This window comes from Vibrio sp. OPT18, from assembly GCF_015163615.1.
Lineage (GTDB): Bacteria > Pseudomonadota > Gammaproteobacteria > Enterobacterales > Vibrionaceae > Vibrio > Vibrio coralliirubri.
The window spans coordinates 83,972-135,756 of sequence record NZ_JADDYK010000048.1 but is presented as its reverse complement, the minus strand read 5'-3'; the positions used below and the strand labels follow the sequence as shown (position 1 = coordinate 135,756).

The window sequence follows — 51,785 nt, the reverse complement described above, 5'->3', positions numbered from 1 at the left end:
CCATGCTGCGAAGACTCGTCCGTTGTCGGCCGGTGCGATCATTGGCTCGGGCACGGTATCGAATAAACAAGGTACTGACCACGGCACCTCAATTGCGGAAGGTGGTGTGGGCTATTCCTGCATTGCTGAAGTACGCATGATAGAGACGATTAGAGACGGTAAACCTTCGACTCGATTCATGTCGTTTGGTGACTCGATCAAGCTTGAGATGTTCGATGTCGCTGGTGACTCCATTTTTGGCGCGATTGACCAAAAAGTCAGTCAATATCGACTGTGCTAATTACAATGACAAGAGTAAAACTGCAGAGAGGCACGTTATGAACGAGGGCTCTTTATGAACAAGAAGATCACACTCTATGGTTATTGGCGCTCTTCGGCAGCCTATCGAGTGCGTATTGGGTTGAACCTAAAGCAACTTAGCTATGAGTCGAAATCGGTGCATTTGGTGCGTAATGGCGGCGAGCAGCATGATCCACAATATCGCGAGCTCAATGCCAGTGAATTAGTGCCAGTGCTGGTGGATGGTGACGTTCAACTCAATCAGTCGCTGACGATCTTGCAATACTTGGACGAAAACTATTTGTGTGAGAGCAGTCCAGACTCCTTGTTGATTCCTGAGCAAACACCACTACGTTATCAAGCGTTGGCGATGGCTCAGGATATTGCGATGGAAATTCACCCTCTGAACAACCTGCGCGTGTTGCAGTATTTGGAGCGAGAATTGTCGTGCGAGCAAGAGGCGAAAATGGACTGGCTGCATCATTGGATGAGCCAAGGTTTCCATGCTCTAGAAGAGAAGCTAGCGAAGCACAGAAAAGCGCATGGTGACTCGGTGTATAGCCTCACGGATTCGCCCTGTATCGTCGATATTTGCTTAGTGCCCCAAGTCTACAATGCACTGCGTTTTGGTGTTGATATGTCGCCTTATCCGCTAATTAACTCGATTGTCGAAGCGTGCAATCAGTTACCCGCTTTTATCGATGCGATGCCAGAAAACCAGGCGGATGCGAACGCATAGCCCAGATTAAGAGCCATCGGTAGCTAAGATCATAAAGCCCTCCACGACGTTCATTCGTGGAGGGCTTTTCGTTGGAAGTTACTTTCTTCTATTTTGGGTCTTCTGAGATAAGAGCGCTAAAGCGAAATCACACGCTTGATCTCATCGAGCACATCCGCATTGGCGATCGCGCCGATGTTCTCGACAGGCTTACCATTCACTACCTGTTTCACTGCCAGCTCCACCAGTTTTCCTGAGCGTGTTTTGGGCACGTCACTGACAGTAAAAATTTGGCTTGGCACATGCCTTGGCGAGCAAGATGATTTGAGCTTACTCTTGATGGCTGCCAATAGCGTTTCATTGAGATCCACACCTTGCTGCAGTTGGACGAACAACCAAATCTGCTCATTACGGTCGACATCTTTACCGACGGCGATGGAATCTATGATGCCGTCAATGGTGTTCACTTGTTGGTAGATCTCGGCGGTACCAATTCGCACGCCACCGGGGTTGAGTGTGGTGTCGCCTCGCCCGTAGAACAGATAGCCCCCATTAACGCTCTGTGCGACTTCGTCACCGTGATGCCACACATTATCGAATCTATCCCAATACGTGCTGTGATAGCGCTCTCCGGTGTCATTCCAGAAGCCAACAGGGAAGTTGGGGAGGGAATTTGTACACACCAGTTCGCCACGTTCGTGATTAACCTTGTGACCAGACGAATTGAACACCTTGATGTTAACTCCGAGCCCTGCCTGTTGGCACTCACCGCGATACACAGGTGAGATAGGATTACCCAACACAAAGCAGCCACAAATATCCGTACCACCAGAAATGGACGCCAAATGCAGGTCTTGTTTGATGTGTTTGTAAACATAATCAAACTGCTCTGGGTAGAGAACAGAACCCGTTGAGCACAGTGTTCTTAAGTGGGGAAGAGAATGGTTGTCGATAGGTGAGAGCTCTGCCTTCTCGATCGCTTCTAGATACTTGGCTGAGGTGCCAAACAGTGACACATCGGCACGCTGTGCCAAGTCCCATAGAACGTTAGGTTGCGGATAAACTGGGCTGCCATCAAAGATCGCCAAACAAGCCCCGCTGGCGAGCGCAGAGACGTGCCAGTTCCACATCATCCAACCACATGTGGTGTAGTAGAACACGCGATCGTTTGGCTTAACGTCGCAATGAAGCTGATGCTCTTTTAGGTGGTTGACGGTGGTGCCACCAACCGAGTGAACAATACACTTTGGCTTGCCTGTTGTGCCGGAAGAGTAGAGTACAAACAGTGGTTCATTGAAGCCGATACGCACAAATCGTAAAGGTTGTGGTTGATAATGATTGATGATGCTGTGCCAGCTTCGGGTCGACACATCATTTTCAAAGTCATTCCTTCCCAAGTAACCGATCTGACACACCTGTTTTAGCTCGGTTAAGTGCTCGATGATTTCACGGTTCTTGTCCGTCATATCGAACGTTTTGCCATTGAAGGTATAGCCATCGCAGGTGAACAGCACCTTGGGTTTCACTTGGCCAAATCGCTCAATCACACTCTCGACACCGAAATCAGGCGAGGTCGATGTCCAAATCGCGCCCAAGCTGGTGGTTGCCAGCATCGCTATTACGGTTTGTGGCAGATAGGGCGTATAAGCAGCAACCACATCACCTTGCTTCACTCCGCTATCGACAAGCCATTGCTGAACGCTAGAGACCGCTTCACACAAGGCTTTCCATGTATAACTCTGTTGTTCGCCACGTTCATTCTCAAACCAAATCGCCATTTCATTAGGCATGGTTTGCGCCAAACGCAGCAAGTTCTCGGCGTAGTTTACCTGCGCATTGGGAAACCAAACCGCATCACGATTCGATTTAGGCTGCTGCCAGCGGCTCTCACCTTGGGCTTTGATGGCTTCGCTTTCTGCCTTGTTAATAGAGCCTTGCGAACCGACTACTCCACAAAACTGCCATACGTTTTGCCAAAACGATTCCGGTTGTTCCACAGACCATTGATGGAGTTCGGCGTAGCTTTTTACGTCCCTATCTAGGTTTAATCCAGACTGTTCAAGGCTATCGATAAATCGGGTTAAGTTGGCATCGGCGATACGCTGCTCGCTTGGCTGCCAAATGGGATTATTGCTTTCGTGCATTCCTTTACCTTTAACAAAAAGTTAACGTTTTCAGTCTGGTATTTAGGTTTTACAAAGTCAAAAGTTCAGCAAAATAAGCGTTTGGCGGAATTGTGTAAATAAAATGTTACACGATCGCCTGTTTCGAAAAATCGCGCAAATTGGCGCTTATAAGGAGTAGAGATAGGCTTAAAGTGAGACATTCGAAAGGAGGTGCGTAATGACTCAATATCATTCTAAGCCCGTGAGCCAAGAGGGATGGGTTGAGTGGAGCCTCGAAGAAGATGCCATTTGGCACGACTTAGTGAAAAGGCAACTGGACGTCATTAGTGACCGCGCTTGTGATGCCTATTTGCACGGTTTGACCCTGCTGGATCTGCCATTAGACAGAGTTCCCCAACTTCCAGAGATAAACAAAGTGCTAAAGGAAACAACAGGTTGGCAGGTTCAGCCTGTTCCGGCGTTAATCGATTTCGACCGTTTCTTTGATTTGCTCGCGAATAAGAAATTCCCCGTCGCGACATTTTTGAGAACGCGAGACGAGTTCGATTACTTGCAAGAACCTGATTTTTTTCATGAAATTTTTGGTCACTGTGCCATGCTCACTAATGCTGATTTCGCGGCATTCACTGAGCATTATGGAAAACTAGGCCAAGCCGCCACATCTAAACAGCGCGCTTATCTTGCCCGTTTGTATTGGTTTACGGTCGAGTTCGGTTTAGTAAAAGAGGGCCAACAACTGAAAATCTATGGTGGTGGCATTCTCTCGTCTCCGGCGGAAACCATGTACGCATTGGTCGGTGATTTGGCGGTTCGTGAGCGGTTCGATCTGCAAACGGTGTTAAGAACCCCTTATCGCATCGACATCATGCAACCGAAATATTACGTGATCGCCGAGCTATCTGAGCTCTTCAAAATCAGTCAGGAAAACCTATTACAGCAAGCTGATCTCGCCATAGACGCGGGGTTACTACCACCACTTTTTGAACCCAAGGAACCAACACATGTTGAATGAACAAAAATGCGAAGCCTGCAGTATCGATGCAATTTCTCTTAATAAAGATGAACAACAATCTTTACTGTTGGAGTTGTCTGATTGGCAGATCATGGAAAGAGACGGCATCCCGCAGCTTGAGAAAGTGTTCAAGTTTAAGAACTACAAGCAAGCATGGGCATTCAGCAACAAAGTGTCAGAACTGGCAGAAGAAGAGTTCCACCATCCTTCGATCTTATTGGAGTGGGGCAAAGTCACCGTCACTTGGTGGAGCCACTCAATCAAAGGCCTGCACAAAAATGACTTCATCTGTGCTTCCCGTTGTGATGTGTTCGCGGTGAGTGAGTAGTTTTTTTGGGTTTCGAGGAGGTGTCTTTTTTATCTCTGTGATGCGATTATCTGATTATTCGACTCATAGTGTGAGTTGAATAAACTCCTTAAACAGCTCATAATATGAGTTGAATCAGTGATACTTTCGCATCATGGGGCGTAATATGTGGATTTGGCAGCAAGATAATTGGCCAAACTTTGTTTGGGATAATCAAAGAATAGGCGTGAGGTTAAGAGAAGTTCGGCTTAATCAGGGCATTTTATTGGGTAAGATTACCTCTCAATCTGCAGACCAAACGCAAACAATGCTCGATACTTTATTAGCGAACATTGTCCACTCCAGTGCGATAGAAGGAGAAAAGCTGAATGCTTTCTCTGTTCGTTCTTCTTTAGCCAACAAACTTGGCGTGAGTGAAGAGCGACCTTTTCCTACGACAGAACAAACCGATGGTTTAGCTGAAATTATGTTGGATGCGGTGCAGAACCTAACAGAGCCACTAGCGCTTGATAGGATCTTACATTGGCACGATAGACTGTTTCCTCAAGGCTACACCATGTTTAACCCTGTAGTTGGAGGTCAGCTACGAGGTGACGCTCCGATGCAAGTGGTATCAGGAAGAATTGACCGTCCAACCGTGCACTTTGAAGCACCTAGACGAAACATTCTTGATGCTGAGCTAGATACATTTATCACATGGTTTAATGATTCACTTACCGACGCTACACTCGATCCCTTACTTAGAGCTGCGATAACTCACCTTTGGTTTATCACCTTACACCCGTTAGATGATGGTAATGGTCGTATTACTCGATTGTTGACCGACTTGGCGTTAGCACAGGCCGAGCAGCAGTCGGTACGCTTCTATGCGATGTCGGTGGGAATTCTCGCTAACCGCAAACATTATTACGAGATATTGGAGCGAACCCAGAAAGGGGGACTCGATATTAGCGATTGGTTGATGTGGTTCTTAGATACGTTAGACGAGACGTTTACAGGCGTTTTCGCTGAGGTCGACCAAACTGTATATAAGACTAACTATTGGCGCAGCATCGACCAAACCAAGCTTACGGCAGAACAAGTAAAAGTGCTGAATAGGATGCTCGATGGTGATTTTTCAGAAGGTATCAATGCCAGCCAATATCAGAAAGTAGCAAAGGTGAGCAGTGCCACAGCAACACGTCATTTGAATGCTTTGATTGAGCATGGCTGCTTAGTTAAATCTGGTTCTGGTGGCAGAAGCACGCGCTATCTGTTGCCGAAGTAGGGTTTATACACCCACGCTCATTTCTATACTTAAAAGCTGCCAACGTTCAGACCGAATGCTGGCAGCTTTTTGGTTTTCATTCTAGCGACTTACTCGTTGCGTATCTTTGAGAGGAATTCAGCTTAAAAATTCGTATCTAGAAACATAAAGCATATCTAATATGTTGCACTACACATATAATACTAAGCATTATAATAAGTAAGGTTATGAAGTTGACTACGGTATCAAGAATTGAAGCTGGTTATTACAGGGTTTCAGATGGTCGTACAATATTAAAACAAGGCCAATCATGGTATGTCATTAGTTCTGAGGGAAAAAATGAATTAGGTCCACTATCGACTTTAAATGCTGCAAAACAATATGTGATCAATGGGAGCGTCCCTCTAGGACAACATAACCTAGGATCAAGTCACGGTCGTCGTCAAAGCAAAAAAGAGTTCAACTCTTATCTAGCATCAGAAGCTCAGAATGGTAATCCAGGTCCTGCGATTTTATGGGTGGTTATTTTATTTGTTATTTGTGGCCTGCTAGTAGCTGTGCGTGGACATTAAGATTAATAACTATTTATTTCATAGCTAACGATAAGCAAATATACGTACTTTATCAGAAGTCGCTTGACCTGCATCAGCGACTTGCTTGGTTTCTTGTCTCATAAACCCTTTCTGTTACTCATAGTATTGGTTTTATGAGGCTGCTCTATGATATATTTCTCGGCCAAGCGTATTACAGACGAAGGCTAATAATGTCTATCAACCTTTCACTCCTTCCACCCAGCGAGAAAAATAAAATCGAACTGGATAAGCAAGCATCGTTTCTTGTATGGAAACTGAAGCAAGCGAAATGTGGCCCTGAAGCCATTGTTGAAGAAGCAATGAAGCTAGGTGACCCAGAAGAAAAGGCTTGGTTTGATCAGTCTGTAGAAAAATACAAACGGGTAATGGGTGTCGCATAAACGCAGACAAACCTTACCCAGCAGTGCTGTAGAATTGAAATGACACAGTAATTTGCTAGAATTTGCACCGTTAATTGAATCAGAGAGAAGATCCCGATGGGAAGAAGTTTTGAAGTGCGCAAGGCCTCAATGGCGAAAACTGCAGGCGCAAAAATTAAAGTTTATTCTAAATACGGTAAAGAGATTTACGTACTGGCTAAGAACGGCAGCTCTGACCCAGACATGAACCTACCTCTTAAGCACCTGATTGCTAAAGCGAAGAAAGACCAAGTACCAGCTCACGTTATCGACAAAGCGATCGATAAAGCGAACGGCGGCGGCGGTGAAGACTTCCAACCAGCTCGTTACGAAGGTTTTGGCCCAGGTGGCACAAGCGTAATCGTTGACTGTCTAACTGACAACGGCAACCGTACTTTCCAAGACGTTCGCCAATGTTTCGTTAAAACTGGCGCGAAAATCGGCGTTGAAGGTACTGTTTCTCACATGTTCGCTCACCAAGCTGTATTCCAGTTCAAAGGCGAAGACGACGAGATCATCCTAGAAACGCTAATGATGGAAGACGTAGACGTGACTGACGTTGAGCTAGAAGACGGTGTTATCACTGTATTCGCTCCAACGACTGAGTTCTTCAAAACGAAGACTGCTCTAAACACTGCGTTCCCAGAGCTAACGCTAGACGTTGAGGAAATCACTTTCGTTCCTCAAACAACTACGCCAGTAGCTGAAGAAGATTCTGAGAAATTCCAGAAGTTCTTAGACATGCTTGACGACTGTGATGACGTTCAGCAGGTTTACCACAACGCTGAGCTGTAATCTTTACAGTAACAACAGTTACTAAAAAACCGAGCCTAGTGCTCGGTTTTTTTATGTCTGTAATTCAGGCATTTATCCGTGAACAGAGTTTTTTGAACGCATCTCTTTGATCACAGAACCTAGACTATAGCTCCTTAACATTAGCCCTTGATCATCGTTCCGTGATCTAAGGTTCGCAAAGCGTTCTTGGGCGACAAATCCATGCTGAGAGTTTTCTGATCAAAGGAAGCACGGTGAGGTTGAGCGTGATGGCGCACGGCCAAGCAATGAAAAAGCTTTGCATCCAGATTGGCGGCCACTCGGGGCTGAATCCCATTTTGTAGCCAGAAATTAACCCAGACATGATGGTCGCCATGGTCAGTGAAGATAAAATCGCGGTTACCCAAAATTGTTTGTTGTTCATACTGTGTTTCTCCCGTGATTTTCTGATGTTGATGAGATAAGGTTACATTTATCCATTAATGAGAAAAATAGGCACATGTAGAAGTATGAATTCCATATTTGGAAACATTGATGATCTGTTCTTATTCTGTGCAGTGGTTGAAGAGGGCTCTTTGCTATCGGCTTCGAAACGGCTGCAACTCCCTGTGTCGACTATGTCGCGTCGGTTAACTGCATTGGAAGATCGCCTCAATATCCGACTTTTAGAAAAGAAAGGTCGTGAGCTGGTGGCCACCAAAGACGGCGAGGCGGCCTTTTCTGCACTGATCAGCGGTATGGAGTCGATTCATCACGGTTTTAATAGCTTGCTTGAAGAGCGTGACGCTATCCAAGGCAAGATAAAGCTCGCCGTGCCTCATAACTTCTACAGTGGCTTTCTACGGTCGACGGTAGAGCAATTCCTCACTCAATACCCAAACGTTCAGCTCGACCTTACCTTGAGCCAACAACAGCTCATTCCACAGACCGATCGTGACTTACTGATCACGTTTAAGATCTCGGACATGGAAGGCATGATTGCTCGACCGCTGTTTAAAGCTAAACACGGGTTTTATGCAAGCCCAGAATACTTAGATTCGCGTGCAGCAATAGAAAAGCCGGACGACCTGGAGCTGCAAGATTGGATTAACGTCGATGATGTGTTTGATATGCCGCTCTACAAATCTGACCGCTTAGAGCAGATGATCACGATAAAACCCAAGTTCATCGTTAACGATATTCATGCAGTGGCAGCCGCGGCGCAAAAAGGCTTGGGGCTTGCTTCACTACCTTTTCGTCATGTATCCCCGGAAATGAATCTGATTCAAGTACTTCCTGAGTATCATCGGGGTGATCGCCAAGCGTATTTAGTGTACAAAGAAAGAAAATATCAGCCAAAGGCTTTGACCCTGCTTATTGATGCATTGATTGAGAGTGTTCGATCTTTTCATAGCGATGACTTGGTCAAATAAAAGGAGAAAGAAATGAAAGTAAGTTTTATCGGGTTAGGCGTTATGGGTTTCCCAATGGCAGGTCACTTAGTCAAAGCCGGTTTTGAGGTAACGGTATTTAACCGTACTCATAGTAAAGCGCTAGACTGGGCTGATAAACACCAAGGTAAAGCAGCAGAAACTGTGGCTGAGTGTGTAGCGGAAGCAGACGTAGTATTGGTTTGTGTTGGCAACGATGACGACGTGCGCAGCATGACGACCAGCGAAACAGGCGCTCTGGCCGCAATGAAGCCAAACGCGATTCTTGTTGATCACACCACAACCTCGGCAATTCTGTCTGAAGAGCTTGAAGTGGCAGCGAAGCAAGCGAGTGTTCGATTTATGGATGCGCCAGTGTCTGGTGGTCAAGCGGGCGCAGAAAACGGCGTGCTAACCATTATGTGTGGTGGCGAACCAGAGTTATTCAACGACCTTCAACCTGTATTCGAAGCTTACGGCAAGTCGTCGGTTCTGATGGGTAAAGTAGGCCAAGGCCAACGTGCGAAAATGGTTAATCAGATCTGCATTGCAGGTGTATTGAATGGTCTTTCTGAAGGCTTAGTGCTTGCTGAAAAATCAGGCTTGGATATCCAAACACTGGTTGATTGCCTTAAAAACGGCGCTGCTGGCTCATGGCAGATGGAAAACCGTGCTACCACAATGGCGCAAGATAAATTTGATTTCGGCTTTGCAATTGATTGGATGATCAAAGACTTAGGCTTCTGTTTAGATGAAGCTGAGCGCCAAGGAATCCAACTTCCGCTGACTGAAAAAACCAACAACGCATATAAGGCACTGTCTGCAGAAGGACAAGGCCGCATGGATACGTCAGTATTGATGAAAGCCGTGGTTGAAGAGACAAAGAAGTAGAAAGATCGAAGTAATAGAAACTTCGTTTAGATAACTAAAAATAGCCGCTGATTAGCGGCTATTTTTGTTTGGGTTGTGCTTTGGTGAATTCCCAGTCTTCGTATAGAAGAATAGGCAAATTGCTAGCTCTGAGGCTCTCAATTGGGCAAACATGCTTACTTAAAGTTTGCGGCATTATAATTCAGAGACATCCGCAAAGATTTTATATTGATGTATCAACCCCTGTTTGAAAGATAAGAAAGTCGCGAACTTAGCGGCATAGGCGCTGCCATTCAGGCGCACATAGTCAACTTGCCCCTCACACGCAACCGTATCATCGTTTACGTAGATCCCAGAAAACGTATGCGTCATTGATTCAATTGATCCAAAGAATGCTGCGTTGACCGCTTCGACAGCTGGCTTTCCTACTACTGGTGCGGCGTTCGAAAAATGAAACGACACGTCATCATGCAGTAGTGCCATTAGGGCGTGGGCATCCTTTTGGTCGACGATTTGATATAGATGTTTTGTCTGTTCGATTAATGGTGACATAGCAGTTGCTCCTTTGAATTTGAACTAATTTGGATTTGAACGAGATTAAGATTTAGCGTGATTAAATAAGTACAGGCTTATCAACAACAGTATTACGGATGCGATCAATTGCAGCGTTAATGGCTCGCCATACCACGTGATCCCAATGGAAACGCCGACAACGGTCACCACATTTCCCACTTGGCTAAAGCCCAACCCGTCAGTGATCCGTTGAAAACGAAACGTCAGTAAATAGCTGAGTGCCGATAAGCATGCCATCAGCGCAAGTACGCCAGTTCCGTTTGCAATGACCTCACCATCGATCGCATGAGTAAACGGAAGCCATACCATGCTCTGTAGTGTCAGCATGCCAGCGGCCAGAACAATTGGATTGGCAAGAGAGGGGAACGCGCGACTGCGATAGACATTGCCAGCGGCCAAAAATATGGGTACGAGTAGCGCAATGGCTAGTGCTGACCAAGGGGATGAAGTGTTCATTTGTGGTGACAAAGTCACAGAGAGTGCGGCAACGACCCCAACCATGATTCCAAGTACTTTTCGCCAGGTTAACGAGGACCCTTGAAAAGGTAAGGTGAATAACAAGGTAAAAATGGGCGACAAAGTGACGAGTACACTGAATGTACTGGTATTAAGAGATTGTAGGGCATAGGTTGACGCCAGATTAGGGATTGCGACGCCCAGTAAACCAGCCCAAAGATAATAACGGTAATGCACCAATGCCGTTCGGTTGAGCTGACCTCGCATAACCAATAACGTCATCAACAATAAAGCGGCACCTGCTATCGGTATTATCGCGACATCAACCGGTGGAATGCCAATGGTCACAGCATATTTGGCTAACGCAAAGTTTACGGCGACAAGACTGCCAATGCTGACCACGTATAGCGGAGACTGGAATTGCCGACCGATACCATTTATGTGCCTTCTTTCCGTTATCGGTTTTATCAGTGATTTCATGTCTTACTCTATTATTGAAGTCGATGAAATCAGCATAAAAGACCTAGATTGATTAGAGAATAGGCTCTACACTCTCCACACTGTATCCAAATTGGCGACAATCATGCAGCACTTAGACGCTATTCCCTATTTCCTTGCGGTGGTAAAACAATCGAGCTTTGCAGGCGCAGCGCGTGAACTGGGCGTGTCACGTTCGGCGGTCAACAAGCGGGTGATCCAGCTAGAGTCGAGCCTTGGAGTGCGTTTGCTGCATCGTACTACACGCCAAGTATCACTTACTGAATCTGGTGAGCAGTTTTATGATTACCTCACCAAAGCCAATTATTGGCTGCAAAAAGCTGAAGATGCGGCGACCAGTCAACAAAATCAGGCAATTGGTACATTGCGGGTTAATGCGCCAATGTCTTTTGGTCGTCTGGTATTGGCCCCTCTCATCCCACAATTTCTTAAACGCTACCCTCATATTCACATCGACATGACGATGGACGATGGTTACGTCGATATCGTTGAGGGAGGATATGACGTCGCGATTCGAGCCGGGGATTTAAATGACTCGAGTTTAGTGGCGAAGCGGTTAACCAGTGTCCGTAGCGTCATCTGTGCCTCGCCTACGTATTTTGATGAGAATGGTTTGTCCATGCCAACCGAGATCTGCGAACTTAGTGCATACAACGCTTTACTCTATCGTCATACATCTGAGAGTGCCGAGTGGTTTTTTGGTCACCAAGATCAGGTGACCAGTGTGGTCGTGAAAGGCAATTACCGAGTCAACAACAGCGAAGCATTACTTTGTGCAACCATGGCTGGGCTTGGGATTGCTAGGCTTCCCGATTTTATCGCCAATTCGCCCATTCAGTCTGGGCAATTGCTGCCCTTGCTACCTAATTATCTGATGCCATCGAAAAATGTCTATGCATTGTTTCCTGAGCGAGATCCAATGCCACTCAAACTACGACTGTTCATCGATTTCCTTGCAGCTTCGCTCAATGACTGTTGAAAGTTTACGAAGTTGATAAGAGGCTTTAGGCGTACCTAGCCTTTTTATTCTTTCGCGAATCTAACTTTTGTTTCCCCACTCACGCCCTAACTCAACCATTCATTCCTTATTATTACCATTCGTCGCATTGATAAAACGGCGTGACAGTTTGCGGCTAACCTTTCAACGTCAACATTTGAAAGGGATTACACATCATGACAGCTTCAAACACTTCCAACTCACTTACTGCTCTGTTTCGTCGTTCATTTTTAATTGGGTTTGCTTCACTCGCTCCAACGCTGGCGCTAGCTAATCCAAGTTCAGACGTGCTTGATATCTACAACCAAGCGGCGCAAGGCAATGAAGACTTGGTTGAGGTGGCGTATGAACGCCTCAATGACACGCTGCAACAAGACGGCGCGACACCACTGACCTTGGTCTACTTAGGCAGCACAGAAACCTTAATGGGGCGTGATGCGTTCTTACCTTGGAACAAGATGAAGTATGTGGAGAAAGGCTTATCAACCATTGATAAATCACTGGTGCTGCTGAAAGACGAAGACCAACTCATTCATGAACAACCTCGTGTTCAAGGGTTACCAGACTCTTACTTAACTCGCGCAATGGCTGCGGTGACTTACACCTCTCTGCCAGACATGTTTAACCACTTTGACCGTGGTTACGACCTGTTCCTCTCGTTACTCGCGGAAGATGATTTCCAACAACAACATTTCGCGGCGACCTCGTGGATTTACCGTTACGCCATTACCGCATCGATTCGTGCTGAAGACTTCGAGCAAGCACAGGTGTGGCTTGAAAAAATGGAAAACACCGATGCTGGCAACATCGAGACCATGACGGCGAAAGCCCTAATAGCGAAAGCCAAATAGCGGTTTACTAAAGCTCATTAACAACTGCGAACGCTTAAGAATGATGGGTCAGTGGAGGACAAAGGAATGATTGAATTTAAAGATATCGGCAAAGCATATGTCACGGGCGGTCAACGTGTTGATGCATTAAACGGGGTCGACGGACATATCCAGCGCGGTGAAATGGTGGCGTTGTGTGGCCCGTCGGGTTCTGGAAAAAGCACACTTTTGAATATTCTTGGTTTGTTGGATATGAGCTATCGAGGACAGATCAATATTGATGGCCAACCGTATCCGACAGAAAAAATCGCCGCTGCACGCTTTCGTCGTCAATCGTTGGGTTTTGTATTTCAGCGCTTCAATCTGGTTCCTGTGATGACCGCGCTAGAAAACGTCGCTTATCCATTGATGTTGAACCAATGCTCGAAACAAGAACAACAGGCCAGAGCGCAAGACATGTTAGAGCGTGTAGGGCTAGGTGAATATGTACATCACCGCCCAGACAACCTTTCAGGCGGCCAGCAGCAACGTGTCGCAATAGCCAGAGCGCTAATCCACAAGCCAAACTTAGTGATTGCCGATGAGCCGACCGCGAGCTTAGACAGCCACACTGCCAACCTTGTGATCGACATTATGAAAGAGCTCGGCCACGAGATGGGCACCACCTTTATTGTCGCAACGCATGACCCAAGAATGGCGCAGCGTTGCGACCGAGTGATTGAACTTATCGATGGCCAACTGGCGCCACAAGCTGCAACCACGGAGGCGATCTCATGGGCAAGTTAACACAAAGAATGAGCACGTTTTTGCTTCCTACTTCGGTGCGTTTGGCGTGGCTTAATTTATTGAGAAACGGTCGCCGCAGTCTGCTCTCGGTATTGATCATCGCAATTGCCGTATTTGCGCTGACCTCGGCTGGAGGCTATGGGCTTTACACCTATGAATCTCTGCGTGAATCAACCGCGCGCGATACTGGTCATCTCACTTTGAGCACACCGGGTTATTTTGAGCAAGATGAAGACATGCCGCTGAGCAATGGTCTGGATAATGTTCAAGCGCTCACCAAGAGCATTATTGGTGACAGCGACGTGCGCGGCGTTCAACCACGAGTCTATTTCAGCGGCTTGGTTTCTAACGGCAGTAAGTCGACCATCTTTATGGGAACGGGCGTTAATGAACGTGAGTTCGACATGAAAGGACCATTCCTTGATGTGCGCAGTGGTCAAACTCTCTCTGATGTGAAATCTCCAAGATACGACAACCAAGAGCCACAAGTGATGCTGGGAACCGACCTTGCTCGTAACCTCAAAGTTGCCGTTGGCGACTGGGTCACATTGCTCGCGACCACCAGTGACGGTGCTTTGAACGCCTTTGATTTTAAGGTGCAGGGCATCTACTCGACAGGGGTACCTGAACTAGACAAACGTCAGTTATATGTACACATCACTACCGCGCAAGAGCTTTTGGCCTCAGACAAAGTCAGTACCTTGTCGGTGTTCCTGTTTGAAACCAGCAAGACCTCGACCGTTCAACAGCGTATCCAAACTGCTTTAGATCGAAATAGTGCGAGCCAAAGCGATCAAGGCACAGAGATCGAGATCACCCCGTGGCAAGATCGCGCGTTTTTCTACACCAAGGTTAAAGATCTTTACGACCGTATCTTCGGCATAATGGGCGCAGTGATGGCATTGGTGGTGTTTGTGTCGTTGTTTAACACCATGACCATGTCGGTGACCGAGCGCACTCGAGAAATTGGCACCTTGTCAGCACTCGGCAGTTACCCTTCTGAAATCGTGGCAGGCTTCTTAAAAGAGGCGGGATTGTTGGCTGTGATTGGCAGCGCGATTGGCGCTTTAGTGAGTGGCTTAGTGTCGGTGTTATTGCTGGTGGTGGATATACAAATGCCACCACCTCCCGGCAGAACCGAGGGTTACCCACTCAACATTTACTTCTCTTTGGAACTAGTTAGTTACGCCACTTTAGGTGTGCTGACGATATGTTTGCTGGCTGCTTATTTCTCTGCTCGCAAAGGCGTGAATAAGCCAATCACGGAGGCGCTGGTTTATGTATAAATTTACTCGTTCACTCACAGTTTTAGGTTCTGTATTGGTTTTGGTTCTAGCATCGACACCAAGCTGGGCAGTCGATTCACAACAAGTCACAGAGATGATCGCCAAGGCGGATAGTTACCGGTTGAACAGCGCACAAGCGTCCAAGGTGGTCTCTCTGGTGGCGCTGTATCAAGACGACCAACTAGACAAAACCCGTGAATACAACGTCTATACAAGACCAAACCGAGAGTCGTTGGTGGTGTTCAAATCAGCCGTCGAGGCTGGTCAAAAGATGCTGATGATTGAAGATAACTATTGGTTGTTGATGCCGAAATCTCGTCGACCAATTCGTATCACACCGATGCAAAAGCTATTGGGTGAAGCTTCTGTGGGGGATATCTCGACGCTCACTTGGAGCGAAGATTACCAAGGTGAGTGGGTTGCCGAGCAACAAGTTGAGATACCGACTGGCGAGACACTAATTACCCATCATCTAAAGCTTGCGGCGAAAACCAAGGGTGCCAGCTATCAATCGATTGATCTGTGGTTAACGGCAGACCGAGCATTCCCAGTTAAAGCGGATCTGTATCTGCGTTCAGGAAAGTTGGCGAAACAAGCTTGGTTTACTGAAGGCGTGCGTGATGGATTACCCACCGTGGTGTCGATGACCTTGCTCGATAAGATTCAACCAAGCAAGAAAACTGTGATTGAGTATCGCGAGGTGAGCGAACAAAGCTTAGCGGATAAATACTACAACCCTGCTTACTTATCGCGTAACAGCGTATCTGGTCTGTAGGTGGACGTCATGAAAGCTTCCAATTGCCGATTCCACATCAAGTCTTCAATCGCTATTTTGTTTGCCTTGTCTTGTGTGAGTAACACGATTCAAGCGGACGACCTGAGCTTAGCGTGGGATTGGCAACTGAGCGCTGAGTCGGTTGAATCGAGAGAGTCGCCATTTAGCCCCTTACCATCTGATAATCGTCAGTCTTTAAATGGCTTGCTGGATCTAGAGGTTGGCTATGGCAATTGGCTTGGTCTGTTCGCAGTCAAAGCCAACGATATTTTGAGCAACAACCCTCAAGGGCAAGAGGCGAGCTTTGAATCGGAATTCATTGTGCGTGAGTTGTTTTGGCAAGGTGGGGTTGAGCTGTCGAATTCAGCGTTCGGTGACCACTATCTTGATGTCACGCTCGGCAAGGTTCGCCTTGACTGGGGTGTGGGTTATGGCTATCGACCTTTAGACATCATCAAGCCTTATCGACAAAACCCTGTGGGCATTGTTGCAGAAGAGGGCGCAGGTGTGGCCTCGGCGTCACTGTTCGATATGACGGGTGAGTGGACCCTGCTTTACAGTGATTCGTCATGGACGTCACAAGACGTGAATGAGTTCGAAAAACAGAACCAGCAACAAGGCTTTGGCTTACGTCGTTACAACTTAGTGGGCGATCACGAATACCAATGGATCGCTTACTACGACGATGTGCGCCATGGCTTGCTTGGGGCGAGTTTAGTGTCCGTGCTCAATCTCGCTTGGGAGTTTCATGGCTCTGTGGTCTATCAACGACAAAGCCTTGGTTACAGTCAGTCCAACTCAATGCTTAAACCGGTTTATCTCGAACAGCAGGGTGAGGCTTATCAAGCGTTAGCCGGATTAACATGGGCCAACGACACCGGCCACAATGTGGTGTTGGAATACTGGTTTGATAGCCGTGCTTGGAGTAACTCTGAATGGCAAAGCGCAATAGAAAGTGCCGAGTCTTTGTTGGTTAATCCGATGACAGCATCACTGGGTGGTTCTTATGCTCAAGGTTATCAGCACGCCAATTTGGTTCAACACAACATCATGTTTCACTGGTCTTTGGATTCGACACATGGCTGGCTTGAAGATATCACGCCAACATTCGATGTTATGTTGTCTCCCCAAGACGGAGGCTTTATTGCGACTCAGTGGCTCAATTATCAGGCTTTAGATAATGGCAATTCATCGTTGGATTTGGAACTTGCTGCACGCTTTCTAGGCGGTAAAAGTGATTCTGCTTACGCCAACTTACCCGATAGTCATATGATTCTCTTAAATATCAAAGGACGATTTTAATGGACACTTCATCAAACAGTCGATTTTCATGGATTAAGAGTTTCGCGTTCACCACGCTATTTTGTGTTCTTATTGCGATTACAACCCATACGATTTGGGGCGGCGGATTAACGGTTAACCTGGCAATCAGTTTTGGCTTTGGTTACAGCGCCGTAGGTTCTTCTTTCATCTTGGTGAAGTTGTTTAAGAGGACATCTCGAACGCTTGAAGTGGGTATCTCAATGGTGATCGCGATGACCTTTGGTACCTTGAACGCGCACTATTGGTTGAACGGGTATTTCGGGGCCAATATCTCGGACCTTAAATCCGTAGTCTTGCTCGGTGTGATCTTCTGTTCGGTTTGCTATTACTATTTCTACACACGAGAGCAGCAGTTACGTGCCGATAACGAATTGGAAGTGGCCAAGCGTCGTCAGGCAGACCAAGAAAAGGTGGTGGTGCTAAGCCAGCTTAAGCAACTGCAAAGCCAAATTGAACCGCACTTCTTGTTCAACACGCTTGCGACCATCAATGTATTGATTGAGAGTGACAGCGCGAAAGCCAAGTTGATGCTCGAAAAACTGACTGACTTATTGCGTGTAACTTTGAAAAACAGCCGCACCGAGCAATCGACCATCGCACAAGAGGTCGACTTGTTAGACGCTTATCTTAATATCCAAAAGATACGCTTGGGTGAGCGCTTAACGTTCTCGATTGAAACACACGAGATTAGTGATTTGCAGGTGATTCCACCGTTCTTGATTCAACCCTTGGTTGAGAATGCACTCACGCATGGCATCGAGCCCAAAGCCGCTGGTGGCCAAGTGAATATTCGTATTACTCAACAAGCACTGCAGCTAAAAATTGAAGTGGCTGATAATGGCGCTGGGTTGAAAACGCCTTCTGCGAATACGGGGCACGGTGTTGGGTTGAGCAATATTCGTCAAAGAATTGAAACCCTGTATGGTGATAAGGCGAGCCTAACGATTACTGAACACGTTGAAGGCGGGGTCGTCTCGACGATCTTGTTACCGCTGACTGACGCAGCTGCCTAAAATTACAGACCAGAAAACACAGAGCAGTGACGAAAAATAGACGATTTACAGTGTGAATTTAAAGGACTAACCATGAACAACCCAGCAGTACAGCCGAGCGTAACGGCGATTATCGCAGACGATGAAGCACTGTTAAGGCACCACCTAGACAAGAGTTTGGCTGAGGTTTGGCCGGAGCTAGAGATCGTCAGCAAGGCACAAAATGGTTTGGAGGCGATGCAGAGTATTCAGCAGCTTAAGCCCGACGTGGCTTTTCTCGATATTCGTATGCCTGAGCTAGATGGCATCTCGCTGGTGAAACAACTCAACAAGCTAGCTTCACCGCCATTGATTGTGTTTATCACGGCTTATGACGAATACGCGGTCAAAGCTTTTGAGCACAATGCGATGGATTACCTGCTTAAGCCTATCAATGAAGAGCGTTTACTGGCCACATGTCAGAAGGTGCAAGCACGTCTGTCGAGCAATCAAACACAATCAGGTATTATGCCAGAACAACCCGATATCACGGCGTTAATGAGTCAACTTCAGCAGCTCTCACAATCGACGTCACAGCAAAACAAGCAACAGCACCTCACGTGGCTCAAAGCCAGTGTCGGTGAAGACATTCACCTAATCGCCGTCGATGATGTGGCTTACTTCAAAGCAGAAGACAAGTACGTCTCGATATTCAAAAAAGGCCAAGGCGGCTCTCTAGAAGAGTTTATTCTTCGCGTATCACTAAAAGAGCTGATCGCCCAGCTCAATCCTGATGAGTTTTGGCAGATCCACCGCTCAGTGGTGGTGAAAGTCTCGGCCATCGATAAGGTGAAGAAAGGGCTCTCAGGTCAGATGTCGGCGTATGTGTCAGGGGAAAAGCTACCGATCAGCCGTGCCTCGCAAGCGTTGTTTAAGGGTATGTAGCGAACAGGCTGAAATTTATGTAGCTTATTGATTTTAAATAGATGTAGTTAGCGAGTCTAAAATCGATGTAATAGGCTCTTATCAAAACACCACTTTAAATGAGTATAGCGATCTTACATAACGATTGATGATTTATAAAATAAAGATCTAGATCACAAAGATACTCATACGGTTCAATATTAAATAATAATCGTTGGCTCAATCTGTATATTGTCGGTGAATGACATTAAGAGGTTGTTATGAAAACATATTATTTAGCGACGGCTCTATGCCTCACCTTAGTTGGCTGTAGCTCAACATCAAAAACTACCGAAACGCCAATCCAGCCGGATCCGGCATGGACTTCAGGCCAACTAGAAAATGGCTTTACCTACCATGTTTATCCAGATCATGAAGAATCTGTCTCCGTACGTTTAGTCGTGCACGCCGGTTCGATTCAAGAGACTTCTCAACAAGAAGGCTACGCGCACTTTTTGGAACACATGGCATTTAATGGCAGTAAAAACTTCTCTCAGAACGATGTGATTCGTCTATTCGAAGACGCAGGCGCTAGCTTTGGTGCTGATATTAATGCCTACACCTCTTATGAAGAGACGGTCTACCAGTTAGATTTGCCAGATAACATCCAATTGCAGTCTGCCCTGACGTGGATGCGTGACATTGGTGACGGTCTGGATCTATCAAGTTCAGAAGTCGAAAAAGAAAAAGGCGTGGTTCTTGGTGAGTTCCGTATGGCTCGCCTCGATGATAAGTCATTCGGAGATATATATTATGATTACTTCATTGAAGGCGGCCCGTACGAATCGCAAGATGCATTAGGGACTAAATCGTCGATCGTGAATGCCACTCCTCAAGGCATCACCAACTTTTATCAGACTTGGTATCAACCTCAAATAGTTGAGCTGGTCGTTTCTGGTGATGTGGACATCAAAACCGTGATTCCACTCATTGAAGAAAAGTTTTCTAGCTGGGAGCGTGGCGATACGCCGAGACCAGAGAAACAGGAAACGACGTTATTCAATGAAGGCGATTATGTTGAGTACGCAGGAAGAGAAGCGCCAAGCATCACTCTGACGTTTAACCGAGGTTTAAATAGAGTTGAAAATCATGCTCAGCAGCATCAACGCTGGTTAGATGAAACCGCTCAACAATTGATTCGACAACGATTAGAAGCGGTGTTCAATGATGCTGCGCTGCCGACTCAATGGATAGCGTCTGATGGTTATCAGATGGGCGCTCTGCACTATTCATCAATAAGTGTTGGATTTCCGGCTGGTGGCCGTGAAGTGATCCAACAAGATCTGCTTTCTACATTGGCATCATTGCGTGATTTTGGTGTTTCGCAAACGGATATTGTTGGCGAACAGCACTATTACCAAGACTTGCTGGATAACATCGAGCATGACTGGGATAAATTGGATAGCGTTGAACACGCGAACTACAAAGCGAGTGCGTTAGTCACTGATCGAATCGTCCAATCACAGAACGACTATCAAGCAAGTTTGGAAGCCTTCATTGCTAACTTGAGCCTTGAAGTGATTAACGACAACATCAAGAATCTACTTTCTGATGATTACTTTATTGTTATTGGGATGGATGACTCCGAAGACAGAACAGCGATCATCAACTCTCTCGATAGTTTAAAAGCCACGTATAGCGAGGCGGGAATTGCGCCGCTTGCGATAGGAACAGCCAGTGCTTTTGCTGTACCTAGCTCACAAGGCGAGGTTGTACTTGCTGAACAAATGTCTGTCGACCCATACATCCAAAAGTGGACGTTAAGCAATGGCATCGACATGTGGTACCTGCGTGATTATGAGGCAGGTGATGATGTTGGGGTGATGTACATGAGCCTCGGCGGAAAAGCCGCTTTGGATCCGAGCTTGTACCCAGCTGTTGAGGTTGCGTTACCTACCTTCGCTCGAAGTGGTGTCGGTGAATTTACGGGGTCTGAGCTTTTAGCGCATTTTGATCGTGAAGATATTCGAGCCGATTCCTTTATTGGCAACACCCGCCATGGTGTTGAATTTAGTATTAACAAAGATGGGCTCAAAGATACGTTTGCTGCGCTGTATACCTTCATCACTGCGCCTAAAATTGTTCCCGAGCAGTTAGAGGCAGTGAAGCAGGAATTTGTACAAGGTCAAGAATCTTTCTTGAGTAGCCCTGTTGGTCAGTTTGAACGAGCGGTAAACCACAATATTTATCGTCAGGAAAGTGGTCATTATCTTGTAGATAAAGAGCGTGTTGAAACGGTTTCTGTGGAAGACGTCGCTAATCTTCATCAGCAGCTGTTTGGCCAATTGAGACATAACCAATTGGTGGTCGTGGGTGATATCGACCCAAGTGAATTAAAGCCTTTGGTTGAGCAATACTTGGCTTCGATTCCATTAGAAAATGCCGAGGTTCCGGACTTTAAGGTGGCTTACAAGCAGCCATCTGAATCACGTATTGATGTAGCGATCAACAATGTGAATAGTGCAGAGTACATCCTACGAGTGATCTCTGTGCCTAATATTGAAGTTAAAATGTCGGCAAAAGATGTTTTCATGGAAGACTTACTGCAGCGCTTGCTGGCGACTCGTCTAGATACCTATATTCGTGAAGAGTTGAGCTTAGATTACTCGCCATATACCTATGCAACGTTACGAGACAGCGAGCCGAGTTATGAGTGGGTTATTGGTGCGATGATAGCGCCAGAAAATGTAGACCAAGTCGAAGTGGCGATCGATAAAGTGATTGCAGACCTTTTACAAGGCGTTTCTGAAAAGGAAATGCACGCAGTCGTGAAACAGTTTGAAGCGGACTTCACGCCTCTCGAGAAGAGCTCTATCGACCAAGCGTGGTATGTGTCTCGCTACTTGCTCCATGATTACGGTGTCGAAGCTTTGTCTCAAGTAGAGCGTGTTGCGAGATCGGTCTCTGTAGAAGAGATGAATGTGTTAGTGCAAAGCATCTTTGGTGAAAATAGCCGTAAGGTTAAGAACATCATGCGTCCAAAAGCCTAAAGCCTAAAGCCTGAAACCAACAGAAAGAGACAACTCAAAGCCAAGCGAGCACCGCTTGGCTTTCTTATTTTTGCACCACTCATAACACCTATACATCAACTGTTGTTAAGCCGTTTTAGATCTATGTAAATCTAAATTACGAGGGTGCCTAATCGGTTGCATCGTATCATTTTCTAAAAAAATGTTTTAAATCAAGACAGCGTTTCATTTGTATTGTAGATTGACGATCTACGAGAATGTTGTTTGGATATTAGATTGCTTAAACTGGGTACCCGATTAGTCTTAATGTTGTTTTTACTGAGCTTTGGCTTAGTGAATTCTAACGGCTATTCGTTTCCTTCTAAGCCATTTCAAATATACTCGGCTCAAGAGCAATCTTCACAAAATGATCTTTGTAAACAAGCTGATGCGGATAATCCGTCGAGCTACTTAGAGTGCGATAAGGCTCAGTTTGGCACCGTGCCTTCTGGTGACAGTTCCAACTATCACGACACCGAATCAAGCCTTCAAGCAGCAAACTTCAGACGTATGCTCAGTAACGAGCAAGAAAGCGTGGCCGATCTTGAGCCTGCTTATCATCTACTGATCGACTTCTCTCCCCCTTCATTACTGGCTTCTCTGCTTTTCAACACACCACTGTTGGATTCCAAGCAGCACTGGACCAGCATTGTGAGTTCTCCGTCCTCCCGGCTTGCTGGGTGGAAAGAGGGCAACATCCAATACTCGCATTTCCGAGAACTTCTTAGCTAATCGTTTGACCCTAAATTGGTCGTATCGATGGTCACTTGTGCCCGTTGAGCTCGCCAGTTAACCAACACAAACATAGCGACATCAGCTTTAGCATCACTATCTTTCAATCAGCTTGTTCTGGTTGTGATTAGCCATAGCTCGTGTTCGCAAAACATTAGACATACCAATCGTAGTAAATAACTGAACACCCTAGCTGGTTAAAATGCTCGATAACTGCGTTAGAATTTTTGATTGTAGAATAGCTACTTATCGAAAAATCCTGCCTTGTTCTCAAGCCTTTTTCCTTCGCTAGTGTCGATCATTTATTCACCGTGATTGGTAAAAAGAAGAGATCTTGACTGTGAAAAAACGCATTCAAAGAAAACAAATAAACCACTACTCAAAGTGGAAATACGTGGTGCTTATCGCCACTATCATCATCATGGTTCTGAGTGCTTTACCTTCTTGGTATGGCGAGAATGCCTCGGTTCAAATTAACAACCGTTCTGAACAGACCATCGATGCGAGCCAAATTACCCAATACCTTGCGAGCGAAGGCATCCAAGCCAAATCGGCATTTCAAAAAGACAACCGTTTGGTTGTCATCTTGGAAGATGCAGAGCAACAAGCGAAAGCCAAAGAGGTGCTAAATGAGCGCCTATTGGATAACGCGACGGTTGCGCTAGCGATGGAGCCAGCAGCACCAAAATGGTTGACTGACATGGGCTTCGCGCCGATTCAGCTAGGTCTTGATTTACGTGGTGGTGTGCAGTTCTTGCTAGAAGTGGACATGGAACCGGTTTACCACGCACAAGCACAATCTGTGGTCGACGAGATCACAAGCCAAGTGCGTTATGCACGCGGTAAAGTGGTGAATAACCAAGTTGAGTTTAACTTCCGTACTGATGCAGATTTCGAAAAAGCACAGAAACTGATTCGTGAAGAGTTCCCACAATGGCAACGTGACCGTTCAGATAAATCGCTAACGTTAACTCAGTCTGAAGAAGAACAAAGAACGCTACGTAACCTAACGGTTCAACAAAACCTGCAAATCATGCGCAGCCGTATTGAAGAGCTAGGCATCACTGAGGCATCGATTCAACGCCAAGGTGAAAGCCGTATCCGTATCGAATTACCGGGTGTACAAGACCCTGCAGCTGCGAAAGACGTGATTGGTGCTACGGCTTCATTAGCGTTCTACTCTGTGTACGACAACGCAACGCGCAATACTCAAACTCTGAAAGATTCAGATGGTAATCGTGTAGTGGTTGCTCGCAAAGCAGTGCTGAGCGGTGAACACATTATCGATGCACGCAGTGGCATTGGTGAAATGGGCAGTGCAGAAGTCAACATCACGTTGGATTCTTCTGGTGGTAAGAAAATGTCTGAGTTTTCTCGCCATAACATCGGTAAGCCAATGGCGACCGTTTACAGTGAATACAGCCGTGACAGAGCCGGTAACAGCGAAAAAACCAGTGAAGTGATCAGTGTTGCGAACATCCAATCTCAACTGGGTAGCCGTTTCAGAATCACAGGTGCAGGCAGCATGGCAGAAGCACAAGAGCTTGCTCTACTGCTACGTGCGGGTTCATTAACAGCGCCTGTTACCATCATTGAAGAGCGTACTATTGGCCCATCTCTGGGTGCTGAAAATGTAACGAATGGCTTTGCTGCTTTGGCTCTTGGCCTTGGTCTTACTCTAACGTTTATGGCGCTATGGTACCGCCGCCTTGGTTGGGTCGCGAACTGTGCATTGGTGGTTAACATGACCACGTTGTTTGGTTTGATTGCCTTGCTACCGGGTGCGGTATTAACTCTGCCGGGTATTGCGGGCTTGGTACTGACCGTTGGTATGGCGGTAGACACTAACGTGCTTATCTTCGAGCGTATTCGAGACAAGATGAAAGAAGGGCGCAGCTTTGCTAGCTCTATCGATCGTGGTTTCGATAGCGCATTCTCGTCAATTTTCGATGCTAACGTCACCACCATGATCGTTGCTGTGGCTCTATACACAATCGGTAATGGACCGATTCAGGGCTTCGCTCTGACACTGGGCTTAGGTCTTCTAACCAGTATGTTCACGGGCATTTTTGCTTCACGAGCGATCATCAATTTGGTTTGGGGGCGTGACCAACGCCACGATGTAAGGATTTAAGCATGAGTACTTCAAAAATGACTATTTCAGACCGCTATTTTTCAAATGGCTATATTTCGGATAAGAATATGACTCGCCTTCGTAAGGTGATGTCTGCGATATCTATTGTGCTGTTCATGAGCTCTGTGATGCTGGTGGCGGTGAAAGGTTTTAACTGGGGCTTGGACTTCACAGGTGGTGTGGTTGCTGAGGTTCAGCTCTCTGATCAAGTCACCAAAGATGCGTTAAAAACAAAGCTTAATACGGCCTTCCAACAAGATGTGCAAGTGGTTGGTATGGCAGAACAGGATCGCTGGACAATCCGTTATAGCCAACTGACAGACGCTCCACAGCCAAACTTAGTGGATGCTTTGTCTTCTGTAAGTGACCAAGTAAAAGTGCTTAACAGCAGCGTGGTTGGCCCTCAAGTAGGTCAAGACATGGTTGACCAAGGTGGCTTAGCGGTATTGGTGTGTTTCCTAATGATCATGCTGTACCTGAGTGTACGTTTTGAATGGCGTTTAGCACTCGGCGCCCTTGCCGCGATCATCTATGACGTGACGCTTATCTTGGGTCTGTTTGCGTTCACTCAGTTCGAGTTCAACCTGACCGTATTGGCAGCCGTGTTGGCGATTTTGGGTTACTCATTGAATGACTCGATCATCATTGCCGACCGTGTTCGTGAAATGCTGCGTGGTAATCCAAATGGTGACACTGACAACCTGCTTAACGAATCGGTTAAAGCGACCTTCTCACGCACCATGGTGACTTCAGGTACAACGCTAATCACTGTATCAGCACTTTGGCTACTGGGTGGCGCGGCACTACAAGGTTTCGCGATTGCACTGGTTGTGGGTATTGTCAGCGGTACGTGGTCTTCAGTTTCAGTAGGTATCACACTGCCTAAGTTACTTGGTCTACAGCCTTGTCACTACCAAGTGAAAGCGCCAGTAGAAGTTGAGGGCGAGTACCCTTAGGCTCTCTATTGGTTAACAGTACAACTTAGTCAGTAACGTCAACAAAGCCCTTCGTTTATAGCAAAACGAGGGGCTTTATTTTTTATAAGAGTCAAACAGTTACAGAAAAGAGAGCCTATTTCAAAAAACGATGGATTGAGCAGGCAAGCCCTCATGATATGAAGTATGTTTAGATGACGTTCGTAGAAATGAGGCAAGGGAATGGAATATCGACATCAATGTCATGTAGGCGACCATGGTGATGCGCTAAAGCATCCAGTATTGAGTGCACTTGTTCAGTCATTAATGCAGCAACATTCACGCCTCAATGTTATCGACACCCACTCTGGTACCGGGTGTTATGACCTCACCACTGCACCAAGTAATCATGCTGGTGAGTTTGCTGAAGGGGTCGGGTACTTGTGGCGAAACAAGGCTTATCTTCCTCCGGCATTCAGCTCTTTTATGTCGGTACTGGAATACTACAATCCGAATCAACTTATCTCTCTTTATCCGGGTTCTGCAGCCATCACCTACCAACAAGGCCGCAGCCAAGATAGCTTCTATTTTTCAGACATTCAGCAAGATGAAGCCGACTTATTACAAACCAACATTGAGAAGCTGCAACGCGATCTTGATGTCTCAAGTAAGCTCACCATTACCGCGGGCGATGGCTTGAAAGCACTGCCTGACGACATAGCAAAACACAACAACCATCACCTGATTGTTATCGATCCACCCTATGAAACCGATTCTGAATATCTCGCGGTGGTCGATGCCTTGGTTAAGGCATATCAGCAATCTGAGAAGGTATCGGCCCTGATTTGGTATCCGCTTTACACGGATGATAAGAGCTCACTGATTCTGAACCACTGTGTGACAGCGGTGAAAGATGGCTTGCTACCAAGTCCGATCAAGTCGGAGCTTCGCCTTCGAGATCCCAAGGGTGATGATCGCCTGATCGGCAGTGGTTTGTTGCTGTTCAATCCCCCACAAGGCATTGCGGGAACGGTCGCAGATACGCTCGATTATTTACACAGCCAACTCGCGACTAATGGTGAAGGTTACTGGCAAATGAGAAGCTTATAGATCTGATTTTTATGGGTTTTATGAAGTTTTCTAGACATCACTCACTAAATCACTGTTATCTATGTGGTTTAAATTGACCAAACGCTAACTTTTATCGATTGATTAATTGCAGTGAATCATTTAAAAATAGAATATCAATGCGCACAAGTGCATAATGGCTCATAAGTTAAATAATTAAACTAGATTGTGGTTTACCCCCTAAACTGCATTAGGCTCGCACTAGTCATGCGAGCCTTTCTTTTGCCTGAAGGAAATGTTTACAACAGTTGCTCTTCAATCTTTAGCGCTTTCTCGATGAGCTTTGCATTGAAATCGGCAGCTCCCACCGAGTAGTGTGCTTCTCGATGACAGGTCGGACAAAGTGCGATCACATTTTCAGGGCAATCAGCGCCGCCATCCGCTAACCGTGTCAGGTGATGTACTTCTAGGTAAGGACCTGACTTGGTCTCAAAAGGTGAGGGCACTCCACAACCTTCACAGATACCATTTGCCCTCTTTTTTGCGTAAAGCTTAATGGCTTCACTGCGATACTTCACATGCGTGAGTTGTTCTTTGGGGTCAGCTTTAAGTGGTGTTGAAGCTAAGGCGATGTCTCGTAATTGCTTCAATGATTTACTTTTAGTTGGCTTCGTTAAGTATGAAGTTTTTGGTGTTTGAATGCTATTGCCGACACTTTGTGGGACGATATCTAGATGGAAGACTATTGCATCACGAAGTTGGTCGTTCTTGTCGGGGCGTTGCTCAATGTGATGACAGATGTAGTTGCAGACTCCGACGAATCTAACAAAACCAGTAGAGACAGATTCAAATAAGAGAATCTCTTTAAGGTTGCTTTGGTGTTCAAAGATGGCCAAGTTTCCTTTAACCATCTGCATATCACCTTCTTGCCCTTCTCCTGTATATCGGAAAGTGCCGTCTGCACTAAAACCATCAGAGTAGCCAAATTCTTCACCAGCATCGCTAGTGAAGATAAATACATATGGGTGGGCTGCAGGTGTAGCGATACCACCATATTGCTGACCTTTGTAACGACCGTGTATATCTGTGCGTCGATTGTAAACCTGTCCTACGTTGAACAATGGAGAGTCCTCGTTTGTTCGTCTAAATTCTAATTATTATTGATATTTCTATAATTTAAACTTCATATAAAGTTCAAATATAACAGTGGTTTAAATGAAAATATGCAAGTGAATTCTTGGGTGTGAAAAGGTATCGGATTGGTCACGTTTCTAAAGAGGCAAGCCTGCAGGACTCATGCAGGCTTGGTGCGTGTTTAATGCTATACAACTACAAAGCCGGATAATCGATATAGCCTTTTTCGTTGCCGCCGAATAACGTAGCGCCGTCGAGTTGTGCTAGCTCGCTGCCGTTTTGTAGGCGTGAAACTAGGTCTGGGTTAGCAACGAATGGGCGACCGAATGCGACGAGGTCGGCGTAGCCTTTACTTAACACTTCTTCGGCGCGCTCTGGTGTGTAACTGCCAGCGACGATAATGGTGTTAGAGAACAGTTCTCTTAGTTCTACACGGAAGCTTTCAGGGATAACTGGAGCATCATCCCAGTCGGCTTCTGAAAGGTGCAGATAAGCGATATTACGAGCTTGTAGCGCTTTTGAAGCTTCTAAAATCGTTGGCACGATATCTGGGCAGTTCATGTCTTTGAAGGTGATGAACGGAGCCAAGCGTACGCCTACTTTGTCTGCGCCAATTGCATCAATCACTGCATCCACGACTTCAATTAGAAAGCGAAGTCTATTCTCGCGGCTACCGCCGTAGTTGTCGGTACGTTTGTTTGAGTTAGTTCTTAGGAACTGATCAATCAGGTAGCCATTGCCACCGTGGATTTCCACTCCGTTGAACCCTGCCTCGACTGCTTTTTTCGCTGAGTTAGCAAAATCTTGAACAACACGATCGATGTCTGCTTGGGTCATCTCTCTTGGTTGGATGCAATCCACCATGTTGCCGTTACCATTCTCATCAGAGATCCAAACCTGCGTTTCTATTGGAGCTAATGCAGAAGGTGCAATCGGTAACTCGCCTTTTTGAAAGGTAGGGTGTGATACTCGGCCTACATGCCATAGCTGGCAGAATATCGCGGCACCTTGTGCTTTTGCTGCTGTTGTTACTGACTTCCAACCTTCGATTTGTGCATCGGTATAAACGCCGGGTGTGAATGAGTAACCTTGAGAGTCATCAGAGATCTGCGTCGCTTCCGTGATGATCAGCCCAGCACTTGCGCGTTGTTGGTAATAGGTTGCCATCATGTCGTTTGGCACGTTTCCAGGTTGGCTAGTACGAGCGCGTGTCATGGGTGCCATAACCACGCGGTTTTGTAGTGCTAGGCCTTTCAGTTCTGATGCTTCGAATAATTTGTTCATGGTTTCTACCTTGTTTTAATGCTGTGATCTTTCGTTTTTTATTGGGGCTATAGCCGTGTTATTTGCTTTCTGCTGGGCTGAAAATAGAGTTGCTTTGTGGCTTGCCCGCTCGGTTGGCTTTGGCGATAAGCAGCAAACCAATAACAGGGACAACAACGGCTGCGAATGGAATCATGCCTGCGCCTAGTTGGCTGTCGAGAACCATTCCGCCAAGGAATCCACCAAAGGCATTGGCTAAATTAAACGCTGAGATATTCGCGGTTGCTGCTAGCTCTTGGCCTTCGCCACCGTGGCTCATTACTCGAAGTTGCATGGCTGGAACGTTAGCAAATGATGCAATACCAAAGACAAATGCCGCTGCAACGAATAGGATTTTGTTGTCTACCACAAGGCCAACCACCACCAATGAAGCGATCATTGCGACTGCCCAAAACATTGAAGCTTTGCCTAGGTTTTTATCTGAAGAACGTCCGCCCAAGGTGTTACCGATGATTAAGCCGACACCCACAATCACTAAGATCCAAGTAACAGATTCTTGACCGTAGCCGGTGATGTGCATAGCGATTGGTGCAAGGTACCCATAAAGCGTCATGAAGCCAGACCAAGCAAAAGCAGTGATTGCCAAGCTGATCAGCAGCATTGGGTTTTTGAACGCTAACAGCTGAGTTTTGATGTCTTTTGCTTCACTGTGACCAGTCGATTTAATTGATGTCAGGATTGAAATCATTGCGATGGTGCCAAGTGCTGCTACTGTGAAGAAGGTGGTGTGCCAGCCGAATTGCAAGCTAACCCAAGTACCCGCTGGAACGCCAAGAACATTAGCGAGCGTTAAGCCTGCGAACATCTGACCAACGGCACGACCTGCCATTTTTTCAGACACTAAGTTGGTTGCGACAACCGCACCGATGCCATAGAAAGGGCCTTGCACTAAGCCTGCGATAACACGGCTCGCCAGCAGTAATGGATAGCTTGGCGCTAAGGCGGATAAAACGTTACCGATGATGAACAATGCCATTAAGCCAATCAGCACCATCTTCTTATTAAAGCGCGCCAGGTAGATGGTTAAGATCGGGCCGCCGATAACGATAGCCAACGCGTAAGCACTGATAAGGTAGCCAGCTTGACCTTCTGTGATTGAAAGTGATGTGGCGATTTGTGGAAGAATGCCTGCGATAACAAACTCAGCCGTGCCAATTGCAAATGCTGCGAGTGTCAGTATCCAAACTTGGAATGGGATCTTTTCTTGATGGATAGTTTTTTGGTGGACGGTTTCTTGTTTCATGATGAGCTACCTATGTAAATTCTTGTTTGTTAGGACGTTGAGATAAACGTCCTAACGATTGTTCTTTGTGTCTTTGCGGGGGGTTAGCCGAGTAGAGCGCCGCCATCGATGTCGATGATTGACCCTGTTACGTATGGGTTGTTAATCGCGAATAGGTAACCCATAGCCACCTCTGAAGGCTCGCCAACCTTGCCTGCGGGTAGATTCTTTTTGGCGTTGTCGTACATGCTTGCACGAGCGGAATCGTCCATGTTTTTGTAGGCTTCCGTCATGGTCAGGCCGGGGCTAACGGCATTGACGCGAATGGGTGATAGCTCTTTCGCCAGTATTTTGGTTACGCTTTCTAGCGCGGCGTTGATGGTGGTTTTTACGTAAGTGCCAGCCACTACTTTGCGAGACAACATGCCCGTTGTGAGTGTGATAGAGCCGTTTGGCGTCATGTAGCGCGCTGCATGTTTGGCTACGTTTAAGCTGCCCCAAAACTTAGTGTCAAAAGCTGTCTTAGCGTCTGCGGTTGCAACGTCTGTTACTTTTCCTGCGGGAGCGGATGAGCCAGCTGTTACGACTAAGTGGTCAAACACGCCAATCGATTCGAAGTATTCACAAATTGATTTTTCATTGCTGATATCAAGGCCTGTATGTCGGCTAGCGACGTGCACTGTGTTGTTTTCGTTTCTCAATTTCATCGCGAGTGCCTTACCGATGCCTGATGTGCCACCAATGATGACGAAAGTGCGTTGCTCTTGTTTAGTCGATTCGTTAGTCATGCTCTGAATTCCTACGTTGTTCTGTTGATGTTTGTCATTATATGTATTCGACTAAATTTGATAATTGGCTAAAATATAAATTCATTGTTCGGATAATCTGAATAATATGGCTAAGTGTTGAGATCGAGCATTAAGATCGAGAAATAAGACGAAGAGGTGGAAGCGAGAATCGTATGGATAAGTTTTCAGATATGGCGATGTTCGTCAGTATTGTTAAGCATCACGGGTTAGCGGCGGCGGGGCGTGAACTGGGTTTATCACCTGCGACCATGACAGCAAGGCTTCAAGCGCTGGAAGAGCGATATGGTGTGAAGTTGTTGAATCGAAGCACGCGCCATGTGTCTTTGACCGACTCTGGCGAGCTGTATCACAAGGCGTGTCTGGAGATATTAGATAATGTCAGTGAGGCCGAAAACCTGATCCAAAATGGTGTCAAAGAGGTCAAAGGTCCACTCAAAATCGCCGCGCCGAAAGACATCGGAAAACAGTACATTCTTCCTATTCTCTCTGAGTTCTGTCAGCAATATCCCGATGTGATCCCTTACCTCTACTTGAACGATAACCTCTCGAACATTGCTGAATCTGGCATGGACATCGTGGTCCGTTATGGTGAATTGGTCGACAGCAGTTTGGTATCCAGACGCTTGTCACCAAGCCGACGTGTGCTGTGTGCTTCTCCTGAATATCTTGCCAAGCATGGAACACCGTTAACACCACAAGATTTGGTTGATCACGACTGTTTAGCCATGCTGCGCAGCAATGAAGAGCTCAAGACATGGCACTTCCAAGATCATGACATGAAGAAGTCGATTACCGTTGTGCCGAAGCGATTCTCAGATGACGGCGAAGTGATTCGTTATTGGGCATTAAAAGGCGAGGGCATTGCTCTTAAATCGGTGCTGGATGTGCAAGACGACATCAATAACCAGCGCCTTGTGACGCTACTCAATGGCTACATGAAGAACTTCAATACCGCGATGTCGGTGTCGAGTGCCGATTTGAATGTGGTGTATATCAGCAAGAAGTATCAGCCGAAGCGTATCCGGCTGTTTCTTGATTTTCTGTTTGAATGCTTTGGCAATTTGGTTGAAAAGTCTAGTTAGATTAGCCGAGAAGCAGCGCATGACAGATCTCTCGAACTCAACATCCGGCTACGGACAGAGAATATTGAACTGGTTATGATGTGAGCAATATAAGGACGTGATTGGAGAGAAAAATGAAAGTCGTCGGAGATACGGTTATCCAACCTTTTCACAAGGCAACCTGCCATTGCGGTGCGGTTGAACTAGAGCTCAGCTTACCTAACGGGATAGAAAAGCCACGCCGCTGTGATTGTTCTATCTGTCGTCGCAGGGGAGCGATTGTGGGCTCTGTTGCGCTGGATGGAATCAAGATCCTCAAAGGTGCAGAGCATCTCAAGCTTTATCAATTCAATACCAACACCGCAAAGCATTACTTCTGCTCAAACTGCGGCATCTATACCCATCATCAACGCCGCTCTAGCCCAAATGAATACGGTTTTAACATCGGCTGTTTGGAAGGGGTAAACCCTTTTGATATTGGTGATGTGGTGACCAATGATGGTGTCAATCATCCAGCTGATCGTTAATTTATTGAGCATTAAAAAGGGAAGAAATTATGTCTGAATATGGAGCGCTCATTAGCTGGAAAAAAGCAGAAGATGAAGCCTTTAGCGACAATCAATACAGTCGCGGTCATACGTGGGAGTTCGATGGTGGTATCACTGTGCCTGCTTCGTCCTCTCCACATGTTGTGCCACTGCCGTTTTCGGTGGAAGCGAATGTCGACCCAGAAGAAGCGTTTATCGCAGCCCTTTCTAGTTGCCATATGCTGACGTTTTTGGGCATTGCCGCAAAGCAGAAGTACGTGATCGACTCTTATGTGGATGATGCAATTGGTGTGCTGGAAGAAGATGAATCTGGCCGCTCGTCTGTTACTAAGGTGACTCTGCGGCCTAAGATTGTGTTTTTAGGTACAAAAAAGCCCACAGCCAAGCAGCTCGACAAACTGCACCACTTGGCGCACAAAAACTGCTTTATTGCGAACTCGGTCAAGACTGAGATTGTGGTCGAGATGCGAGATTGATTTAAATTAATCACAAGATTTCTTTAAAAGCTTCGTCCTTTTTATCTCGCTATCGTCTTAAGGGTATTCATGCAATCCAGTTGATTGCAAAAAGACCGAACACACTATTTGAGGACACCTCCATGACAGCGTTTAACAGTACATCGAATTACGGTGAAAATGCGTTTATCAAAAGCCAACCAGAGATGCTAGAGAGCATTTACAACACCACCGATGTATTTCCTTACTGGGTTGCCGATATGGATTTTCAGGTGGCGGAACCGATCACTCAAGAGCTGAATCGCTTAGTTGAGCGTGGAGTATACTCGTATGAGTTCAATGAACAGGCAGTGTTTGAGGCGCTGTCTCAATGGTATTCAAAGCGTCATGGGCTGAACCTATCTTCTGACAAGTTCGTACAAGTTCCGGGAGTGTTACCGGGCATCGCGTTGTTACTGCGCCAATTTACCAATGAGGGGGATGGTGTGCTTATTCATACGCCGGCTTACCATCAGTTTGCTAATTTGGTGAATAAAGCAGGTCGTCAGGTCGTGAATAGCCCGTTGATTAATGACGGACAGCGTTATCAGATTGATTTCGATGGTATGGAGCAACAGATCATCGACCAACAAGTGAAGACGATGATTTTCTGCAATCCGCACAACCCGACTGGGCGCGTGTGGACACCTCAAGAGATTGAACAAGTCATCGAAATTGCTAAACGTCACGATGTGCTGATCATCAGCGACGAAGTCCATTCCGACATTATCTTTGAAGGCCACGCTTTTACGAGCTTAACCAGCTTCGATTACGACAAGGTTATTGCCTTGATTGGTTCTCCAGCGAAAACCTTCGGCATGCACAGCATCTCAAACGGCTATGTGTACACCAACAATAATGAGTTGTTTGAAGCGTTCAAAACTAATGTGGTGGCGATGTATCTTGACCATGGTAATACGTTCAGTACGTTTGCAACCGTGGCGGCCTTTGAGAAAGGTGGTGAGTGGCTAGATGGCATGTTGGTGTATCTGCAAGACACGGTGAAATGGATCACTGAGTTTGCGGAGGAGCGCATTCCTCAGTTAAAAGTCTTTCAGCCGCAAGGTACTTACCAAGTGTGGTTTGATTTCTCAGGCTTGGATTTCTCGGAAGAAGAGCTAAAAAATGTGGTGTTTGAGCAGGCTAAAATGGGCTTAACCCCAGGTGGTTGGTTTGGCGCGCAAAGCCCTAACTTTATGCGAATGAACATCGCAACGTCACGTGACAATATCGAGCAATCATTTAGGGCTTTAGCAGACGCGATTGATGGCTTTGAGAGAGGAAGCCAGACTTCTTCAACTTGTTGTGATAGCGGCGCTTCAAAAAGCTGCTGCTGATATCGAGCGTTAGGCTCTAAAGAACGAAAAACCGCGAGGCTGCTTAGTGCATCACTGGCGGTTTTTTTGTGTCTGTGTAATCCTACGTACGGTTTTAATTGAGTGACAGTTAGAGAGTTCTGAGAGATAGGTAGAGAGCTCTTGAATGGTAGGAATAGATTGATTAGCAGAGAGTTATGTTTAGCGTCCCATTGAATAGTTTTGTACATCGTGTGAGTGATAAAAGCCAAGTGATGGCGAATGCTGCGGAATGTGGATGTCAGTTGAAACGAGTTCGTCGTTCGCGTAATTGGCTGTTGGTCGCTCAAGAGCATCAACTCGTTGAATTTAAAACGATGTTAACTCATGAAAAAGACGGTTGGATAGCAATTGCAATCGACAAAGTGCTGCCTAAACCAGTGGTGTGTTTGGCATCTCTGTTGGCCGCTACACCTTCAATGACTGTGGCTCAGCTGGTGATGGAATCTGGATGTTCAATGGCTGAAGCAAGACGCGCGATTGATGAACATGAAGGGTTGTAAGTGCGAGCTTTAAGTAAGTTGATCGTGTTGTGACAAGAGAATCGCGAGCAGCAAAAAGCCCGTAACGATATTGCGCTGGAAAACGTCATATCGTTACGGGCTTTATCATCTGTGCTGCTGTTAAGCTAAGCCATGCGGCTTATGAAGCATTGACTCGATTAAGAGTTCGCTACTTTTACACGAATCGTGTTTTTGCCAAGCTTTGACAAGTTCAGCTTGTTTAGTGCCGCTTTAGCTTCTTCTTGCTCTGGCATTTCAACAAAAGCAAAGCCTTTTGAGTCGCCAGTTTCTTGGTCTAAAACTAGGCTGCACTCTTTTACTGAGCCAAACTCAGAAAATAGCACACGGATGTCTTGCTCAGAGGTAGAGCGCGATAGGTTACGAACTAGAAGTTTCATAATAAACCTTGAATATGAATTTACGCCGAGCATTGTCGCACACTTTCATGCTCACCCTCACAAATAATTACTCTAATCATTTCTTTGGTAATACGTCGCTCTATTTACCGATTAAGCGAGCTGTTTACCTGCTAGCCGCGGTTTATCGTGATATCTGATACGAATCCATGCTCTGTGCTGGTTAACGCCTGTTGCAGCATTTGAGCGGCTTCTTGCGCGGTCATAAAGCTTGAGGTATCCATGTCTTTACCGCTTGTATCCCAAAACTCGGTCGCCATTCCTCCAGGATAAACCGCCACGATTTTCATCGGGTGACCTTTTAGCTCCAACCTTACCGATTCGATAAAGCCTTTCACTGCCCATTTTGCCGCGCAGTAGGTGGACTCTTCCGCTTTAGCACCTTGTGCCGCCGTCGACATCACCACAGCAATGGTGACTGATTGATCTTTGTAGCGCTGCACAAGCTCGCGAATCAAAAAGATCGAAGACTCAATATTGTTCTTCAGCATGTCGCTGATGGTGGTTGGATCTTGCTGTTCTATCTTACCGAAGTACCCACTGCCAGCGCTGTGGATCACCAGCTTCGGCATTTCAGGTAACGCATCCAATAACTCGCTCACAGAGTGCGGGTCACAGAGATCACACGCTTGGCTAATGGTATTTGCTGGCAGGCCTTGCGCTACTTCTGCTAAACGTTGTGCGTTGCGACCTGTAATGGCTACGCGCTGAGCGTCTGTTGCGGCGTTAGCATATTGTTTCGCGAGCGCTGCGCCTAAACCGCTGCTTGATCCGGTAATTAAAATCATACTGTCTTAGATTTTTAGAGTTGAATCGAGATAGTAAGGTGCTGAGATGAGTTTTTCTGAGATCTATGGCTAAAGTTGGTCGATGACTTGATTGATGAGCTGCTCGGTAAAGCTGATATTAAAGGTTCGAGTATGGTGAAAGGGTAGGTTATTGCATCTCGAGAGGGAAGTGCGTCAGAAAGTAAAAGCGCCGGCATAGTGCCAGCGCTTTTGAGTCATCATAAGTGATTATTCGTCGTCGAACTGTTTGATCGTGAACGCGTCTTCGATTCGGTTAAGCTCTTCTTGTTCTTTAACTCGCTTCTCTTCTTGCAGAGTCGCTCTCGTTTCGTTGAAACGTTTTTTCTCTGACTTAGTCAGGAATTTTATAGCTTTTTTGTTAGTCAGTGCGTAAGCAACTACGTCTTCACCTTTTTCTCTGCGGTCGTTTACGCGTTGTGAGAAACGTTCATTGTCGCGAGCTTTACGCTCCGCTGAGGTCAACTTGCTCATGCTTTAAAGCCTTTTCAATTATTCATGGTAGGGAATCTACGCTTAGCGAAACAAATGGGGACTGCTTAGTGTCAGTCTAGCCCATTTGTATGCTGGTGGCGCATCTTAGCACAATGGCTTGAGCATGCAGGTATGCTATTCGTGGGATTCAACAAAACAGCCCACAATTTTCGTTGTGGGCTGTTTTGTTACGTACTGTAGTTATCGATGAAGTTAACGATTGGAAACTGACAATTAGAAACGGCAGTTACATCAAATCTTCTCGATGTATAAGATGATTTCTCCGACTTTAAAGCCAAACTTGGACATCTCAGTCTTGTTGAATAAGCGTTTATCGTCCATCAAGAACATCCAATCATCGAGCACCACTTCATAGGTGCTGCCGTCTACTTCAATTTCTAGATCATATTTCCAATACAGCGCAGATCCTTGGGTCTCACCATAAGCGGTTCCAACGACATCGTTGGCAGTCCCAGAATAGGTGTTTTCGCCCGTTTTGATCAGATTCCAAACGCGAGTTGAGCGCTCGCCATCAGCAAAAGAGAACCACTCTTTTATCTCTCCATTGTCACCGTCCCAAGTCGCGATCAGTTTGGCATCAAAGCGGCGCAGTAGGTTACCAGAGCGGTCGAGCACCATGCCGTAGGCCATGAGTTCGCCATTAAAAAAGGTTTCAAGCTTGAGCTCTGGCGTAGTGTCGACATGGTTTTCTAAACTTGCAGAGCCACAACCCACTAGCCAAGTGAGTGAAAAAAATGCCAGAGCAAATTTTATTATTGTTGTTTTTGGATTCATTTGTTCAAACCTAAAAGTTGTTTACGAAGACCGGGTTCAGAGGTGTTTTCAGATAACCAAATCGCTAGAAAGGCTTCACCAAATTGCTTGTCTTGAATGGTGCCGATCGGTTGTTCATCGAAATAAAAACGACTCACGTTATCTTCTGCGACACGAATCGTGAGTGTGCTTCCTTCTTCCACGTTCGGCCACATCGCGTATAAGGGTTTTAACCAACGCTGAATGTTGCTGTTAGAGTAGCCAAGCTTGTTCCACTGATCTTCTGTCGCGTCTACGAGGTCTCTGCTATCGATAGAGCGGTAATACTCAAGCTTCAAAGCTCGTTCAGAGTTGGTTGGAGTCGCGTAGAATTCTGCGGAGTAGAGAGTCCAAAACAGGTAACTCATTTCACCCTCACCACGTTTGTTCAGATCATCGACAGCAGAGGCTTTAGCATTTCCGGCAAATAACAGCGCAGCAAAGATTAACGAGAGAGTAATAAAGCTTAGAAGTGTGTTTTTTGCTTGCTGATGAGTGCGAACAATACCGCGCTCAGGTTTGAACGTTTGTGTCGGGTTGCGTGGATAAGCCATAAGTCACCTCGTTATTGCCATTTTAGGTTGTATTAAGTTGGAGTAGGCGGCCACCAGTAAGGGCAACAAAATCCCCCAACTTATTGCAAGGGCAGCAACTACCGATGCATCTGGCCAAGTAGTAAGAAGAGCACCAGCTTTGATGCCTCCCCAATAACTACTAGTACCTGCTACGAACCCTATGACAAACAAGATCACTTTCGAGCATTTTAATAGCCAATTTAGGCTGTGGTTAAAACTGATTAAGAACATGATCCACAGGCAGACAAGCCACACCGGGAACCACGATTGATTAGCAATTTCAGAGTCGACGGCAAACACGCCGAAGTGAAGTAAGAGGCTATCAAGCAATAGCCCCAATGGTAATAAAATGAGTATCTTCAAATCGCTACTGCGAGTCGGTGATAGAAGGAAGTGAACCACTACAATCAGTGGTGTGACGAACGGGGCTTGCGCGGTAAAAAAGGCACTGCAAACCCAGGTCGCTTGAAACAGTACGAGATTAATAATCCAAAACCGCTTCATCTTTTGCTCCAAAGTAACGAGGTTTTCTTGCGACGACATGATGAGTGCTGATCACGCGCTCTTTGAATGCGCCTTCACAGTAGCAGAAGTAGAAGATCCACAAGCGCTTAAACTCTTCCGAATAGCCGAGGGACTCTAACTCTTCCCAACTATTTTCAAAGGCGATGCTCCAATCATTTAGCGTTCGAGCGTAGTGCAGGCCAATGTCATCAATTTCTTGAACAACAAGGTCGGTGCTGGTCGCAAGGTGTTGGGTCATCACTGAAACCGAAGGTAGGCAACCACCGGGGAAGATGTACTTCTGAATAAAGTCGACACCTTTACGGTATTTGTCGTAACGGCTGTCAGCAATAGTAATCGCTTGAATCAGCATCTTGCCTGAGGGCTTTAACAGTGAAGAACATTTCTCAAAGAAGGTTTGTAGGTATTCATGACCGACCGCTTCTATCATCTCGATCGAAACCAGCTTGTCATACTCACCAGTGAGATTGCGATAATCCTCTTTGAGTAGGGTGATTTTGTCGGTTAAACCAAGCGCTTTCACGCGTTGTTCAGCAAGCTCGTGCTGAGCATCTGAAATGGTAGTGGTGGTCACGTGGCAGCCATAATGTTGAGCCATAAATATCGCTAAGCCGCCCCAGCCAGTGCCGATTTCAACCACGCTATCTTTCTCAGACAGTTCTAGTCGCTCACAGATGGTTTTCATTTTGTTTTGTTGAGCCTTCGACAAGGTTTCTGCGTCTTCGCTGTAGATAGCGGAAGAGTACTGCATCGAGCTATCTAAGAAGCGCTCATAAAGTTCGTTGCCAATATCGTAGTGAGCGAGAATATTTCGTTTAGAACCCTGTTCGGTGTTGGCATTTTTACGACGCAGCAATAGGTTTTTGATGCGAGAAATCCACTGTGTCTTGTCATCAAGCTCATCTAATTGGGCTTGGTTACGAGCCATGATTTGAATCACACGCGTGAGATTAGGACTGGTCCATTTACCATCGATGTACGCTTCAGACGCCCCGATACTGCCGTTGATGACGACATCTCTAAAAAAGGTCGCATCATGAATCACGATTCGACCTTTCAGTTCGGCTTCTCGATCACCGAACATCGAATGCTGGTCGCGCTCAATTATCTCGAGCGTCGCAAATTGCAGGCTTTCTAAAACCTTGAAGATTAAAGCTCGATATTTACAGTTGCTTGAAACAGCAACGGCTTTAGCTTGTTGTTCAATATTGTTGTTTTGTTTGGCAAGCTGTTCCATGTAAACCTCGCTGATAACTCATTCTAATACTTTGTGCTAACTAAGCTGAGTTCTGCTCCTTGGTTGGAGCGAACCCAAGCTTCAATTGAGTTCTATTATCTAATTGCTGTGAAGGCGCTTAAGACGTTGAGTCTGGATGCGCCACAAACGGTACTTTTTTCAGGAATAATTTGAGAGCCTGATAATAAATTCCCATCACGACTTTTATCGTCATCGCCGGTATCTTGAATACCGTACGTCTAATGTTTGTCTTGGTTACTGACTGTTTCGTCAGAGCCAGTGTCGCATCGAAAAGCTTGTCGTCTCGGCGGCTTTCGATGTGAACTAACGTGCGTTTCGCTGGTGGCTTAATTTTCCAAAAGTAAGTCATGTTCAAATCCATGAACGGCGAAACGTGAAATTCTTTTTTTACCTTCAACTCTTGGTGCATGTCGATGAGATAGTAGTGTCTTTCTCGCCACGGCGTGTTACTCACCTCCGCCAACATGTACTTACAATCTCCGGTTTCGTCATAACAGAAGAAACAATTGATTGGGCTGAAATAGATGCCTAAACAGCGGCACTGAGCCAGCATCGTCACACGGTTTGAATCAGACCAAACCCCACCAAGTTGTTGCACTTTGGAAGCTATACGTTGCTTAAGTGATTTTGGTTCATCCGTGGTGACATTTTCTTTTTTTTCAGCGAGATAATCCGATTCGACAAAGCGAATTGGGTTGAACCAACGAGTTCCGAACAGCGCACTGCGCGCTGTGGTTTGGGGCAGCTCATCAAGATCTAACCCCATCATATACAGCTGATAGCTGAACTCATGGGTGATGTCACCAAATCGGCGATGTCTGACGTTACCCCAATAGATACCGCTAAGTTCTTCACTCTTTTCGGATGCGATCCCCATCTCGGGTGTCAAGGTTTGGCTGCTCATAGCGCGGAACTCGTACTCAAATCTAAACCGAAGCGTTTGGTCACATCGAGTGCACTGTGGACACCGTCTTCATGGAAGCCGTTATACCAATAAGCACCAGCAAAGTGCGTCTGGTTTTTGCCACAGATTTGCTCACGCTTGTGCTGAGCTTCGACCGTGTTCGAGTTAAGTACCGGGTGATGATAAACAAAGCTGCGAATAATTTTTTCTGGGTCGATGGCTTCGCTTTGATTCAAGGTGACACAGAAGGTGTCTTGGCTTTCGATGCCTTGCAGAATGTTCATGTTGTACGTGACACAAGCAGGTCGTTTACTGTCGCCATCCAACATGTAGTTCCAACTTGCCCAAGCCAGTTTTCTATCTGGGAGTAAGCGAGTATCGGTGTGCAGAACCACTTCATTGCGGCTGTATGGGATTTCGCCCAGTACCTGTTGCTCTTGTTCTGTCGCATCACCAAGCAGGCGTAAGGCTTGGTCTGAGTGGCAAGCAAAGATTACTTCGTCGAAACCTTGTGTGCTGCCATCTTCAAATTCAATCGTGATGCCCGTTTCTTGGCGAGTCACTTGTTTAATCGATGTATTGAGTGCAACAGGCTTACTTAGACGTGAAAGGATGATTTCAACATAAGAACGCGATCCCTTTGGAATCACATACCACTGAGGACGGTTTGCGATATCGAGCAATCCATGGTTGTAGAAAAACTGGATGAAGAACTTGAGCTCAAACTCTTCCATCTCTTCCAAGCTTGTCGACCAAATAGCGGCGCCCATCGGTAGAATATAGTGCTGACTGAAAAAGTCGGAAAATTGATTATCACGTAGGAAGCTGCCGAGGGTAACGTCTGGTGTGAATTCATTGCTTTCAAACTGAGCCTTACACAGTTTGTTGAACTTGAGAATGTCAGACACTAAAGACCAGAACTGAGGTTTGAAGATGTTACTCCTCTGCGCGAACAACGAATTAATGCTGTGACCGTTGTACTCGAACTTAGTGGTGGTGTTGTGGACGCTGAAGCTCATCTCAGTCGGTTGCCTTTCGACACCGAGTTGTTCTAGAAACTGATTGAAATTCGGGTAGGTTCGATCGTTGAATACGATGAAACCTGTATCTACCGAAAACGCCGAGCCTTGATGTTCAATATCAACGGTAGCGGTGTGCCCCCCAACGTAATCATTCTTTTCGAATACTGTTACGTCGTGGTGCTTATCTAATATATGCGCGCAAGTGAGTCCAGAGATACCTGAACCAATAATGGCGATTTTCTTCATTGTTATACCATCCTTGAAGCGAGTTTTTGCCAAACTGGAGTTGGAAGCATTCTTAATAGCTTCATCAACATGATGAATCGTCTTGGGAAATTGATTTCACTCTTTCCTTGAGCGATACCATTTACGATTCGCTGAGTTGCGGCCTCACTACTAATAATCATAGGCATAGAGAACGTATTTCGCTCGGTTAATGGCGTTTCAACAAAGCCTGGGTGCACAATTGAGACATGAATGTTGTGCGTTGCCAGATCAACCGAAAGTGTTCTGCCTAAGTAGGTGAGGGCTGCCTTTGAGGCGCCATAAGCCTCGGCTCTTGGTAAAGGTAAAAAGCTGGCGCTGGAGCTGACTAAAACCAAACGGCCGCCGGGCTTGATGTTTTTTAACCAAGCTTTAAGCGCGTAGCCAATTGAAATTAGGTTTATGTTGATGACTCGCTCGAAAAGCTCGGCATCGAAATTCAACGGGTCGTCGATGTATTCACAATCACCCGCATTTAAAATCAGCAGATCGAGCGGCTTGTCTTGGTCGAGCTCTGGGAAATTGTGGTAATCGGTCAGATCGAAACAGAGCGGTGTAATGGATGAATGCGCGACGTCTGTATCGTGAGAGTCAACTAAGGCTTGCAGCTTGTCTGAGTTGCGGCCACAAGCAATCACCTGATGCCCTTGCTGAGCGTAATCTTTAGCTAGGGATTGGCCGATACCTGAGGTCGCGCCTGTAATCATAATACGCATTATCGGCTCGCTCTCTTTTTGATGGATTTTATCGCGCAGCCCAGTACTGGAATGTGTTCGTACAACATAGAGCCGACGTCGAGATAGTCTCTGTGGTAAATCACCTGACCGTCGAGCATCTTGAGGTGGCTGTGTCCTTGTACTTCGATTGGCTTTTGCCCATTTAATTGCTTGTGAGCAAATTGCATCGTCCAGTAAACGGAAGCCTCGTCGTTCGCTTCGAAAGTGTGTTCGATATGAAAGTAACAGCTGGTTACTTGGGTGTAGAGGTTCTCGAAGTAGTGCGTAAGCGCCGAGATACCGCTGACATGATGCAGCGGATCTTGGAATTCAATATCAGGGTGATAAACCGTCTTAAGCACGTCGAAATTGTCGGTTCCGAGTTCTCGATACATGTTGAGAAAGTTATCAAGCCATAGAGAGTTATCCATAATATTCACTCTAATTATTTGAAGAAGGCTAAGGCTCTCAATCGTGCTTCTTTATGCTCAACGATGGGTTGCCAGTATTCGCTGTCTATTCCGTTTTTAGCGATAAAGTCATGTGGGAAATGCACATGCTTATCTGGGATACTTTGCAGCTCTGGTATGTACTTACGAATAAAAATTCCTTTTGGATCAAACTTTTCACTCTGAGTGATTGGATTGAAAATTCGGAAGTAAGGTTGCGCATCACAGCCCGTACTTGAAGCCCACTGCCAGCCACCATTGTTGGCACTAAAGTCACCGTCGATAAGGTGTGACATAAAGAAACGTTCGCCCCAACGCCAGTCAATAAGCAGGTGCTTGGTTAGGAAGCTTGCCACCACCATTCTTAGCCTGTTGTGCATCCAGCCCGTTTCAACCAGTTGACGCATCGCTGCATCAACCAATGGGTAGCCTGTTTTTCCTTCGCACCACGCTTTAAAGCTCGGGTTGTCGTGATACCAATCTAAACCATTGTATTTTTGCTGAAAGTTAGCGCCTTTAACCAGTTTAGGATGGTGGAACATCAAATGCTTATAAAAATCTCGCCAAATCAATTCGTTGAGCCAACAAAAGGCCGGTAATTGCGTATCAAATAACAGATCGGGTTGTTGCTGAATCAATTGAATCGCTAACCAACGTGGGCTCACTGCGCCAATTGCTAAATAAGGTGATAGCCCCGATGTTCCTTTAACTGAGGGAATATCTCTCAGACGTGCGTAGTCGTTGACTTTATTGCCTAAGAAATTGGGGATCACATTACCCAATACATCTTGGCTTAATGGCCAGCGACTCGAATCAACACGCGGAAAATCGAAATCATAGTCAGCGGAGATGGTTAAGGCTTGTAAGTCGTCAGGAAGCTGTGTTTGTGAACGTTCAGCTGACTCGACAGGAGCTGGACTGCAGATGATGCCTTTCACCTGAACTTCTTTTAACCAAGCGTTCTTAAAGGGCGTAAAGACTTTGAACATCTCGCCTTGTTTGTTGAGAACGCTACCGAGTGGCAGCATAACGTCACAATCGCTGATCTTCAGGTTTAAGCCGCTTGAAATTAGCTTTTTATCGCGAGCCTGTTCATCGACCTCAGGCTCAGAGTTTGCGTAGACGCACTTGGCATCAAGCTGCTGGCACAAATCGATGAGCTGTCTGGATTGGTCGTCAAAATCGGTCGCTTTCAGGTGAAGCAAAGTCATCCCAAATTCAGCGAGCTGGGAATCGAGTTGTTTTAGATGACGATAGATGAAATCAGCTTTGATTGGTGCAAGGTGGTGTTGCTGCCATTGCTGTGGGGTTGAAATAAAAACGGCGATAGATACGCCGTTTTCAATTGCTGCGACGAGCGCTGGGTTATCGTGAATCCTCAGGTCTCGTCGTATCCATAAAATGTCGCTCAATATCCGTATCTCAGCTTCAGTTCTTGTGGGTGAGGGTTTAGGTAAACCTGTGATTCCAAGTACTCGTTTGGGTATTCCATTAGGTAGTGATTGATCAGTGTCAGCGGCACTAGCAGTGGAATCACGCCCTCTCTGAAAGAATCTATCTGGTTGGTGAGTTCTTGCTTGTGAGCGCTACTCAGTTGTTTCTTAAAGTAACCTTGCAAGTGATGCAGCGTATTGGCGTGACTGCCTCGATTAGCATGATGCGATAACGCCTTCATCAAACCTTCGATGTATTGAGCCGCCAATTCGTCGATGTCTAACTCATTACCCGCTAACAGTTTGCCTAAACTTTTGTATCCCTCAACGTGGTGACACATGACTAAGTACTTGTGAGCGCTGTGGAACTGAATCAGTTTGTGTTTGGTCACACTTTCATCCACGAGATCGAGCCATTTTTGGTAAGTGAACACTCGAGTCATGAAGTTTTCACGCAAAATGGGATCGTTAAGGCGGCCGTTTTCTTCAACGGGAAGTAACGGGTTACCGTCCATAATTTGTTGGGTGAACATGCCTACGCCAGTCGATTCAGAGCCGCGACCATGGTGGTGGTACACCTTCACGCGTTCCATGCCACAAGTTGGGCTTTTTTGACACACAATAAAGCCAGCAATGTGTTGGTTGTTCTTTGAGTAGTTTTGACCGAACTCGATCAGTTCGTTGGTTACATCACCTGAACCATCTGGGCGAGAAACGTGAATGATGTCATCTAACATTCTTGTTTGACGAATGGTTGGGCGAGGAGTTGGAAGGCCGACGCCCATTTCGGGACAAACCGGTTCTAACTCTACGTAATCTGCAAGATCGTCTGTGCAGAAGCGCGAACGTTTGTGTCCAGTATCGAACCGAACTTTATGACCGGCGACACATGCACTGATGCCTATTTTTATTTTTTTATCCATTGGTCAATTCCTTACGATCATTGCTCATCGTTATTCTTATATTATGTGGTTTGTTGCTTATTCCACATTACTTTAGTTCGGTTTTTACTTTTCTACCTAGCCAACTGTGCGAGTCTTGTGACGAGCCCAGTAAATACTTCAATCTAATAAATGTATTTACCAAGTGGGTTGAACAACTGGCTCACCCCTTTCGTGAAGTACAAGGCATCACTTGAGACGGTCAAGCACACACAACCTTCTTTGGTCGCAGGTTGGTGAGTGTGATTGCCATCTAGCCAGATGAAGTCGCCTTTGTTGTAGACCCCCATCTCGTCTTCAAAGCTACCCTCTAAAAGAAGTGTAATTTCGAAACCTTTGTGAGTGTGGCAAGGCACTTGTCCGTCTTTATCGATATGCAACAAACTCGTGTGGTGTGCTTCATCATCAAAGTCGAGTCTTGCGCGTGAAATTTTGCCTAGGTTCATCCAGTCCTTTCTCGCGACTGAGTTGAGGGCGCGAGGAATTGTAAATGTTGTGTCGGCGACGGTTACTTGCTGAGCCTCTGGAATCACTTCAACTGACTGTGAAGCATCGGCTGTAATTTGCTCGATCGCGTCAAAATCAAAGTCCATATCGTCCATTGAGAAGCTGTCTAGATCTTCATTTGAGAATACTGGCTCTGCGTCAAATGCATTATTAGCCGCTTCAGCGGTCAACTGCTTGACTTGTTGTTGGCAGTGTTCACACAGTTCTACATGGCTAGAAACAATCAAAGAAACTGAATCAGCCAGCGTGCCATCGACGAAGTCTTTCAAGATTGCCGCGTTTGGGTGATGTTTAATCATGGTCTTGTTCCCCCATGTGAACTTTTAATTTGGCTAAAGCGAGTCTCAGACGTGATTTCACCGTTCCAAGCGGGACGCCAAGTTGCTGAGCGAGTTGCTCTTGAGAGAGCTCTTGAAAATAGACGCCTTTGACGATGGTTTTCTGAGCAAGAGGCAATTTCTCTATCTGAGTCATTACGTGTCGACTCATCAAATGATCACCGAATGGCAAATCTTCACTTTGAGATTCGGCTACCATCGCATCTATCGGCCAGATATCGTCGGCTATCGTTTGTTCGGCTTTCGCTTTCACTTTGCGCAACATGTCGAACGCTGCATTACGCATTACCGTGTAGACCCAAGTGGTCGCAGCGCCTTTATCTACATTGTAGAGATGTGCTTTCTTCCAAACATTAGTCATCGTGTCTTGAACTAGCTCGTTGGCAGCCGCTTCGCCACCCAACTTACTAATACCAAAACGCTTAATCTTAGGAGCGAAAAACTTGAACAAACAGGTGAACGCCTGCTTGTCTCGGTCTGTACCAACCAACATCAACCAGCTCGATAGCTCTGTCGGTACTTTGTTGTCTGTAGGTACTTTGTTATCGGGAATAATGACATGCTCCTTGCCGTTCCCTGAACTTCTGCTTTCCACTTGCATAGTAACTAACCATCATGCGAATTTGATAGGCACTACGTGAAAGGAGAAAGTCGGGATCACTTTAATTAGATTAATTTCCACTATACAAAATTATAGTGAAGAAAAATGCTTATTGCCCCGTAATGATTTGATTCAAAAAAGGAACTAGAGACGGAAAACTAGCGGGCTCAGTAAATTCTGTTTTCTTTTCCAATGGGATAGGCATCATTTCGAGCAATCGCGCACAAATCCATTGTGGGCTCTCGAAATCTGGAGTGGGATAGAGTGTTCTTATCGAATCGTGGTCGCGAAACAACTGAACCAAAAAAGCGGTAAACACGTTAGGCACTTTATATTCATGGGCTGGCCAGTGTGGCAACGAGCTGAACTTACTTTTAATCAGGTCACCATCGTCTCGAAACGACCCATGCAATTGCACCAGCTTTTCGCCTTCGACATCAATTTCTAAGATTTGGTCATCCGACATATTGAAGTCAACGATGCATACCTTTGTTCCCCAAGAGCTGAGGTGACCAGAGTTAGAGTTGTCTTGAGTGGCAATAATGAAACCATCTCCCTGCGCTGCGTGAGCAACCATCGCGAGGTACTTTGGCTCAAAAATGCGCAGTCTTTGTCTGCCTCCTGGTAGAAGGAAGATGGGGAGAGGAAACACTGCGAGCTCTAGAGAAGACTCTACGGGTGTTTCTGGTTCGGCGTCTGTCCGCGTGGTCTTCCTAGGTGAATTCGGCACATAGTACTCCTTAGTTCAGATGTGATTTGAGAAGATATACGCGGGGAGGGTGGTGTTCGATCAATTCGCTTCGGCTTATGTTTGCAAAGGGATAGGTATTTTGTTGCACCTGTTCATAAATTCATTGTTTTTACCTTTTCTCATACGCGTCATTAGGTAATATATGAACAAATAGTAAGCGAATGGGTAGTTGCCAGACGATGCTTCTATCTGACGTTCTTCTATACCTAACATCGCATCAAAGGAATGGTCATGATTGTTATTTATGGTATCAAAGAGTGCTTAAATCCAATTAAGTTGCAGCTCTCCAATGTGTTGCAGCAGTGCTTGAACAGTGAAATGGGTTTACCCGATGACAAGCGAGCACATCGGTTTGTGCCATTGGAACGAGATGACTTCTTTTACCCGGAAGGAAGAACAGAAGCCTATACCGTCATTGAGATAAATATGATGGAAGGTCGAGCGGTAAACACCAAAAAGCGCTTAATTAAGAAGATATTTTCTGAGATAGAGAAGCAGTTAGCTATCTCTCCAATTGATATTGAAATCACCATTAAGGAACAGCCATCGCACTGCTGGGGATTTCGAGGCATGACCGGCGATGAAGCTCAAGATCTGAAGTATAAAGTGAAGGTCTAGGGTTAACTCTTAACACGTAAGACTTAAGCACACCTATCGAGTGACGGCTTTGGAATTTGATGCCAAAGCCGTTTTGTCTCGTTCTCGACACTAACCTTTAAGCATTTAAGCATCGTCACTCTCTTTCAAATACTGATGCCAATTTTCATTGATCACGTCAAAGTGCTCGACGCAGAACTCTTTTCTGTCTTTCAAATAGTCGTTTTCCACTTCATCTAGCAAGTTCTTATAGGCATCAGGATCGCTGCCATACACTAAGCATAACGTGGAGAAGTAACGCTGCAGGTCGAAACTGTGCTCGTCGATGTATTCCCCCAAGTCGTAATACTCCGGGCGGTCTTCTGACTCGAAAGCGAACATGTCTGCAGCGCTGATAGCAGCGTCGGCCCCATGCTCTACGTAGTTCAGCAGTAGCACCGTCGCTAGGTTATCAACCGCATCTTCTTCTTTACCCAATATGGCAATGTTCTGATCTTCGATATACGCATGCCCAGCTTCGTGCAGCAGAGTGTGCAGCAAGGTATCAATAGCGCCGGTTTGTGCAGATTTCCCATACTCTTTTTCGTATTGGTTCTTCTCAAAGTAATGGAGTGACTCAGCGTAAAAACTATAAGGGATCAGCACTTGATGGTTTTGTGGATCGTAGAGTGGTCCTTCTTCCCCGCCATATTGAATGGTTAATGGCTTCTCAAACATGAACAGCTGGTTTGATAGGTCGACCACGGTGTCATTAACGCCACTGCTTTGAATCTCTCGTTTGAGCTGCTCTTCTTCGGTATTTTGCGGTGTAGAGTACTCGACGATTAGGTTACTTTGGGTGGTTTGTTCACTAGATGCATAAGTTGTGGCAAACATTGCACTCAGGGCTAAGCTGCAGGTCAATGTTCGTTTCAATAATGTCATCGGCTATCCTTGTGATTACGTGGTGAATCAGAGTCGTGCTGGGGGTAACAACTCCAAGCTGCGTACCCTGATTTAGTTATTGCGTTAGAGTATAAGTTTAGACGGAATTTTGATGCATCGAGGACTGCAATTTTTGAAGTAGGCGCTATCCTATCAATGAATAATCCGCTTAGAGATTCGCCATGAAGAATAGGCGGGCTGAATGGGCAGTGTCGATGTGATTCGTTTCTGTTGGTAATTAACAGATAAATTTCGGTTCAACAGAACCCTTGTGCTATACTCCGCGCCCCAATCCGAATTGGCTTGTTTAATCTTAGGAAATTATTATGAGTGTTAAAAACGAACTTCAACAAATTAACAACCGTCTAGACAAGTGTCGCCACAAGTTAGATGCTGCTAAAACTCGTAATGATCGTCCTGTTGTTCGTCAGTTCGAGGAAGAGATTAAGAAGCTAACTAAGAAAATTGCCCAGCTTAAACACAAAGAAAGCTACGATGTGAACCAAGAGCGTAAGTCTCTGGTTGATATGCCATTTAGCCGTGAGATCACTAAGGCTGAGCAAGCGGATATGGGTAAACTTAAAAAGTCTGTTAAAGGACTCGTCATTGTTCACCCAATGACGAAGATCGGTAAAGAACTTCGCATTGAGGTTATGACTGGTTACGCACCGAAAAAATTCTAATTACCAGCGATGGTGATGAAAGAGGAGCTAGAAATAGCTCCTTTTTGCTTTTTTAGGTATTAAGAAAGCAGAGTCAGCGGCATAGATACTCACGCCGTTTTCAACTTTTAGGAGGTGATTGTTGTCACAAATCCTTTTATCTCCTATAAAAGTTAACGTGCTACTAACATGGCACTAAGCGATCGCAGTAATGTGTTCGCTTTTCGAATCCACACTTTCTCTCCAGTTTGTATAAATATAGGTAGAGCAGCACAAATAATTACAGATAAAACTAGACTCATTAGGGAAGATGAGAACGTAAAAAAATAGAGGTTATATGAATCAATTAATTTCAATTGGACCATTAGAATCCTTCCTAATCGCGATTAGTGTTTTGTTTCTAGGTCATTTCGTCAATGCAAAGCTTCCGATTCTCAAAAAGTACAACATTCCAGAGCCCATTGTCGGCGGCTTGATTGTCGCTTTTGCTATTACAGCCCTGCACTTTAACGGCCTTGATCTAGAGTTTTCTTTGCCCCTGCAGAACACGTTTATGTTGATGTTCTTTGCAACGGTCGGTCTTGCGGCGAACTACACGCAGTTGATAAAAGGTGGTGCTAAGGTATTCCTATTCTTAGGGGTAGCGTCGGTTTACATCATTATCCAAAACGGTGTAGGCGTAACCTTAGCAACGGCACTAGGCCTTGAACCCTTGATGGGTTTGATTGCTGGCTCTATCACGCTTTCGGGTGGTCACGGCACAGGTGCGGCTTGGTCTCAAACTTTTGCAGACACGTTTGGCATTGCAAATACGCTAGAAATCGCAATGGCTTCAGCGACCTTTGGTTTGATTATCGGTGGTATTATCGGTAGCCCAGTAGCGCAAAAGTTGATTGACAAAAACCAGCTTGAATCTGAGTACGGTACTGGCACGCAAACGCACGAACGCTTCCCTGAACTTGTTACTTACAACGAGTATGAAGAAGATAAAGTGACGGCGAAGAAGGTGATTGAAGTGTTGTTCATCCTTCTTATCTGTATCACGGGTGCGAAGTACCTAGAGCAGTGGGTGGCGACTTTTGAAATTTCTTGGTTGATGATTCCTGACTTCGTTTACGCGTTGTTTATTGGTGTGTTCATCACTAACGTGTTTGAAGTGACTAAGCTGCATAAGACTGACAGCGAAACGGTCGATATTCTTGGTACGGTGTCATTGTCACTGTTCCTAGCAATGGCGCTAATGAGCCTTAAGCTTTGGAACATCTTTGACCTTGCAATTCCGTTCTTGGCTATTCTTGCAGTTCAGGCGGTGGT

55 protein-coding genes and 1 pseudogene are annotated in these 51,785 nt (G+C 45.9%); 31 read left to right on the top strand and 25 right to left on the bottom strand.

Going from position 1 to position 51,785, the window contains the following annotated elements:
• A pseudogene (locus IQQ51_RS26980) lies at window positions 1–280 on the top strand (fumarylacetoacetate hydrolase family protein); the annotation flags it as partial.
• A gap of 54 nt (window positions 281–334) precedes the next feature.
• Window positions 335–1,018 carry a maleylacetoacetate isomerase gene (maiA, locus tag IQQ51_RS11600; RefSeq protein ID WP_193841153.1) on the top strand — a complete coding sequence of 228 codons (684 nt, stop codon included), beginning with the start codon at window positions 335–337 and terminating at the stop codon, window positions 1,016–1,018.
• Window positions 1,019–1,134: 116 nt separating this feature from the next.
• Here maiA and IQQ51_RS11595 read toward each other — a convergent pair whose 3' ends face one another.
• On the bottom strand, window positions 1,135–3,141 hold the full coding sequence (locus IQQ51_RS11595; RefSeq protein WP_193841152.1) for an acetoacetate--CoA ligase: 2,007 nt from the start codon (window positions 3,139–3,141) through the stop codon (window positions 1,135–1,137).
• Window positions 3,142–3,340: 199 nt separating this feature from the next.
• Between IQQ51_RS11595 and phhA the strand changes: the two genes are divergently transcribed.
• The 6 genes from phhA to IQQ51_RS11565 all read left to right on the top strand — a co-directional run bounded on the left by phhA (window position 3,341) and on the right by IQQ51_RS11565 (window position 7,474).
• A complete protein-coding gene (gene phhA, locus IQQ51_RS11590; RefSeq protein WP_193841151.1) occupies window positions 3,341–4,135 on the top strand; it encodes a phenylalanine 4-monooxygenase in 795 nt (264 codons plus the stop codon).
• A complete protein-coding gene (locus IQQ51_RS11585) occupies window positions 4,125–4,463 on the top strand; it encodes a 4a-hydroxytetrahydrobiopterin dehydratase (protein WP_193841150.1) in 339 nt (112 codons plus the stop codon). The genes phhA and IQQ51_RS11585 overlap by 11 nt, the downstream gene beginning before the upstream one ends.
• A gap of 145 nt (window positions 4,464–4,608) precedes the next feature.
• Window positions 4,609–5,709, top strand: a complete 1,101-nt coding sequence (locus IQQ51_RS11580) for a Fic family protein (RefSeq protein WP_228012818.1) — start codon at window positions 4,609–4,611, stop codon at window positions 5,707–5,709.
• A 206-nt stretch (window positions 5,710–5,915) separates the two neighbouring features.
• A complete protein-coding gene (locus IQQ51_RS11575) occupies window positions 5,916–6,260 on the top strand; it encodes a hypothetical protein (RefSeq protein WP_193841148.1) in 345 nt (114 codons plus the stop codon).
• Window positions 6,261–6,451: 191 nt separating this feature from the next.
• Window positions 6,452–6,661: a DUF3283 family protein gene (locus tag IQQ51_RS11570; protein WP_004732615.1), complete on the top strand. Its 210-nt coding sequence runs from the start codon at window positions 6,452–6,454 to the stop codon at window positions 6,659–6,661.
• Between the two features lie 96 nt (window positions 6,662–6,757).
• The gene (locus IQQ51_RS11565) at window positions 6,758–7,474 is read left to right on the top strand and encodes a YebC/PmpR family DNA-binding transcriptional regulator (RefSeq protein ID WP_017057670.1); all 717 of its coding nucleotides are present in this window, start codon (window positions 6,758–6,760) and stop codon (window positions 7,472–7,474) included.
• A gap of 166 nt (window positions 7,475–7,640) precedes the next feature.
• Here IQQ51_RS11565 and IQQ51_RS11560 read toward each other — a convergent pair whose 3' ends face one another.
• Window positions 7,641–7,877 carry a DUF2798 domain-containing protein gene (locus tag IQQ51_RS11560; RefSeq protein WP_193841147.1) on the bottom strand — a complete coding sequence of 79 codons (237 nt, stop codon included), beginning with the start codon at window positions 7,875–7,877 and terminating at the stop codon, window positions 7,641–7,643.
• 85 nt (window positions 7,878–7,962) lie between these two features.
• On the opposite strand from IQQ51_RS11560, the gene IQQ51_RS11555 reads away from it, so the two are divergent.
• Both IQQ51_RS11555 and IQQ51_RS11550 read left to right on the top strand, forming a co-directional pair.
• The gene (locus IQQ51_RS11555; RefSeq protein ID WP_193841146.1) at window positions 7,963–8,865 is read left to right on the top strand and encodes a LysR family transcriptional regulator; all 903 of its coding nucleotides are present in this window, start codon (window positions 7,963–7,965) and stop codon (window positions 8,863–8,865) included.
• Between the two features lie 12 nt (window positions 8,866–8,877).
• Window positions 8,878–9,753, top strand: a complete 876-nt coding sequence (locus IQQ51_RS11550; protein ID WP_193841145.1) for an NAD(P)-dependent oxidoreductase — start codon at window positions 8,878–8,880, stop codon at window positions 9,751–9,753.
• A gap of 174 nt (window positions 9,754–9,927) precedes the next feature.
• On the opposite strand, the gene IQQ51_RS11545 is transcribed toward IQQ51_RS11550, so the two are convergent.
• The gene (locus IQQ51_RS11545) at window positions 9,928–10,284 is read right to left on the bottom strand and encodes a nuclear transport factor 2 family protein (protein ID WP_193841144.1); all 357 of its coding nucleotides are present in this window, start codon (window positions 10,282–10,284) and stop codon (window positions 9,928–9,930) included.
• A gap of 45 nt (window positions 10,285–10,329) precedes the next feature.
• On the bottom strand, window positions 10,330–11,241 hold the full coding sequence (locus tag IQQ51_RS11540) for a DMT family transporter (RefSeq protein ID WP_193841143.1): 912 nt from the start codon (window positions 11,239–11,241) through the stop codon (window positions 10,330–10,332).
• 103 nt (window positions 11,242–11,344) lie between these two features.
• Here IQQ51_RS11540 and IQQ51_RS11535 point away from each other — a divergent pair, with 103 nt between their 5' ends.
• From IQQ51_RS11535 to rlmJ, 13 genes are all read left to right on the top strand, one after another.
• A complete protein-coding gene (locus tag IQQ51_RS11535) occupies window positions 11,345–12,238 on the top strand; it encodes a LysR family transcriptional regulator (protein ID WP_193841142.1) in 894 nt (297 codons plus the stop codon).
• Window positions 12,239–12,432: 194 nt separating this feature from the next.
• Entirely contained in the window at window positions 12,433–13,107 is a 675-nt protein-coding gene (locus tag IQQ51_RS11530; protein WP_193841141.1) for a hypothetical protein, read from the top strand.
• A 66-nt stretch (window positions 13,108–13,173) separates the two neighbouring features.
• Window positions 13,174–13,872 carry an ABC transporter ATP-binding protein gene (locus IQQ51_RS11525; RefSeq protein WP_193841140.1) on the top strand — a complete coding sequence of 233 codons (699 nt, stop codon included), beginning with the start codon at window positions 13,174–13,176 and terminating at the stop codon, window positions 13,870–13,872.
• Window positions 13,860–15,158, top strand: coding sequence for an ABC transporter permease (locus IQQ51_RS11520; RefSeq protein ID WP_193841139.1), 1,299 nt, complete (start codon window positions 13,860–13,862; stop codon window positions 15,156–15,158). Before IQQ51_RS11525 ends, IQQ51_RS11520 begins: the two co-directional genes overlap by 13 nt.
• Window positions 15,151–15,933, top strand: a complete 783-nt coding sequence (locus IQQ51_RS11515; RefSeq protein ID WP_193841138.1) for an outer membrane lipoprotein-sorting protein — start codon at window positions 15,151–15,153, stop codon at window positions 15,931–15,933. The genes IQQ51_RS11520 and IQQ51_RS11515 overlap by 8 nt, the downstream gene beginning before the upstream one ends.
• A gap of 9 nt (window positions 15,934–15,942) precedes the next feature.
• Window positions 15,943–17,235, top strand: a complete 1,293-nt coding sequence (locus IQQ51_RS11510) for a hypothetical protein (RefSeq protein WP_193841137.1) — start codon at window positions 15,943–15,945, stop codon at window positions 17,233–17,235.
• A complete protein-coding gene (locus IQQ51_RS11505; protein ID WP_193841136.1) occupies window positions 17,235–18,269 on the top strand; it encodes a sensor histidine kinase in 1,035 nt (344 codons plus the stop codon). Before IQQ51_RS11510 ends, IQQ51_RS11505 begins: the two co-directional genes overlap by 1 nt.
• A gap of 72 nt (window positions 18,270–18,341) precedes the next feature.
• Window positions 18,342–19,172: a LytR/AlgR family response regulator transcription factor gene (locus IQQ51_RS11500; RefSeq protein WP_193841135.1), complete on the top strand. Its 831-nt coding sequence runs from the start codon at window positions 18,342–18,344 to the stop codon at window positions 19,170–19,172.
• A gap of 239 nt (window positions 19,173–19,411) precedes the next feature.
• Window positions 19,412–22,180, top strand: a complete 2,769-nt coding sequence (locus IQQ51_RS11495; RefSeq protein WP_193841134.1) for a M16 family metallopeptidase — start codon at window positions 19,412–19,414, stop codon at window positions 22,178–22,180.
• Between the two features lie 285 nt (window positions 22,181–22,465).
• Window positions 22,466–22,930: a hypothetical protein gene (locus IQQ51_RS11490; RefSeq protein ID WP_122081475.1), complete on the top strand. Its 465-nt coding sequence runs from the start codon at window positions 22,466–22,468 to the stop codon at window positions 22,928–22,930.
• 334 nt (window positions 22,931–23,264) lie between these two features.
• Window positions 23,265–25,064 (top strand): protein translocase subunit SecD, encoded by a 1,800-nt coding sequence (secD, locus tag IQQ51_RS11485; RefSeq protein ID WP_017061263.1) that lies wholly within the window; start codon window positions 23,265–23,267, stop codon window positions 25,062–25,064.
• Window positions 25,065–25,066: 2 nt separating this feature from the next.
• Window positions 25,067–26,020: a protein translocase subunit SecF gene (secF, locus tag IQQ51_RS11480; RefSeq protein WP_050651199.1), complete on the top strand. Its 954-nt coding sequence runs from the start codon at window positions 25,067–25,069 to the stop codon at window positions 26,018–26,020.
• 201 nt (window positions 26,021–26,221) lie between these two features.
• Window positions 26,222–27,088 (top strand): 23S rRNA (adenine(2030)-N(6))-methyltransferase RlmJ, encoded by an 867-nt coding sequence (rlmJ, locus tag IQQ51_RS11475; RefSeq protein ID WP_193841133.1) that lies wholly within the window; start codon window positions 26,222–26,224, stop codon window positions 27,086–27,088.
• A gap of 257 nt (window positions 27,089–27,345) precedes the next feature.
• Here rlmJ and IQQ51_RS11470 read toward each other — a convergent pair whose 3' ends face one another.
• From IQQ51_RS11470 to IQQ51_RS11455, 4 genes are all read right to left on the bottom strand, one after another.
• Complete coding sequence (locus IQQ51_RS11470; protein WP_193841132.1) at window positions 27,346–28,167, bottom strand: HNH endonuclease; 822 nt, start codon at window positions 28,165–28,167, stop codon at window positions 27,346–27,348.
• 208 nt (window positions 28,168–28,375) lie between these two features.
• Window positions 28,376–29,464: an alkene reductase gene (locus IQQ51_RS11465; RefSeq protein WP_193841131.1), complete on the bottom strand. Its 1,089-nt coding sequence runs from the start codon at window positions 29,462–29,464 to the stop codon at window positions 28,376–28,378.
• A gap of 58 nt (window positions 29,465–29,522) precedes the next feature.
• Window positions 29,523–30,746, bottom strand: coding sequence for an MFS transporter (locus tag IQQ51_RS11460; protein WP_193841130.1), 1,224 nt, complete (start codon window positions 30,744–30,746; stop codon window positions 29,523–29,525).
• Window positions 30,747–30,829: 83 nt separating this feature from the next.
• Window positions 30,830–31,513 (bottom strand): SDR family oxidoreductase, encoded by a 684-nt coding sequence (locus IQQ51_RS11455; RefSeq protein ID WP_193841129.1) that lies wholly within the window; start codon window positions 31,511–31,513, stop codon window positions 30,830–30,832.
• Between the two features lie 173 nt (window positions 31,514–31,686).
• Here IQQ51_RS11455 and IQQ51_RS11450 point away from each other — a divergent pair, with 173 nt between their 5' ends.
• The 5 genes from IQQ51_RS11450 to IQQ51_RS11430 all read left to right on the top strand — a co-directional run bounded on the left by IQQ51_RS11450 (window position 31,687) and on the right by IQQ51_RS11430 (window position 35,495).
• The gene (locus tag IQQ51_RS11450) at window positions 31,687–32,616 is read left to right on the top strand and encodes a LysR family transcriptional regulator (RefSeq protein WP_193841128.1); all 930 of its coding nucleotides are present in this window, start codon (window positions 31,687–31,689) and stop codon (window positions 32,614–32,616) included.
• A 113-nt stretch (window positions 32,617–32,729) separates the two neighbouring features.
• A complete protein-coding gene (locus IQQ51_RS11445; protein WP_017057647.1) occupies window positions 32,730–33,122 on the top strand; it encodes a GFA family protein in 393 nt (130 codons plus the stop codon).
• 29 nt (window positions 33,123–33,151) lie between these two features.
• Window positions 33,152–33,619, top strand: a complete 468-nt coding sequence (locus IQQ51_RS11440) for an OsmC family protein (protein ID WP_193841127.1) — start codon at window positions 33,152–33,154, stop codon at window positions 33,617–33,619.
• Between the two features lie 122 nt (window positions 33,620–33,741).
• Window positions 33,742–34,974: a MalY/PatB family protein gene (locus tag IQQ51_RS11435; protein ID WP_193841126.1), complete on the top strand. Its 1,233-nt coding sequence runs from the start codon at window positions 33,742–33,744 to the stop codon at window positions 34,972–34,974.
• Between the two features lie 176 nt (window positions 34,975–35,150).
• Entirely contained in the window at window positions 35,151–35,495 is a 345-nt protein-coding gene (locus IQQ51_RS11430) for a ribosome recycling factor family protein (protein ID WP_048614122.1), read from the top strand.
• A gap of 158 nt (window positions 35,496–35,653) precedes the next feature.
• Here IQQ51_RS11430 and IQQ51_RS11425 read toward each other — a convergent pair whose 3' ends face one another.
• The 16 genes from IQQ51_RS11425 to IQQ51_RS11350 all read right to left on the bottom strand — a co-directional run bounded on the left by IQQ51_RS11425 (window position 35,654) and on the right by IQQ51_RS11350 (window position 48,267).
• A complete protein-coding gene (locus IQQ51_RS11425) occupies window positions 35,654–35,893 on the bottom strand; it encodes an RNA recognition motif domain-containing protein (RefSeq protein WP_017061273.1) in 240 nt (79 codons plus the stop codon).
• A gap of 131 nt (window positions 35,894–36,024) precedes the next feature.
• Window positions 36,025–36,699 (bottom strand): SDR family NAD(P)-dependent oxidoreductase, encoded by a 675-nt coding sequence (locus tag IQQ51_RS11420; RefSeq protein WP_193841125.1) that lies wholly within the window; start codon window positions 36,697–36,699, stop codon window positions 36,025–36,027.
• A gap of 228 nt (window positions 36,700–36,927) precedes the next feature.
• Window positions 36,928–37,191 (bottom strand): DNA polymerase III subunit epsilon, encoded by a 264-nt coding sequence (locus IQQ51_RS11415; RefSeq protein ID WP_193841124.1) that lies wholly within the window; start codon window positions 37,189–37,191, stop codon window positions 36,928–36,930.
• A gap of 252 nt (window positions 37,192–37,443) precedes the next feature.
• On the bottom strand, window positions 37,444–37,986 hold the full coding sequence (locus tag IQQ51_RS11410; protein WP_193841123.1) for a DUF3833 domain-containing protein: 543 nt from the start codon (window positions 37,984–37,986) through the stop codon (window positions 37,444–37,446).
• Window positions 37,983–38,558 (bottom strand): chalcone isomerase family protein, encoded by a 576-nt coding sequence (locus IQQ51_RS11405; protein ID WP_193841122.1) that lies wholly within the window; start codon window positions 38,556–38,558, stop codon window positions 37,983–37,985. The genes IQQ51_RS11410 and IQQ51_RS11405 overlap by 4 nt, the downstream gene beginning before the upstream one ends.
• Window positions 38,559–38,561: 3 nt before the next feature.
• A complete protein-coding gene (locus tag IQQ51_RS11400) occupies window positions 38,562–39,083 on the bottom strand; it encodes a DUF2878 domain-containing protein (RefSeq protein ID WP_017061278.1) in 522 nt (173 codons plus the stop codon).
• Window positions 39,061–40,341, bottom strand: a complete 1,281-nt coding sequence (locus tag IQQ51_RS11395) for an SAM-dependent methyltransferase (RefSeq protein ID WP_193841121.1) — start codon at window positions 40,339–40,341, stop codon at window positions 39,061–39,063. The genes IQQ51_RS11400 and IQQ51_RS11395 overlap by 23 nt, the downstream gene beginning before the upstream one ends.
• Before the next feature lie 118 nt (window positions 40,342–40,459).
• Window positions 40,460–41,266 (bottom strand): DUF1365 domain-containing protein, encoded by an 807-nt coding sequence (locus IQQ51_RS11390; protein ID WP_193841120.1) that lies wholly within the window; start codon window positions 41,264–41,266, stop codon window positions 40,460–40,462.
• On the bottom strand, window positions 41,263–42,534 hold the full coding sequence (locus IQQ51_RS11385; RefSeq protein WP_193841119.1) for an NAD(P)/FAD-dependent oxidoreductase: 1,272 nt from the start codon (window positions 42,532–42,534) through the stop codon (window positions 41,263–41,265). Before IQQ51_RS11385 ends, IQQ51_RS11390 begins: the two co-directional genes overlap by 4 nt.
• A gap of 2 nt (window positions 42,535–42,536) precedes the next feature.
• Window positions 42,537–43,268: an SDR family NAD(P)-dependent oxidoreductase gene (locus tag IQQ51_RS11380; protein WP_193841118.1), complete on the bottom strand. Its 732-nt coding sequence runs from the start codon at window positions 43,266–43,268 to the stop codon at window positions 42,537–42,539.
• Complete coding sequence (locus IQQ51_RS11375; protein ID WP_050647550.1) at window positions 43,268–43,699, bottom strand: nuclear transport factor 2 family protein; 432 nt, start codon at window positions 43,697–43,699, stop codon at window positions 43,268–43,270. Before IQQ51_RS11375 ends, IQQ51_RS11380 begins: the two co-directional genes overlap by 1 nt.
• Before the next feature lie 14 nt (window positions 43,700–43,713).
• The gene (gene phrB / locus IQQ51_RS11370) at window positions 43,714–45,129 is read right to left on the bottom strand and encodes a deoxyribodipyrimidine photo-lyase (protein ID WP_193841117.1); all 1,416 of its coding nucleotides are present in this window, start codon (window positions 45,127–45,129) and stop codon (window positions 43,714–43,716) included.
• Window positions 45,126–46,073 carry a YbgA family protein gene (locus IQQ51_RS11365; RefSeq protein WP_193841116.1) on the bottom strand — a complete coding sequence of 316 codons (948 nt, stop codon included), beginning with the start codon at window positions 46,071–46,073 and terminating at the stop codon, window positions 45,126–45,128. Before IQQ51_RS11365 ends, phrB begins: the two co-directional genes overlap by 4 nt.
• 143 nt (window positions 46,074–46,216) lie before the next feature.
• Window positions 46,217–46,897, bottom strand: a complete 681-nt coding sequence (locus tag IQQ51_RS11360; RefSeq protein ID WP_193841115.1) for a ChrR family anti-sigma-E factor — start codon at window positions 46,895–46,897, stop codon at window positions 46,217–46,219.
• On the bottom strand, window positions 46,890–47,537 hold the full coding sequence (locus tag IQQ51_RS11355) for a sigma-70 family RNA polymerase sigma factor (RefSeq protein ID WP_193841114.1): 648 nt from the start codon (window positions 47,535–47,537) through the stop codon (window positions 46,890–46,892). Before IQQ51_RS11355 ends, IQQ51_RS11360 begins: the two co-directional genes overlap by 8 nt.
• 109 nt (window positions 47,538–47,646) lie before the next feature.
• The gene (locus tag IQQ51_RS11350) at window positions 47,647–48,267 is read right to left on the bottom strand and encodes an LON peptidase substrate-binding domain-containing protein (protein ID WP_193841113.1); all 621 of its coding nucleotides are present in this window, start codon (window positions 48,265–48,267) and stop codon (window positions 47,647–47,649) included.
• Between the two features lie 252 nt (window positions 48,268–48,519).
• On the opposite strand from IQQ51_RS11350, the gene IQQ51_RS11345 reads away from it, so the two are divergent.
• Entirely contained in the window at window positions 48,520–48,906 is a 387-nt protein-coding gene (locus IQQ51_RS11345; protein ID WP_017070218.1) for a tautomerase family protein, read from the top strand.
• A 105-nt stretch (window positions 48,907–49,011) separates the two neighbouring features.
• Here the strand turns inward: IQQ51_RS11345 and IQQ51_RS11340 are convergent, their stop codons facing one another.
• The gene (locus tag IQQ51_RS11340) at window positions 49,012–49,809 is read right to left on the bottom strand and encodes a DUF4344 domain-containing metallopeptidase (RefSeq protein ID WP_048610059.1); all 798 of its coding nucleotides are present in this window, start codon (window positions 49,807–49,809) and stop codon (window positions 49,012–49,014) included.
• A gap of 326 nt (window positions 49,810–50,135) precedes the next feature.
• Here IQQ51_RS11340 and IQQ51_RS11335 point away from each other — a divergent pair, with 326 nt between their 5' ends.
• On the top strand, window positions 50,136–50,492 hold the full coding sequence (locus IQQ51_RS11335) for a YibL family ribosome-associated protein (protein WP_017060971.1): 357 nt from the start codon (window positions 50,136–50,138) through the stop codon (window positions 50,490–50,492).
• Window positions 50,493–50,808: 316 nt separating this feature from the next.
• Window positions 50,809–51,785, top strand: a 977-nt coding sequence (gltS, locus tag IQQ51_RS11330) for a sodium/glutamate symporter (RefSeq protein WP_228012817.1), incomplete at its 3' end; no start/stop codon positions are given.

Coding starts and splice junctions, on each gene's coding strand:
- maiA (WP_193841153.1), top strand. CDS start 335: ATGAACAAGAAGATCACACTCTATGGTTATTGGCGCTCTTCGGCAGCC.
- IQQ51_RS11595 (WP_193841152.1), bottom strand. CDS start 3,141: ATGCACGAAAGCAATAATCCCATTTGGCAGCCAAGCGAGCAGCGTATC.
- phhA (WP_193841151.1), top strand. CDS start 3,341: ATGACTCAATATCATTCTAAGCCCGTGAGCCAAGAGGGATGGGTTGAG.
- IQQ51_RS11585 (WP_193841150.1), top strand. CDS start 4,125: ATGTTGAATGAACAAAAATGCGAAGCCTGCAGTATCGATGCAATTTCT.
- IQQ51_RS11580 (WP_228012818.1), top strand. CDS start 4,609: ATGTGGATTTGGCAGCAAGATAATTGGCCAAACTTTGTTTGGGATAAT.
- IQQ51_RS11575 (WP_193841148.1), top strand. CDS start 5,916: ATGAAGTTGACTACGGTATCAAGAATTGAAGCTGGTTATTACAGGGTT.
- IQQ51_RS11570 (WP_004732615.1), top strand. CDS start 6,452: ATGTCTATCAACCTTTCACTCCTTCCACCCAGCGAGAAAAATAAAATC.
- IQQ51_RS11565 (WP_017057670.1), top strand. CDS start 6,758: ATGGGAAGAAGTTTTGAAGTGCGCAAGGCCTCAATGGCGAAAACTGCA.
- IQQ51_RS11560 (WP_193841147.1), bottom strand. CDS start 7,877: ATGAACAACAAACAATTTTGGGTAACCGCGATTTTATCTTCACTGACC.
- IQQ51_RS11555 (WP_193841146.1), top strand. CDS start 7,963: ATGAATTCCATATTTGGAAACATTGATGATCTGTTCTTATTCTGTGCA.
- IQQ51_RS11550 (WP_193841145.1), top strand. CDS start 8,878: ATGAAAGTAAGTTTTATCGGGTTAGGCGTTATGGGTTTCCCAATGGCA.
- IQQ51_RS11545 (WP_193841144.1), bottom strand. CDS start 10,284: ATGTCACCATTAATCGAACAGACAAAACATCTATATCAAATCGTCGAC.
- IQQ51_RS11540 (WP_193841143.1), bottom strand. CDS start 11,241: ATGAAATCACTGATAAAACCGATAACGGAAAGAAGGCACATAAATGGT.
- IQQ51_RS11535 (WP_193841142.1), top strand. CDS start 11,345: ATGCAGCACTTAGACGCTATTCCCTATTTCCTTGCGGTGGTAAAACAA.
- IQQ51_RS11530 (WP_193841141.1), top strand. CDS start 12,433: ATGACAGCTTCAAACACTTCCAACTCACTTACTGCTCTGTTTCGTCGT.
- IQQ51_RS11525 (WP_193841140.1), top strand. CDS start 13,174: ATGATTGAATTTAAAGATATCGGCAAAGCATATGTCACGGGCGGTCAA.
- IQQ51_RS11520 (WP_193841139.1), top strand. CDS start 13,860: ATGGGCAAGTTAACACAAAGAATGAGCACGTTTTTGCTTCCTACTTCG.
- IQQ51_RS11515 (WP_193841138.1), top strand. CDS start 15,151: ATGTATAAATTTACTCGTTCACTCACAGTTTTAGGTTCTGTATTGGTT.
- IQQ51_RS11510 (WP_193841137.1), top strand. CDS start 15,943: ATGAAAGCTTCCAATTGCCGATTCCACATCAAGTCTTCAATCGCTATT.
- IQQ51_RS11505 (WP_193841136.1), top strand. CDS start 17,235: ATGGACACTTCATCAAACAGTCGATTTTCATGGATTAAGAGTTTCGCG.
- IQQ51_RS11500 (WP_193841135.1), top strand. CDS start 18,342: ATGAACAACCCAGCAGTACAGCCGAGCGTAACGGCGATTATCGCAGAC.
- IQQ51_RS11495 (WP_193841134.1), top strand. CDS start 19,412: ATGAAAACATATTATTTAGCGACGGCTCTATGCCTCACCTTAGTTGGC.
- IQQ51_RS11490 (WP_122081475.1), top strand. CDS start 22,466: ATGTTGTTTTTACTGAGCTTTGGCTTAGTGAATTCTAACGGCTATTCG.
- secF (WP_050651199.1), top strand. CDS start 25,067: ATGAGTACTTCAAAAATGACTATTTCAGACCGCTATTTTTCAAATGGC.
- rlmJ (WP_193841133.1), top strand. CDS start 26,222: ATGGAATATCGACATCAATGTCATGTAGGCGACCATGGTGATGCGCTA.
- IQQ51_RS11465 (WP_193841131.1), bottom strand. CDS start 29,464: ATGAACAAATTATTCGAAGCATCAGAACTGAAAGGCCTAGCACTACAA.
- IQQ51_RS11460 (WP_193841130.1), bottom strand. CDS start 30,746: ATGAAACAAGAAACCGTCCACCAAAAAACTATCCATCAAGAAAAGATC.
- IQQ51_RS11455 (WP_193841129.1), bottom strand. CDS start 31,513: ATGACTAACGAATCGACTAAACAAGAGCAACGCACTTTCGTCATCATT.
- IQQ51_RS11450 (WP_193841128.1), top strand. CDS start 31,687: ATGGATAAGTTTTCAGATATGGCGATGTTCGTCAGTATTGTTAAGCAT.
- IQQ51_RS11445 (WP_017057647.1), top strand. CDS start 32,730: ATGAAAGTCGTCGGAGATACGGTTATCCAACCTTTTCACAAGGCAACC.
- IQQ51_RS11440 (WP_193841127.1), top strand. CDS start 33,152: ATGTCTGAATATGGAGCGCTCATTAGCTGGAAAAAAGCAGAAGATGAA.
- IQQ51_RS11435 (WP_193841126.1), top strand. CDS start 33,742: ATGACAGCGTTTAACAGTACATCGAATTACGGTGAAAATGCGTTTATC.
- IQQ51_RS11430 (WP_048614122.1), top strand. CDS start 35,151: ATGTTTAGCGTCCCATTGAATAGTTTTGTACATCGTGTGAGTGATAAA.
- IQQ51_RS11425 (WP_017061273.1), bottom strand. CDS start 35,893: ATGAAACTTCTAGTTCGTAACCTATCGCGCTCTACCTCTGAGCAAGAC.
- IQQ51_RS11420 (WP_193841125.1), bottom strand. CDS start 36,699: ATGATTTTAATTACCGGATCAAGCAGCGGTTTAGGCGCAGCGCTCGCG.
- IQQ51_RS11415 (WP_193841124.1), bottom strand. CDS start 37,191: ATGAGCAAGTTGACCTCAGCGGAGCGTAAAGCTCGCGACAATGAACGT.
- IQQ51_RS11410 (WP_193841123.1), bottom strand. CDS start 37,986: ATGAATCCAAAAACAACAATAATAAAATTTGCTCTGGCATTTTTTTCA.
- IQQ51_RS11405 (WP_193841122.1), bottom strand. CDS start 38,558: ATGGCTTATCCACGCAACCCGACACAAACGTTCAAACCTGAGCGCGGT.
- IQQ51_RS11400 (WP_017061278.1), bottom strand. CDS start 39,083: ATGAAGCGGTTTTGGATTATTAATCTCGTACTGTTTCAAGCGACCTGG.
- IQQ51_RS11395 (WP_193841121.1), bottom strand. CDS start 40,341: ATGGAACAGCTTGCCAAACAAAACAACAATATTGAACAACAAGCTAAA.
- IQQ51_RS11390 (WP_193841120.1), bottom strand. CDS start 41,266: ATGAGCAGCCAAACCTTGACACCCGAGATGGGGATCGCATCCGAAAAG.
- IQQ51_RS11385 (WP_193841119.1), bottom strand. CDS start 42,534: ATGAAGAAAATCGCCATTATTGGTTCAGGTATCTCTGGACTCACTTGC.
- IQQ51_RS11380 (WP_193841118.1), bottom strand. CDS start 43,268: ATGCGTATTATGATTACAGGCGCGACCTCAGGTATCGGCCAATCCCTA.
- IQQ51_RS11375 (WP_050647550.1), bottom strand. CDS start 43,699: ATGGATAACTCTCTATGGCTTGATAACTTTCTCAACATGTATCGAGAA.
- IQQ51_RS11365 (WP_193841116.1), bottom strand. CDS start 46,073: ATGGATAAAAAAATAAAAATAGGCATCAGTGCATGTGTCGCCGGTCAT.
- IQQ51_RS11360 (WP_193841115.1), bottom strand. CDS start 46,897: ATGATTAAACATCACCCAAACGCGGCAATCTTGAAAGACTTCGTCGAT.
- IQQ51_RS11355 (WP_193841114.1), bottom strand. CDS start 47,537: ATGCAAGTGGAAAGCAGAAGTTCAGGGAACGGCAAGGAGCATGTCATT.
- IQQ51_RS11345 (WP_017070218.1), top strand. CDS start 48,520: ATGATTGTTATTTATGGTATCAAAGAGTGCTTAAATCCAATTAAGTTG.
- IQQ51_RS11340 (WP_048610059.1), bottom strand. CDS start 49,809: ATGACATTATTGAAACGAACATTGACCTGCAGCTTAGCCCTGAGTGCA.
- IQQ51_RS11335 (WP_017060971.1), top strand. CDS start 50,136: ATGAGTGTTAAAAACGAACTTCAACAAATTAACAACCGTCTAGACAAG.